Source organism: Pseudooceanicola profundi, assembly GCF_050897955.1.
In the GTDB taxonomy this organism is placed as follows: Bacteria; Pseudomonadota; Alphaproteobacteria; order Rhodobacterales; family Rhodobacteraceae; genus Pseudooceanicola.
The window spans coordinates 2,772,429-2,827,631 of record NZ_JBPAXZ010000001.1 but is presented as its reverse complement, the minus strand read 5'-3'; the positions used below and the strand labels follow the sequence as shown (position 1 = coordinate 2,827,631).

The window sequence follows — 55,203 nt, the reverse complement described above, 5'->3', positions numbered from 1 at the left end:
GATCGGCACGCCGGAGATGTGGCAGCAGCGGATCGACATGACGCTGTCTGAAGGGATCGAGCCGATGGCCAATGCGGTGATGGAACGCTGGTTCGGCCGCGCCTTCCGCGACACGCCGGAGCTGGCGGCCTGGCGCACCATGCTGGTCCGGCAGTCGCCGCAGGGCTATGCGGGCTGCTCGGCCGCGATTTCGGGGACGGATTTCTACACGCCGACCTCGGGCCTGCGCCTGCCGGTGCTGGGGATCGCGGGGTCGGAGGACGGCTCCACCCCGCCCGATCTGGTCCGGGAAACGGTCGATCTGGTGCCCGGATCGAAATTCGCGCTGATCCGGGGCGCGGGGCATCTGCCCTGTGTTGAAAAGCCTGAGGAATATGCGCGGATCCTCACCGATTTCATCAAGGAGACCGGACATGCCTGACCGCCGTCCCGCAGGGGAAGCCACCCGCCGCGCCGTTCTGGGCGACGCCCATGTGAGCAAATCACAGGGCACGGCCACCGAGTTCGACAGCGGCTTTGTCGACCTGATCACCGAAGGCGCCTGGGGCACGGTCTGGGCCTCTGACGCGATCCCGAAGCGGGAACGGTCGATGATCACCCTGGCCCTGCTGGCCGGGCTGGGCAATTTCGAGGAATTCGCGCTGCACCTTCGGGCCACGGTCAACACCGGCGCCAGCAAGGCGGATATCCGCGAGGTGCTGCATCACGTCGCGATCTATGCCGGCGTGCCGCGCGCCAACCACGCGTTCAAGGTCGCGCGGGAGATTTACGCAGAGCTGGAGGGCGAGGCATGAGTACGACCGAGGACAAGGGCCCGCTGATCCCGCGCAACCGCGCGGCGCATCCGGTGGCCTATGACGTGGATTACAAGACCTCTGTCCCGCGCAGCCCGCGCTGGTCGCTCCTGTCGATGGAATCGACACCGTCGGAGGAAACCGGGCCACGCTTTGGCCATCAGCTGCTGGGTGAATGGGACAATAACCTGATCCTGAACTTCACCAAGGGCCGCGCGCCTGCGGTGGGGGAGCGGATCCTCGTGCATGGCCGGGTTCTGGACGAGAACGGGCGCCCGGTGCCGCAGACGCTGGTGGAGATCTGGCAGGCCAATGCCGGCGGACGCTATCGGCATGTGAAGGACAGCTATTTCGCCCCGCTCGACCCGAATTTCGGCGGCTGCGGGCGGACCATCACCGATGACAACGGGTATTATGAATTCCTGACGATCCGGCCGGGTGCCTATCCCTGGCCGAACCGCGCCAATGACTGGCGGCCGATGCATATCCATTTCTCGATCTTCGGGCATTCCTTTGGGCAGCGGCTGATCTCCCAGATGTATTTCGAGGGTGATCCGCTGATCTATCGCTGCCCGATCGCCGCGACGATCAAGGACCGGTCGCAGCTGGATACGCTTGTCGCGCCGCTCGACCTGTCGAAGTCGCGACCGCTGGATTTCCTGGCCTACAAGTTCGACATCGTGCTGCGGGGCCGGCGTCAGACCATGTTCGAAAACAAGCTGGAGGGGATGTGATGGTGCAGAAACTGGATACCCTGGTAGAGACACCGTCGCAGACCGCCGGGCCTTACATCCATATCGGCTGCATGCCGAGCTATGCGGGCAATCCCGGCTCCTTCGATCAGGAGATCGGGGAGAGCCCGATTGCCGAGGGGGCCAAGGGCGAGGTGATCGAGATCACCGGCGAGGTGCGCGATGGCACCGGCTGGGCGCTGCGCGACGCAATGCTGGAAAGCTGGCAGGCGGATGCGGCGGGGGTCTATCCCGGTCAGGCCGGGGCTGATCCGGCGGTCTCCGGCTTCTGCCGGTTTGCCGCAGATCACGACACCGGGAAATTCACCCTGCGGACCGTGAAACCCGGTGCCGTGAAGGGGCGTGGCGGGGTGATGATGGCGCCGCATATCTCGCTCTGGATCGTGGCGCGGGGGATCAATATCGGGCTGCAGACGCGGATCTATTTCGGGGACGAGGACAACGGGTCTGACCCGTTGCTATCCCGGATCGAACAGAAACCGCGTGTCGATACGCTGATTGCAAAGAAGGTCGGAGAGGGCAAATATGTCTTCGATATCGTCCTTCAGGGCGATCAGGAGACGGTGTTTCTGGATATCTGAATGGCTCACATCATCCTCGTTCATGGCGCCTGTCACGGCGCATGGTGCTGGTCTGCCGTCACCCCCCTGCTGGAGGCGGCGGGTCATGAGGTGACCGCCCTCGACATGCCCGGGCGCGGTGCGGGGGTTGAGGGGCTGACGCTGGGCGATCAGGCCCGGACGATCCTTGACGCCTATGAGGGCAAGGCTGTTTTGGTCGGGCATTCCGCCGGGGGCATCTCCATCTCCGCCGCTTGCGAAGCGGCGCCGGAGAAGGTGGCGCATCTGGTTTATGTCGCGGCCCTGCTGCCCCGGGACGGAGACTCCCTGGGCGAGATGATGCGCGATCTGGAAGGCCCGCGCGCCAGCCTGCCGCTGCTGAAGGTGCCGCATGGCTATATCTTCGACGTGACGACCGAAGGGGCGGGTGCGGCGCTTTACAATGACGCGCCGGAGGCGGCGATGCAGGCGGCGCTGGCGCAGGTCTGTGCCGAACCCTCCGCCCCGCATCGGGAGAAGGTGCGGCTGGGAGCGACTTTCGATGCCGCGCCGAAATCCTATGTGCTCTGCACGCAGGATCACGTGATCCCGGAGGTCGATCAGAGGCGGATGGTGGCAGGGCTGGACCCTGTGGATGTGCCGGAGCTGGTGACCGGCCATTCACCCTTCATATCGATGCCGGAAGAGCTGGCCCGGATCATCGACCAGATCGCGAAGGCTGCCTGATGGCCGGGTCCGTTCACGACAGCGGCATCTACCACCGGCTGTTTCCGGCAGGCGATGCTGGCAAGCTTTTTACCGACAGCGCCGAGGTCCGGGCGATGCTGATCGTCGAGGGCGCGCTGGCCCGGGCGCAGGGTGCGCTTGGGATCATACCGGAGATCAGCGCGGCAGCGATCCATCGCGCCACGCTGGAGATCGTGCTGGACCCCGGGGAACTGGGGGCGGCGGCCGCGACCAATGGTGTGCCGGTGCCGGGGCTGGTGACGGCCTTTCGCAAGGCAATGCAGGCGCCGGAACATGCGCAATATCTGCACTGGGGCGCGACGTCGCAGGACATTGTCGACACCGGGCTGATGCTGCGGCTGCGGCAGTTGCTGGTGCTGGTCGAAACGGGGGTAACAGAGGTGCTGGGGGGACTGGCGCGGCTGGCCTCGGACCATGCCGACCTGCCGATGGCCGGGCGCACCTACGGGCAATATGCGACGCCGGTTTCCTTTGGGTCGGTCGTGGCGGGCTGGGGCTGGCCCCTGCTGGAGGCATTGCAGGATCTCGACCGGGTGCGCGGGTCGCTGATGGTGTCGCTGGCCGGGGCGGCAGGGACGGGCAATGTCTGGGGCGACCAGACCCCTGCCCTGCGTCAGGCGGTGGCAGAGGGGCTGGGCCTCGTCGATCCGGGGCGCAGCTGGCATGCGGATCGCGGGCCGGTGCTGCGGATCGCCGACTGGCTGATGCGGGTTGCCTTGGCGCTTGGCAAGATGGGCGAGGACCTGATCCTGATGGCCCAGTCCGGTGTCGGCGAGGTGCGGCTGGGCGGGGCTGGCGGGTCCTCCACCATGCCGCAGAAGCAGAACCCAGTGGCGCCGTCTGTTCTCGTGGCGCTGGCGCGGCAGGTGGCAGGAGCCTCGGCCACGCTGCAGGGATCGGCGATGAGCCGCCAGCAGCGCGATGGCGCGGCCTGGTTCACCGAATGGCTGGTGCTGCCAGAGCTCTGCCTGTCGGCGGCGGCGTCGGTGGAAACCGCGCGGGGCCTCGTGCCGCAGATCACGCCGGAGGCGGAGGCGATGATCGCGCCGATCCGCGACGGTCAGGGGCTGATCCATGCGGAGGCGCTGTCCTTCCGGCTGGCGCAGACCATGCCACGACCGGAGGCACAGGCGGCGGTCAAGGCGCTCTGCAAGCAGGTGATCGCAGAGGGCGGAGAGCTGGCCGATGCGGCCCGCGCCCGGTTCCCGGAGGCGGGTCTCACAGGGATTTTCGAGGCGGAGACGCAGATGGGCGATGCACCGGAACAGGCGCGCGCATTTGCTCAGGCAGTGCGCAGGCTCTGACCCTTGCGACATATTGCGAAAATTCATTCCGACAGGTGGAAATAAAATTTCTTCTCGCCTATGGTGCGCCACATCGGACAGGGTCCGGAGGACCAGAGGGAGGTTACCATGTCAAAGATTCGCGCGGCCGTTTGCCGTGAATTCAACTCGCCACTCACCATCGAAGAGGTGGAGCTGCGCGCGCCCGAGATGGGCGAGGTCGAGGTGGACATCGAGGCGGTCGCGATCTGCCATTCCGATATCTCTTTCTGGCAGGGCGGGTTCGGAGGGGCTTTGCCTGCCGTTTACGGCCATGAGGCCGCCGGTGTGGTGACCGCCGTTGGCGAGGCTGTGGTCGGCATTTCCGTGGGCGATTCCGTTTGTGTAACGCTGATCCATGCCTGCGGGCATTGCACGACCTGCCAGTCGGGCAAGCCTACGATCTGTGAAACGCCGGTCGATAATCTGGGCGCCAGTCCGATTGCCACACCCGAGGGCGATCCGGTCTTCAAGGCCATGGCGACCGGTGCCTTTGCCGAGAAGGTCGTGGTGGACCAGTCGCAGATCTGCGTGATCCCGGCGGAGATGAAGAAGGACGTGGCCTCGCTGATCTCCTGCGGGGTGATCACGGGCGTCGGCGCGGCGGTCTTTTCGGCCGATATCGAGGTCGGTCAGGATGTCGTCGTGATCGGTGCCGGGGGCGTCGGGCTGAACGCCATTCAGGGGGCGCGGATCGCAGGGGCGCGGCGGATCGTGGCCGTCGACATGCTGCCGGAGAAGCTGGAGGTCGCCAAGGAATTCGGCGCCACCGACGTGGTGCTGGCCGAGGGTAAGCCGTGGTCGGAAGTAAAGAAGATCCTCGGGCGCGGCGCCGATGCGGTGCTGGTGACCGTGGGGGTGGCGCAGGTTTATGATCAGGCGCCGCGTTACCTCGGCTGGGGCGGCAAGGTCGTCATGGTCGGCATGCCGCATGGCGACAAGACGTCGTCCTATTCGCCGCTGATCATGGCCAATCAGGGTCAGGGGATTGTCGGCTCCAAAATGGGCGATATGGTGATCAAACGGGATATTCCGTGGATCGTGGATATGTACAGCCAAGGTCGGCTGAAGCTCGATGAGCTGATTTCGGGCCGCTGGACGCTGGAACAGATCAACGAGGCCATCGAGGATACGAAATCCGGCGCGGCCCGGCGCAATGTGATCATGATGAAGTGAGGCCATGAAGCTCGACACGCTCGATGTCATCGTGACCGCCCCGCCTGCACCGGGCTGGGGCGGGCGCTACTGGATCCTTGTGAAGGTGACGACGGATACGGGCGTGACGGGCTGGGGCGAATGCTATGCCGCCTCCGTCGGTCCCGTCGCGATGGAGGCGGTGATCCGCGACGTGTTCGAGCGGCATTTCGCGGGCGAGAATCCCGAGAATATCGAACTGCTGTTCCGCCGGGCCTATTCGGCGGGCTTTACCCAGCGGCCCGACCTGACGGTGATGGGCGCCGTTTCGGGGCTGGAGATCGCCTGCTGGGATATCCTTGGCAAGGATCGCGACCGGCCAGTCTGGGCCTTGCTGGGCGGCAGGATGAATGAACGGCTGCGGGCCTATTCCTACCTCTACCCCCTGCCCCGGCATGAGATCTCCGACTTCTGGGTCTCGCCGGAGATGGCCGCGGAATCGGCGGTTGATCTGGTCCGGCGCGGCTATACGGCGGTCAAGTTCGACCCCGCCGGACCCTATACGATCCGCGGCGGGCATATGCCGGCACTGAGCGATCTGGAGTTGTCGGTGCGGTTCTGCGCGGCGATCCGGGAGGCGGTCGGCACCAAGGCTGACCTGCTTTTCGGCACGCATGGGCAGTTCACGCCGGACGGGGCGCTACGTATGGCGCAGGCGATTGCAGCCTATGATCCACTGTGGTTCGAGGAGCCGGTGCCGCCGGATGATTTTGAGGCGATGCGGGTGGTCGCGACGGGAATACCGATCCCGGTCTCGGCCGGGGAACGGCTGACCACGAAACAGGAATTCGCGGCACTGCTGCGCGCCGGCGTGCGGATCCTGCAGCCCGCTTTGGGCCGGGCGGGCGGCATCTGGGAAGCCAAGAAGATCGCTGTTCTGGCCGAGGCGGCAGGCGCCCAGATCGCGCCGCATCTCTATGCCGGGCCGGTGGAATGGGCGGCCAATGTGCATCTGGCCGCCACCTGCCCCAACCTGCTGATGATCGAGACGATCGAGACGCCGTTTCACGACCAGCTGATCCGGGGCGGGATCCGGGTCGAGGGCGGGTTCGTCGCGCCGCCCGAGGCGCCCGGTCTGGGCATTGAGGTGGATGAAGCGCTGGCCCGGGCGCATCCCTACGAGGGATCGGCGCTGCACCTCGCCATGCAGGAAGCGCCCTGCGATTATGCATCTGGCAACCGGTTTCAGGGCGGCGCACCGCGCGAGGACGGCTAGGCGCTATCACTGGCGGGATGCGCGTGATATACCCGCCGCGGACAATTCAGGACAGGCCGTGTGACCGATACCGACGTAAAAGTTTCGCCCGCCGAGATGGAGGCCAGCGCCTGCAATGCGGCGGCCTTTCTCAAGACGCTTGCCCATGAGGGACGGCTGATGATCCTGTGCCATCTGGGCAGCGGTGAAAAATCCGTGGGCGAGCTTGAGAGCCTTCTGGGCATGCGTCAGGCCGCCGTGAGCCAGATGCTGGCGCGTCTGCGTGAAGAGGGCTTTGTGGCGACGCGGCGGGATGGCAAGACGGTCTATTACAGCCTCGCCAATGAGAATACGCAGGAAGTGATCGGCCTGCTGTACCGGCTCTTCTGTCAGCCTGCGGCAGCCTGAGGCGCGCGGCGAGCGTAAAGAACCCGTCGGATTTGGCGCCTGCGGCGGGCGGGCCGAGGGGGCGCTACCCCCTCTTGAGCCTGCGGCTCAATTCACCCCCGGGATATTTTCGGCAAGAAAAACGGGGACGGTTGTTTCCGCATCCAGTCAGGCGAGGCGGGATTTCAGCCCGCCGAGGTCCCGCATCATGGAGGAGAGGTCGACGCCAATGGCGGTGAAGGTCGTGCCGAGCTCCATGCAGCGGCGGGCGAAATCCTCGTTGAGAGTGAGGATACCCGAGGGCGTGCCCACGGCCTTGAGCCGGGCGATGGCATCTTCGATTGCCGCGATGACCTCCGGGTGGGACTGGTCACCAGGATGGCCCATGGAACCGGAGAGGTCGGCCGGGCCGATAAAAACCGCGTCGACCCCGTCAACGGCAGCGATCTCTTCCAGCCGGGCCATGGCGGAGATGGTTTCGACCTGAACGATGAGGCAAAGTTCCTCCTCCGCCCGGGTCATGTAGTCTTTGACAAGGCCATAGCGCCCGGCCCGGACGCCGCCTGCCATGCCGCGCATGCCGCGCGGCGGGTAGCGCAGGGCGTGGACTGCGGCGGCGGCCTCCTCCGGGGTCTGGACATAGGGGATCATGATGGTCTGGGCGCCCATGTCGAGGTAGCGCTTGATATAGGCCGGATCGTTGGACACGGCGCGCACGATGGCGGAGGTGTCGGGGAAACCGGCGATGGCCTGAAGGGCGGGCAGGACCTGATATGCCTCTGTCACCGCATGTTCGGTATCGACGAGGACCCAGTCGAACCCAAGGGCGGCGAGGGCTTCGGAGACGGTGGAGGAGGCGAGGGAATTCCACACGCCGATCTGCTGCTCTCCGGCGGCGATGGCGTGTTTGAAGCGGTTGCGGGGCAGGTCCATCTTTGTCTCCTTCAGTCGGCCAGAAGCGTCGCCATGCGGGCGATGGCCAGCAGGTAGCCCTGGGTTCCGCAGCCCGCGATCACCGCATCTGCGCGCAGTGAAACGTAGGAATGATGCCGGAAGCTCTCGCGCTTGTGGACGTTGGAGATATGCACCTCGATCACCGGCCCTTCGAAGGCGTTGAGCGCGTCGAGGATCGCCACGGAGGTATGGGTGTAGGCTGCCGGGTTGATGACGATGCCCTGCGCGGTGTCGCGGGCACGGTGGATCATCTCAACGATCTCGCCCTCGTGGTTGGACTGGTGAAATTCCGTTGTCAGCCCGTGGGTTGCGGCGGCGCCGGTGCAGGCGGCCTCCACATCGGCGAGGGTCTCGTGCCCGTAGATCTCTGGCTGGCGTTTGCCCAGCAGGTTGAGGTTGGGGCCGTTGAGGATGTGGATCGTCTTGGTCACGGGCGGTCTCCGGTCATTGCCGGATGGTTCTAGCATGGGGTCGGGGCGCGGCACAGGGGGTTGCGCGGTTGGGTCTGGGTCAAGCTGGATCTGCTGTTGAAGATTGCATACATGTGGATACATGAGCGAGTCTGTCATTGCCTTTCCGGCCGATCCAGAGGGTGCCAGCGTCTATGAGCGGCTGGTGGCTGCCCTGCGACGCGGAGACATCCGGCCCGGGGCGCGGCTGATGGAGGTCGAGCTGGCGGCGCGGTTCGAGACATCGCGCACGCCCGTCCGCGAGGCGCTGCGGCGGCTGGAGGCGGAGGGGCTGATCACCCATGTGCCACGTGCGGGCGCGACGGTGCGGCGGCTGGATTATGCCGAGATCGTCGAGCTGTACGAGATGCGCGCGGTGATCGAGGGCACGGCGGCGCGGCTGGCCGCGCGGGTGGCCTCTGCGGTGGAAATCGCGGCGCTGACGGAGATCAACCATGCGCTACGCGGCGCGCGGGGTTCGGAGGCGGCGGCGCTCAACCGGCAGTTTCACCGCCAGATGCTTGAGGCGGCGCGGAACCGGTTCCTGTCGCGCTCGGCCGAGACGCTGGAGCTGACGATGTCGATCCTCGGCCCCTCGACACTGGAGGATGAGGCGCGGGCGGAAGCGGCTCAGGCCGAACATGCGCTGGTGCTGGAGGCGCTGGTCGCACGGGACGGGGCCGCGGCGGAGATGGCGATGCGGGCGCATCTGGAGGGCGCGCAGGGTCAGCGGTTGCGGCAGATCGGGCGGGGTCCGGGATGAACCTGAGCGAGCCGTGGGATGTGGTGGTGGTAGGCGGCGGCAATGCCGCGCTCTGCGCCGCGATCACGGCGGCGGAGGCGGGCTGCCGCGTTGTCATATTTGAGGGGGCGCCAAAGCCCTATCGGGGCGGGAATTCCCGGCATACGCGGAATTTCCGCTGCATGCATGGCGGGCCGCTGTCGGTGCTGACCAATGCCTATGGTGAGGATGAGTATTACGACGACCTGATCCGGGTGACCAAGGGTGAGACGGATGAGGTGCTGGCCCGGCTGGCCATCCGCGGCTCTGAAGCGGCGCTGCCGTGGATGGAGGCGCGGGGGGTGCGGTTCCAGCCCTCGCTTTCGGGCACGCTGAGTCTGTCCAGGACGAATGCGTTTTTTCTGGGCGGCGGCAAGGCGCTGGTGAATGCCTATTATGCGCGGGCGGCGGATCTTGGGGTCACCGTCGTGTACGAGGCGCAGGTGCAGCATGTGGTGATCGAGGGTGGGGTGTTTACCGGGGTCGATGTCGCGGTCGCGGGTGGCGAGATGCAGCGGGTTACCGGCCGCGCCTGCGTGATCGCCTCTGGCGGGTTTCAGTCGGATCTGGACTGGCTGGCGCGGGCTTGGGGACCGGCGGCGCGGAACTTACTGATCCGGGGGACACCTTATAACCGGGGCATCGTGCTGAAGGACATGCTGGATCAGGGCGCGCAGAGCGTGGGCGATCCGACACAATGCCACGCCGTGGCAATTGACGGGCGGGCGCCGCAATTCGACGGCGGTATCGTCACGCGGCTGGATTGCGTGCCGTTTTCGGTGGTGGTGAACCGGGACGGGCAGCGGTTCTATGACGAGGGCGAGGATGTCTGGCCCAAGCGCTATGCGATCTGGGGGCGGCTGGTGGCGGCGCAGCCGGATCAGGTGGCCTATTCGGTGATCGACAGCCGGTCGCTGGATCTGTTCATGCCCTCGGTTTTCCCGCCGGTGGTGGCCCATACGGTGGCGGAGCTGGGGGAGAAGCTGGGGATCGACGGGGGCGCACTGGACCGAACGGTCCAGCAGTTCAATGCGGCGTGTCGGGAGGGGGCGTTGCATCCGACGGAGCTGGACGGGCTTTCGACCGAAGGCTTGACGCCGCCCAAGACCAACTGGGCCCGGCCCATCGTTGAGCCGCCCTTCTACGGGTATGCGCTGAGGCCCGGTGTGACGTTCACCTATCTTGGCCTGAAGGTGGATGAGACGGCGCAGGTCGCCGGTCCGGAGGGGAATTATCCGAATATCTGGGCGGCGGGAGAGACGATGGCCGGGTCGATCCTGGGCCAGGGGTACCTGGCGGGGTTCGGGATGACGATCGGCACGGTCTTTGGCCGGATCGCGGGACGGGAGGCGGCGGCCTATGCTGGATAGGGTGCAGGAGGCGCGGCGGCAGATCGAGATCTGCAATGCCTGCCGTTATTGCGAAGGCTACTGCGCGGTCTTTCCGGCGATCACCCGCGACCGCGCCTTTGCCGGTGGGGATATCACCCAGCTGGCCAATCTCTGCCACAACTGCCGGGGCTGCTATTACGCCTGCCAATATACCGAACCGCATGAATTTGCGCTGAACCTGCCCGGCGCGCTGGCCGAGGTGCGGGCGGACAGCTGGGAGCGGCTGGTCTGGCCCTCAGGCTTTGCGCGGGTTTTTCAGCGATATGGCGGGGCGATGGTGGCGGTGTTTTTGCTTGCGACGTTTTTCGTCGTGACCTGGTTTCGGCTGGATGTGGAAACCTTCTACGACCTGATTCCGCATGAGGTTCTGGTCGCGATCTTCCTGCCGGCCTTTGTGGCACCGCTCGCCCTGATCGCCTTGGCGCTGTGGCGGTACTGGCGGGAGGTTGGCGGGACGCGGATCACATGGGCGCAGCTCCGGGCGGCGCTGAGGGATGCCGCACGGCTGAAGAACCTTGATGGCGGACAGGGTCAGGGCTGCAATTTCGAGAGGGAAGAGCGGTATACCAAGGGACGCAGGGCGATGCATCAGGCAGTGCTCTACGGGTTTCTGATGTGCTTTGCATCGACCTGCGCCGGGACCGTGCTGCATTACGCGGGCTGGCCCGCGCCCTATGCGATCTGGTCCCTGCCCAAGCTGCTGGGCGTGCCGGGGGGCGTGTTGCTGACGCTGGGTGCTGTGGGGCTGGCCGTTCTGAAGCCGAAGGGCGACCGGAAGCTGGGCGCGCCCGGGGTCTGGGGCGGAGAGATGGGGTTCGTCTTGCTGCTGGGGTTCACCGGCGCCTCGGGCCTCGCGCTTTATGCCGCGCGGGGGACCGAGGCGCTTGGCTACATGATGGCGCTGCATCTGGGCAGCGTGCTGACGCTCTTCCTGCTCATGCCCTATTCCAAGATGGTGCACGGGTTCTTCAGGCTGGCGGCGCTGGTGCGGGATGCCCAGGGCAAGGGGCTTTAGCCCCTACCCGCCCCAGGTCGCCCGCATGATCCGCAGCCAGTTCCCATTGCAGAGCTTTGCGGTGAGTTCGGCCCCGACATGGGCCTCAAGCGCGTCGCGCAGGACGGAAAGGCCCGCGCAGCTCTTCATCCAGTCGGGCAGGATCGCGCCGTCGAAATCCGATCCGAATCCAACGCCGTCCTCGCCCAGGATCGACAGCAGGTGGTCGAGATGGCGCTGCAGGTCTTCGATGGGGCATTCGGGGATGAACTTGCCGTCGGGGCGCAGGAAACAGGTGCCGTAGTTGATGCCCACCATGCCGCCGGTGGCCGCGATGATGCGCAGCTCCTCATCCGTCAGGCAACGGGCGGAGGGGGTCACGGCATGGGCGTTGGAATGGGTGGCCACCAGCGGCGCGTCAGAGATCTCCGCCACGTCCCTGAGCCCGGCAAAATTCAGGTGGCTGAGATCGACCATGATCTTGCGGCGGTTGCATTCGCGGATCAGCCGCTTGCCATCCTCCGTCAGCCCCGGCCCGATGTCGGAAGTGGAGGGGAAGCGGAAGGGCACCCCGTGACCATAGGCCGTGGGCCGCGACCAGACCGGCCCGAGGGAGCGTAGGCCCGCCGCCTCAAGCTCATCAAGCTCGGCGAACTCGGGCCCTATGGCTTCGGCGCCTTCCATATGCAGCACGGCGGCGAGGGCGGGGCCGTCCAGCGCCGCCTCCACCTCTGCCGCTGTTCGGCAAGGTGTGATCACACCCAGGTCGGTCAGCGCGCGGAAATGGCCGATGCCGCGGCGGACCTCCTCCAGCGCGTGTCCATGATCGACGGCGGGAGGCAGGGGCACATCGTAGCTGGGCTGGCGCATCGCCGCCATATCGATGCCCTTGACCCCGGGCGTCGGCACGAAGAGCGCGAAGAACCCGCCGCCCAGCCCCCCTGCCCGCGCGCGCGGCAGGTCGATATGGCCGTTCTGATGGCCGTCGCGCACCTCCTCCGCCGTTACGCGGCCGGTGGTCATTTTCAGCAGCAGGTCGTTATGGCCGTCGAAGAAGGGGGGCATTATTTGCCCTCGCGGATCTGGGTGACGGTCTTGGCGATGGTCAGCGCCTCCGGGTCCAGCATGCAGTGAATGAGCGCCGGTTTCCCGCTGGCTTTGGCGGCCTCGAAGGTGGCAGCGAAATCGGCGCTGTCCTCCACCCGCGCACCAAAGGCGCCAAAGGACTGGGCCATGGCGGCGAAATCGGGGTTTTTCAGCAGCGTGGCGGAGACGCGGCCGGGGAAGTCGCGTTCCTGATGCATGCGGATCGTGCCCAGCATGCCATTGTCAAAGACCAGAACGATCAGCGGGATGTCATATTGCACGGCTGTTGCCAGCTCCTGCACCGTCATCATGATATCGCCGTCGCCCGCCACGCAGACCACGTCACGCTCGGGCCGGTGACGTTTGGCCATGACAGCGGCGGGCAGGCCGTAGCCCATGGAGCCGGAGGTCGGCGCCAGCTGCGTGCCATGTTCGCGGAACCGGTAGTGGCGGTTGATCCATGTCGCGAAATTGCCCGCGCCATTGGTGATCGCGGCGTCCGGGCCAAGCGTATCGCGAAGCCAGCAGACGACGTCGCCGGGCTGGAACTTGCCGGGCACCGGCAGGGGGTCGGTCGACCAGTCGAGATAGGCCTGACGCAGACCCTCCGTCCAGTCGGGGGCGCGGTTGGTGCCGGGCAGGTCGGCCACGGCTTCGGCAAACCCGCCTGCGGTGCCGATCATGCCGAGACCCGGGGAATAGACGCGCCCGATCTCCTCCGGATCGGCATGGAGGTGGATGATCCGGTCATCCGTCACGCCGATATCGAGCAGTTTGTAGCCCTGAGATGGGCTTTCCGACATGCGCCCGCCGAGCATCAGGATCAGGTCCGCATCTTTGACGGCCTTGGTCAGATGCGGGCTGGCGCCCAGCGACAGATCCCCGATGTATTGCGGATGATCGGCCGGAAAGCTGCCGCCCCGGCGGAACTGGATCATCACCGGCAGGCCATGACGTTCGGCAAAGCTGATCAGCCCGTCCCGCGCCGCGCCGCGCCAGTCCGGGCCGCCGATGATGGCGACGGGGCGTTCTGCCCTGGCGAGCCGTTCGGACATTTCGGCAATGGCATCGGTGGTCGGGCGTATCTCGATCGGCTTGGCCGGCGCGATGTCCGGCACATCCGCGAGGTCCGAGAGCATGTCCTCCGGAAGCGCGATCACCACCGGGCCGGGGCGGCCCTGCGTGGCGACGCGGAAGGCGCGGGCGATCAGTTCGGGGATGCGGGCGGCATTGTCGATCTGGAAGGCCCATTTGCACATGGTGCCGAAGACGGCGCCGTAATCCATCTCCTGAAAGGCTTCGCGATAGGTCATGTCTCGGGCGATCTGGCCGACAAAAAGGATCATCGGCGTGCTGTCCTGATGCGCGACATGGACCCCGGCGGCGGCATTGGTGGCCCCGGGCGCACGGGTGACGAAACAGATGCCGGGCCGGCCGGTCATCTTGCCATAGGCCTCCGCCATCATGGCGCCGCCGCCTTCCTGTCGGCAGGTCATGACGTCAATGCCGCTATCCAGCAGCGCATCCAGCACCTGAAGGTAGCTTTCGCCCGGCACGCAGGTGGCCCTGTCGACCCCCTGGGCAATGAGTTGATCCACGAGTATGCGCGCGCCGGTCCGTTCCATGAGGCCTCCTGATTATTCCGGTGCACCTTGGTCGCTCTGGCAGGGAAAGACCAGATGGTGCGCAGCGCTTAGATGCCAAGCCCGCTGAACCGGGCCATGTCGCCGAATTCACAAGCACAGCTGTCAGACCCTAGGTGCTTATGACTCCGGCAGGATTTGACCCTGAACCCGAATAGCCCCGGATTCATTGGTCGCCTCTGAGAACGTCTTTTTCCAGAAATTCAGGATGTGCCGGCTGACGCGCGATCCTTCAGCCACATTGTTGAAAGGTTAACTCGTTTCCATGATCTGTAGGCCGGCGTCTCTTCTTGAACCATCACTGAATTTAGCCCTGTGCGTCATGGCCACCTTGCCTCGAAATTTGCAAAGAAGGCCTCCGCGATACTCGAAGCGGTGTCTAAATCCGTCACATTCTCCTGTCTCGCACCGGTACCTGTCGAGCGTCGTCAAATCTTCAGGCACGCCGGCTTTCCGTCGGTCAGTTCTCTTTGGATGAGCCCTGGCGTTACGCCGGCAGGCTGCGCCTGAAAAAGTCCGAAAGCATCGTTACCGCAGGCGCGATCAATGAAGGATCGTCGTAAAAGTCGATCTGGCCCTTCGATTGCAGCCAGTCCTGCTCTTTCGGTCCGCCAAGCTTGTCGAAGAAACGACGGGCAAGCATCGGCGACAGCGCGTTTTCGGAATGGATCATCAGGGTTGGCACCGTGATTTTGTCGGCGGCGCCCTGCGCGTCGAAAGGCGTTGTGACCTCGCGTGACATGACCGCGAAGGCGTTTGTGTAGTTCGGGAACCGGGCCTCTCCGCCCCGGTCGGTGCCGTAGTAGTCAAACGCTTCGTCCATGGGCATGGCGCGATCCCCGTCCATGGCGACCGCTGGGATCATCTGCGCGTCACTGCCGGCCTCGAAGTCCAGCCGCGCCTGTCTGCCTGCCGCGATTGCCGCGTCATACCCCTCCCCCATCCAGTCCCGGGACTGGGCGGCGTCATGATAGAAGCCGGCAACGCCGCCGAACGCGGCGAAGCGAGGCTCTTGCGCGACCGCAGCCGCCATATAGCCCGCGCCGGCACAGACGCCGACGGCATAGACGGGAAGAACCGGATAGCGATCCGCCACGGCATCCACCGCGGCGCGGATATCGGCAATCTTCTGCCCCGGGTCTTCCAACTGGCGTGGCGACCCGCCGCTTTCGCCAAAGTGCCGATGGTCGAAGGCGAGGGCCGCGATCCCCTGTTTGGCAAGGGCGGCGGCATAGGCGCCGGGCGCCTGTTCCTTGACCGATGTCAGCGGCCCGGTGATCACGGCAACGCCAATGGCATCGCTTGCGGGCGTGTAAAGATCGCCGACAAGCCTGTCGTCGCCAATGAAGAATTCCATGCGCTCTTTCATGTTGGACCTTTCGTAAATGCCTGACACGTACTGCAGGGCGGTTTTCCGTGAACGTTCGTAGCGGGCCCATGTGACGGGATCGTCGCATCACATGGGCCAAACTGAAGGTCAGAGGAGGCCAAGGCGTTCCGCGTTCGGCCGGATCGACAGCTCCATCAGGAAGGCCAGCGCGTCGCCGGGCAGGTAGTCCCGCATTCCGGCGCTGACCGCGGCGCTGGCCTTATCCGGGTCGCTCCAGTCCTGCGCACGCAGCCTGGCCTCGAAGATGTCGATATAATCGCGTTGCCATTGCAGGAATCCCGGTGTGACCGGGCGGCCGTGGCCGACATGAAGGGTCGCGTCCTCGGCCAGGTCCGATTGCAGTCTGTCCAAGACCCTGACCCAGTCCGAATTGGTGTTGTCGGCCATGTAGGGATGCATCAGCGCATAGGCCAGATCACCCGCAAAGACGTGCTGATGGCCCCCGTCCAGGATAAAGAGACTGTCGTGAAACGACTCGGCCGGTCCGATGTCCTGCACGGTGAATGTCAGGCCGCCGCCGAAATCCAGCGTATCGCCATTGGCCACGACCTCGGTCGGGAAGACGCGGTTGCGGGGCCATTCCGCCCCGAACATGCCACCGATCAGCGCGTCCTTCGCCGCATCGTCGCGCAGGGCAATATCCCGCACCCCGGCGACAGAGATGACGGGAACATCCAGCCCTGCCGTAAGATTGCCCAGCCCCGCATAGTGATCGGGATGCGCATGTGTCAGCAGCACAGCGCGCAGCGGCTTGCCCGTCGCGTCGATCTGCGCGCGCAGGGCGAGAGAGCTTGTGACGGTCAGCGTACTGTCGACAACGACAAGCCCGTCATCCCCCTCGACGATATAGGCATTCACCGGAAAGGGGGCCGCCTGTTCGAACCGGGTGATGCGGGGCCCGGTCCCTGTCGTTTGCGCGGCACTTGGAGTGCCAAGCAAGGTCACGGCTCCAGCGCCAAGACCGCCGGCGAGGACGCCGCGACGGGTCAAGTTCTGAGTCAAGTTGGAGGTCATTTTCAAGTCCTTCAGGAAGATGGGAACTGGATCGGGACCAGCCTTCGCGCCGTTTCCAGTGCGTCACATATGGGCAGGCTTGGACATTCATCAAATTGATAATATGAATTGAATAAATAACCTCAGGAAATGATTGATGCTGCCAAGAAACCTCGATCTGAACCTGCTGCGCGTCTTCGACACACTGATGCAGGAGCGAAGCGTCACACGCACGGCGCAGCGGCTGAACATGACCCAGCCCAGTGCCAGCAATGCGCTGGACAGGTTGCGCGCCGTCCTTGGCGACCGTCTGCTGGAGCGGCGCGGTCGCACGATGGTCCCCAGCCAGTATGCAAGCCTTTTGTGGCCTGCAGTGCGACGGGCGATGGACGAACTGGATGCCGGGTTCGCGCAGGTCGACACCATCGACCCCGCCACGCTGGACACGCATCTTCGGATCGGCATGGACACTTATGCGAGCGCGGCTTTCGGTGCCACCGTCGCCGCGGCGATCCTCAACGCCGCCCCCAATGCCCGGGTCAGCATCCTGCCGGTCCGGATCGACGACAGCCTTGCACGGCTTCCCGACCTCGACATGGCCATCGGCACCCGGTTCTCGCCTGCCGTGGACGTAGAGGAGGAGGAGATCTTCCAGGAACGGTTTGTCGTGCTTATGCGGGACACCCACCCCATCATCGCAGGGACGGGCGAGCTGACGGTGGCTCAATATGCCGGGGCGCGCCATCTGCTTCTGTCCGACAAGGGGATCGTGTCGGGCAATGTCGACGCGGCCCTTGCTGGGCAGAGCCTGTCCCGGTCCACCGTTCTGGCCTCGCCGCTGTACGAAACGCTCGGCTCCGTCCTGGCCTCGACCGATTGCGTGGCGACCCTGGGGATGACAATCGCGCGCCGTCTGATGCGCCAGGACGCGCTTGTGATGCACGCGCCGCCTCTCGATGTTCCGGGGTTCCCCGTCTCGATGCTGTGGAATGGCCGCGACCGGCATTCCGCACGTCTGGCCTGGCTGAAGGCCCTCTGCCGCACATCCATCCTGGACCAGCAGGCCCAACAGACGGGATAATAGGCGGCCCGGCCCGTGGGTCGGTGTGCCGCCAGGGGTCCCTCGAGGTGCCACACCGGCACCCTAGTAGGCGTCGTGGAGCCGCCACCACCGATAGGGGCCGGTTTGAGAAACACCTTCGGGCGAGTCCTCCCAGTCTTCCTGTCTGCCAAGAGGCGTCAGATCCAGAAAGGTCCACGGGGTCCCCAGGGCTTCAACGCCGCGGGCGGTGGTGAAATAGGTCCGGTAGATATCCTCGCCATCGCGGAAAAAGACATTCAGGCCAAAGCCGCCCGTCACGCCGAAATCGGCGTTGAACTGATCCAGTGTGGACACGAAGGGAAACTCCCATCCCATTCGTTGCCGGAACGCCTGGATTTCATCAATCGGCGCTTTGGCGACAAACACGAGCGAGGTGTCGCGGGCATGAAGATGCGCCAGATGCGGGATCTGGTCGCCGACCATCGAACAGCCCGCACAGGGCGAGGTGTCGCCCGGTTTCAGCATATGGTGATAGACGATCAGCTGCCGCCGCCCTGCGAACAGGTCGGTCAGCCCGATGTGCCCCTCCGGCGTTTCAAAGCGATATGCCTGACCGACAGGCTCCCACGGCAGTTTTCGGCGTTCGGCCGCGAGCCTGTCATGGGCGCGGGTCAGCTCTTTTTCGGCTTCTCGCAGCTTGTCCAGCGCGGCCGTCCAGTCGTCCCGCGAGTTGGCCAGGGTGCCGATGCGTCCTTGAGGTGTCTCTGTCATTGCGTGGCCTCCTTGCGGCTGTCCGTCTCAAGGTAACGTCCCAACTGGTCCAGCAGCGCGCCCCAGCCATGTGTCCGGCCTTCGATGCCGTCGCTCGGGGGTATCACGCACATCTGTTCGATATGCCGCAGCCGGGTGCCGCCGCCGTGATCCTCGAAGAGCACGGTGACCAGAGAAACCGTATGGATACGCCCGTTCATCGCCATGGAGTAGCCGTAGACAATCCGTTCCCGCTCCGAGATTTCGAAGAAGGTCGCCTCCTTCGTGTGCTCACCCATATCGTTGCTGAATCCGCCCCGCTCTCTTCCGCCCTCGCGGAAATCAACCTCGGTCAGCCCGTCGCCGAACCAGGCCATCTTCTTTTCCGGCTCAGCCCAGGCGGCCCAGACATGATCCAGGCAGTTGGGATAGATACGTTCGAGGGTGAACTGGTCGTGATGCTGGCGCTCATCGCTCATTGTCAGTCTCCGATTGTAAGAACTCGCCCAGGCGGTCGAGGCTGGCTTCGACCCGTCTGCGATGCCAGTGCACCCATTCATCGATCTGGCTGATCGCATCCGGACGCAGCGATACGGTTCTGACCCGGCCTTTCTTGACCGAGGTCACAATGCCCGCATTTTCCAACACTCGAAGGTGTTTGAGAAAGGAGGGACGCGCCATATCGAACGGCCGGGACAGTTCGGAAACGGAGGCGGCCCCGGACGCGAGCCGTTCGACAACAGCCAGTCGCGTCGGGTCTGCCAGCGCCCCGAAGAGCGGGGGGAGAGAATGGCTATAGGTATCCATATGGCTACGTTATGGGTCATTGCCTGACCTGTCAACAAAAGGTATCCCTACAGCTACCTTTTGTGATTGCCGAAGCTGATTGTCCGGGCAGCCGGGTGCGATTGCAGTGTTGTGACAAAGGAGCAGCGCCGAGATGACAGACCTGTCTGCAACCAGCGGCAAAACCGCCTCGGCTCGTGGCATCTCACGTATTGTCATAGACCCTGAGACGGCCATACTTATCGCATCAACGCAATTGGTACCGGATCCACGCTATCAATTGTTGGCACCGACGCTCCTGCGGTCGCATGTTCTGGACAGGCTCTACACCCGGGTCCGCGATGGCGCGATGAGCGAAGAGGACGGGCTGAAGGTCAACGCTGGGTTCGCCAAGCTGAAGATCAGGTTTCTCGGAGATGCGGTCATGCGCCGGCGTGCCTGGGCGATTGCCGCCCGCGGATCGCTACCGTCGACCAGCATTGCCGAATACGTCTCGCTGACCCAATTGCAGGCGGACGCACTTGCGACGCGAGATGAAGCTTTTATCATTGTTTCAAATGGATTAGTGCCAACAATCGACCCGCATTCGCTGGCAGTAACCGCGTGAACGCGGGATCGGCGACCCGATAAGTCTAGGGTCCGGATCGAATCCGTGGTTCGACATCGTCACCCTGTCAAACAGCATGGCGTCCCCGAGAACCAGCTCAAATTGACTCGTCGCCGCGGAACGCGTTTGTCGCAAATTTTTACGGCAGGCTCCGGAACAAGAGCCTCGACGCACCACATCCAGAAGCCATCGCTTCATCTGGGCGACCACTGGATTGACCGATCCGCGGTTCCACGCGGAACGGGTGGGACACGCGTTGTACGAGAGTTGTACGGGCTTTGTACGGGCTCGCCCCGAAAATTTCGGTCTGCTCCTGCATTTTGCGACAAGCCTGGAGCATCTCAGAAATCGTAAGCTCTGTTAAAGCAGTTGTTGTGTACGATTTTTATGGTGACCCCGGCAGGATTCGAACCTGCAACCTGCCCCTTAGGAGGGGGCTGCTCTATCCAGTTGAGCCACGGGGCCGCGCCCGAACCTCTTAGCCAAAGCCGGATCGCTTGTCATGGGTATGACCACCATGTCGGGAAGTTTTTGTCGGCTCACAAAAGGGATTCATCAAGCCGGAAGCGGGTTGTTAAGACCTTGGCGTCACAAAGGGGTCGGCGAGCCAAGTGGTGGCGCGCGGCGAATCGTCAGGCGGGCTGTCCCGCCGCAAGACACATTGCAGAGGACCCGATGATAGCAAAGCCTACACAGTCTCCCCCCCTTCCGTCGGGCAAAGCGCGGCGCTTTTCCGCATTGGGCTGGCTTATCAATATGCGTCTGGCGCTGAAACTGCCCGTCTTTCTGATCGCCTCCGGCGCCATGGTCGCTACCGCGCTGACTGTCTCAGCCTATCTCGACGCTCAGGCAATCATGCTGAAAGAAATCGAACGTAATTTCAGAGACGATCTCAATGGCCAGGCCGCACAGATCAAGTCGTATTCCGACGAACTGGAACGGTCTTTGCGACTGACGGCACTCAATCCGACCACAACCGCAGCGGTCAAGGGATTCTCCCTTGCCTGGCGCACACTGGGCGGCGACAGAACGGAGCAGCTTCAGCAGGCCTATATCACCGAAAACCCAAACCCTTCCGGTCAAAAAGACAATCTTTTCGCGGCCAAAGGCGGGACGCAATATGACCGGGTCCATGAAAAGTACCACGGGTACTACCGGTCCATACTCAAATCAAACGGCTATTATGATCTGTTCCTGATCGACGCAGACGGGAATGTCGTTTATTCCGTTTTCAAAGAGTTCGACTTTGCGACCAACCTCCAGTCCGGTCGCTACAGAGAGAGCGGCCTCGGCGAAGCGTTCCGTGCCTCGAAAGACGCCCGACCTGGCGTCGTTTCCTTCATGGATTTTGATCCCTACGAACCCAGTAACGGGGCCGCTGCAGCTTTCCTTTCCACACCGGTTTTCCATGGATCCGACTTTGCCGGAGTTCTGGTTTTGCAACTGCCGGCGGACCGGATTTCCGACACGATCGCACAAACCGGCGACGAGCATTCAGATGTGAACATTTTCGCAATTGGTGAGGATTTCCTGAGCCGGTCTTCCCTGCCGGGTGACAATAACGGATTGCTGCAACCGGTTCAGCCTGAGCCTTATATGCGCAACGCGTTCGACGATACCCCCCCGGAGTTGCTTGCACATTCGAAACCGGATGGGTCGACCGAACATCTCATGGCCGGGACCGCATCCTTCCTCGGGGCGAAGTGGGTGCTCGTGGTCGCACAGGATGACCGCATCATGATGGCTCCGGTTATCGAGTTGCGGAATACGCTTTTGATACAGCTGGCGGGGTTGATGGTGGTTCTGGCCCTGGCGGGGTGGATTATCGGCCGATCGGTCTCCCGGCCCTTTGCGCTTGTAGGTGATCGGCTGCGGGGAGTTGCTGAAGGGGATTTGGTCAGCCCGGTGCCGCTGACCGACCGACAGGAAGATGCCGGCGATCTGGCCAGAAACCTTGAATCGCTGAGGGACCGGCTATCGGCTGCCGAAGAAGAACGGCAAATTCACGATGCCAAGGCGCGCGACCAGGAAATCGTGGTCAAACATTTGACCACAACAATCGGAGAGCTTGCCAAGGGGAACCTGACCGGGAAAATCGCAACTGCCTTCTCCCCTGAATATGATGACCTGCGCGTTGCATTCAACTCAGCCCTGGAGCGACTGGATGAGACAGTGTCCTCCCTCCTGGGCGCTGCGGACGAAATTGATGACAATGCGCGCCAGGTCGAGAATGCCTCGAACGAACTGAGCCAGAAAGCGATCGAGCAAGCCGCGAGTCTCGAGGAAACCGCCGCGGCAATTACGGAACTGTCCGCATCGGTCAAATCGACGGCGGATGCAGCATCCGATGCGGACACGATCATGCGGCGCGCCAAAGAAGATGCCCAGCAAAGCGGCGAAGTCGTTCAACATGCCATGTCGGCAATGGACAAGATATCCACCTCTTCCCAGAAAATCACGCAGGTAACGTCTGTGATCGAAGACCTTGCGTTCCAGACCAACCTGCTGGCCCTGAATGCGGGGGTCGAGGCCGCGCGTGCCGGCGAGGCTGGGCGAGGGTTTGCTGTTGTTGCCTCTGAAGTGCGTGCGCTTGCGCAAAGATCGTCAGACGCGGCCAAGGAAATCAACACCTTGATCCAGGAAAGCGCCGAAAACGTCGTGGGTGGCGTCGAACTTGTCGAAAAGGCAGGGACGTCGTTCGAAAGCCTTATCGGAGATTTCGATAAGGTGTCTGTTTCGGTTTCTTCGATCGCCACGGCGGCCCGGGAACAGGCGATCGGTCTGGACGAGATCAATTCCGCTGTTGATCAGCTCGATGGTGTCACGCAAAAGAACGCGGCCGTGGCGACCCAGGTACATGGGACTGGCAAGGTTATGGTTGCAGAGGCCGCCAAACTTCTGCAGGCGTCCAGTGCCTTCACGGTAAGCCATAAAAGCAAAAAAACAGCTTCGGCCCCCAATCACGCAGAACCTGCTTCAACTTCCAAATTGGTGAACGCTCCGATGGGTATGGATGCGAACAGGACCGATGACGAGTGGTCGGAATTCTGACAGCTGGCTTCGGACTGCCTTTGTGCGGCATGGAACCGGTCGATACGGCTTGATCCGTCTTAAGCTGCTGCGCTACGGTCAAAAGTGTCTCACGCAGGACTGCTCAATTGACCCAGAACGACCGCCGCCCTCTGACCCTCCGCGATGTTTCAGAAGCGTCCGGTGTTTCCGAAATGACCGTGAGCCGCGTTTTAAGGAACCGTGGCGACGTGTCTGAGGCGACACGAGACAAAGTGTTAAGGGCTGCAAAGATGCTCGGTTACGTCCCGAACAAAATCGCCGGCGCGCTGGCCAGCCAACGTGTGAACCTTGTCGCGGTGATCATTCCGTCAATGTCCAACCTTGTCTTTCCCGAAGTCATGACAGGGATCAGTAAGGTTCTGGAAGAAACAGAACTTCAGCCGGTGGTGGGCGTCACAGACTACCAACCTGAAAAAGAAGAAAAAGTTCTTTATGAAATGCTGTCCTGGCGCCCCTCGGGCGTGATCATCGCGGGTCTGGAACATACCGACCCTTCGCGCGCGATGATGGCGGCCGCGGGCATCCCGGTTGTCGAGATCATGGACACCGATGGCATACCGATTGACAGTGCCGTAGGCATCTCACACCGCCGTGCCGGTCGCGAAATGGGCAAAGCCATCCTCGCATCGGGATACCGGCGGATCGGTTACATGGGGACGACGCTTGGTCAGGATCACCGTGCCCGGAAAAGATTTGAAGGCTTTACGGAAGCGCTGGCCAAAGGCGGCGTCGAGATCGAAGATCAGGAATTTTATTCTGACGGGTCCGCTTTGGCCAAGGGTCGCGAAATGACCAAGGCCATGATGACACGATCGCCCGAACTTGATTTTCTTTATTATTCCAACGACATGATCGGGGCGGGCGGGTTGCTCTGGATGCGCGAACAGGGGTTCGACGTGCCCGGTCATGTTGGCATGGCCGGCTTTAACGATGTTCGCCTTCTTCAGGGATTGCCCGCCAAACTTGCCACGATGGACAGTTGCCGCGCCGAAATCGGCAGCCGCGCCGCTGAGATCATCCTCGGTCGTCTCGCGGGAACCGAGGCGCCCGGCCAGAAGGTCGAACTTTCGCCCAAAATCAACCCTGGCGATACCCTGCGTCCGGCCTGAGACCATGCGCCCGGTTTTGCAGAACTCTGCCGCCAGGCGATTGTTTCTGCACCGCCATCTGCTTGGCGACCGGCCGGCTGGCCCGGGTAAGGGCGAAGACCTGATGCAGGTGATCCGTGCGCTTGGATTCGTACAGGTGGATTCGGTCAGTACAGTCGCCCGCGCCCATCACATGATCCTGTTTGCGCGGCGCCCGGCCTATCGGCAGAACGCGTTGAAGCGCCTTCTTGAACGCGATCGGCAGCTGTTCGAACACTGGACGCATGATGCGTCGATTATTCCGCTGGATTATTATCGCCACTGGCATTTGCGTTTTGACCGACAGAAGGCGCGGCTGGCCGCCAAATGGGAGAATTGGCAGGGCACGGCCTATCTGGACGAGTTGAACAAGGTCCTTGACCATACGCGGGCGAATGGCGCCGTCCGGTCGAGCGATCTTTTGGATGACGACAGCCGCGGACAGTCGGGGGGCTGGTGGAACTGGCATCCCTCAAAAGCGGCGCTGGAATATCTGTGGCATACCGGGCAGTTGGCGGTCAGCAAACGGCAGGGGTTTCAAAAATACTACGACCTTCCCGAAACGACGTTTCCGGAGTTTCATGCGCAGCCGCGGCCTGTCGCCGAGGAGTCGATCGACTGGTTCTGTAACGGCGCGCTGGACCGGCTGGGATTTGCGACCTCGGGAGAGATCGCAGCCTTTTGGGCCCATGCCACGCCACAGGAATCCAAGGACTGGGTCGCGGCGGAGCTCTCGGCCGGTCGGATCGAAGAGGTTGACGTGATCGGTGCCGACGGAAAGGCGCGCAAGAGCGTGGCACGACCGGGCATCGTAGAGGAGGCCGCCGAATTGCCCCCGCCGCCTGCCCGCGTTCGGATCCTGAGCCCGTTCGATCCGGCGCTGCGGGGCCGGAACCGGGCAGAGCGGCTGTTCGGCTTTTTCTACCGGATTGAGATCTTCGTGCCGGAGGCAAAGCGGCAATATGGCTATTACGTCTTCCCGATCCTCGAAGGTGACCGCCTTATCGGGCGGATCGATATGAAAGCGGATCGTGACGCGCGGGTGCTCCGGGTGAGCAAGCTATGGCTGGAACCCGGCATCCGTGCCTCTGCCGGGCGGATCGCAAAGCTTGAGGCAGAGCTGGATCGTATGGCCCGCTTTGCGGACTGCGACAGCTATGATCTGGCGGCGGGCTGGGTGCAGTAAAAGACTGCGTTGCCCCTAATTCCCAACAAAAAAGGCCGCCCAGCTTGGCGGGCGGCCCTGTGTTTCATTTATTTCAGAATTTTCAGCACAAGCCGACAGAGCGCCCGGTCAGGACCTTCACCAGATGCGCGCGGTATTCGGCGGAGCCATGCATATCCGCGATCATGTCGTCGGCAGGCACAGTCAGCCCTTCGATTGCCCCGGCGGAGAAATCCGACGCCAGCGCCTCTTCGGCCTCCGTCCAGCGAAAGACCCCGTCGTTGGAGGCGCCGGTGACGCCGACGCCCACGCGATCCGCATATTTGGCGACGAAGACGCCGGTCAGCGGGAAGCGGGAGGCGGGCTGTTCGAACTTGTAGTAGTAGGACGCCTCCGGGATCGGGAATTTGACGGCGGTGATGATCTCACCCTCTTCCAGCGCCGTGGCGAACATGCCCTGGAAGTAGTCATCCGCCGCAATCTCGCGCCTGTCGGTGACGATGGTCGCCTGGCAGGCCATGGCCGCCGAGGGGTAGCAGGCCGAAGGGTCGTTGTTGGCAAGCGAGCCGCCGATGGTGCCGCGGTTGCGGACCGCCGGGTCGCCGATCAGGGAGGCGAGCCGCGCAAGGCCCGGGAAATCCGTGGCCTCCTTCGCGACCTGACCATGGGTGGTGGCGCCCTTGATGGTCATCACGCCGCCTGCGGAAGAGAGGCCGACGAGGTCGGAAATACCCAGCAGGCTGACCAGTTTCGACGGCATGTTCAGCCGCTGTTTCAGCGTCGGGATCAAAGTCTGACCGCCGGAGAGGGGCTGTGCGTCCTCCTCCTGCAGGGCGGCCAGCGCCTCGTCCAGCGTCTTGGGTTTGACGAATTCAAAGTTGTACATCTCGTGGCTCCCTGAGATCAGCTGTTCATGGCGGCCCAGACGCGGGACGGCGAAAGCGGCATGTCGATATGGTCGACACTGTGCCCCGCGCGGTTGAGCGCGTCCAGTACCGCATTGACCAAAGCGGGGGGTGATCCGATTGCGCCCGCCTCCCCGCAGCCCTTCACGCCCAAGGGGTTATGGGTGCAGGGGGTCTGGCAGGAATGGTCAACGGTGATCATCGGCAGGTCCTTGGCGCGCGGCATGGCATAATCCATATAGCTTGCCGAAAGGAGCTGGCCATTCTCGTCATAGACGCAGTTTTCCAGCATGGCCTGGCCGATGCCCTGCCCCACGCCGCCATGCACCTGGCCTTCGACGATCATCGGGTTGATGACATTGCCAAAATCGTCTGCGGCGGTGAAGTTCAGCACGTCGACCTTGCCGGTGCCCTCGTCCACCTCGACCTCGCAGATATAGGTGCCGGAGGGGTAGGTGAAGTTGGCCGGATCGTAGAAGGCCGTCTCCTCCAGCCCCGGTTCGACCGAATCGAGCGGGTAGTTATGCGGGACATAGGCGGCGAGGGTCACATCCCCCCAGGCCAGCGATTTATCGGTGCCGGCGACGGTGAACTGGCCGTCCTTCAGCTCGATATCCGCGTCAGACGCCTCCATGATATGGGCGGCGATCTTCTTGGCCTTGTTGATGACCTTTTCCGCCGCGCGGACCATGGCCGAGCCACCCACCGCGATGGAGCGGGAGCCGTAGGTGCCCATGCCCATCGGGGTGTTGGCGGTGTCGCCATGCACGATCTCCACCTGGTCGGCGGAGATGCCGATCATGTCGGCGATCACCTGCGGGAAGGTCGTCTCATGCCCCTGGCCGTGGCTGTGAGAGCCGGTCATGACCACGATGCCGCCCGTCGCATTCACACGAACCGTCGCGGATTCGTAGAGGCCCGCCCGGGCGCCAAGCTGACCGACGAGGTTCGAGGGCGCGATGCCGCAGGCCTCGATATAGTTGGAGATGCCAAAGCCGCGCAGCTTGCCGTTCTTCTTCGACTCGGCCGCGCGCGCCTCAAACCCGGCGCGGTCCGACAGCTCCAGCGCCTTGTCGAGCGTGGCGTGGTAATTGCCGGTGTCATATTCGACCGCCACGGGGGTGGCATAGGGGAACATGTCGGGCGTGATGAAGTTCTGGCGCCGCAGCTCTGCCGGATCGACGCCCAGCTCCCGCGCTGCCTTGTCGACGCAGCGTTCCAGCTGGAAGGTCGCCTCCGGTCGCCCTGCCCCGCGATAGGCATCGACGGGCACGGTATTGGTGAAGACCGCCTTCACGTTCACATAGATCAGCGGGGTCTTGTAGTTCCCGGCCATCAGCGTGCCATGCAGCCAGGTCGGGACGGAGGGCGCGAATGTGCTGAGATAGGCGCCCATGTTCGCGTAGGTTTCGGTGCGCAGCGCGGTGAAGTTGTTGTCCGCATCCAGCGCGATCTGGATCTTCGACACATGGTCGCGGCCATGGGCGTCGGAGATGAAGGCCTCCGACCGGCTGGAGGTCCATTTCACGGGACGCTTCAGCTGCTTGGCGGCGAAGGTGCAGAAGGCCTCTTCGGCATAGTGGAAAATCTTGGTGCCAAAGCCGCCGCCCACATCGGGCGCCACAACGCGCAGCTTGTGTTCCGGGATGCCGAGGACAAAGGCGCCCATCAGCAGGCGGATCACATGCGGGTTCTGCGAGGTGGTGTAGAGCGTGGAGCTGTCATCATGCGGGGCATAGTCGCCTACGGCCACGCGCGGCTCCATCGGGTTGGCGACGAGGCGGTTGTTGACCAGCTCCAGCGTGGTGACATGGGCGGCCTTTTCAAAGGCTTCCTCCACAGCCGCCTTGTTCTCCTCCACGAAGCCCCAGTCGTAGCAGAGGTTCGACGTCAGGTCGTCATGCACCTTGACGGAGCTGTCGGCGACGGCCTTTTTCATGTCGATCACGGCGGGCAGTTCGTCGATATCGACGACGATCGCCTCTGCCGCGTCACGGGCCTGTTCCAGCGTATCGGCCACCACGGCGGCGATGATTTCGCCCACGTGGCGGACCTTGCCTTCGGCGAGGATCGGGTGCTTGGGCTCCTGCATGGGCTGGCCATGCTTGTCCGTCACCTGCCAGCCGCAGGGCAGACCGCCGACACCGTCAAAATCCTTGGCGGTGAAGATGCGCAGCACGCCCGGCATCTCGGCGGCGGAGGCGGTGTCGACCGCCGTCAGCGTGCCATGGGCCACGTCGGAGCGCAGGAAGTACACATAGGCCTGGCCGCGCAGGTTGATGTCGTCCGTATACCGGCCGGTGCCGGTCAGGAACCGGATGTCTTCGCGCCGCTTGGTGCTGGCGCCGATACCGTCTTTGGGCATGGTCTCTCCTCCCAGAAAGTATGTCAGTTCGCTTGCGTATGGATCTTGGCGGGCTCCTCTTCCCGCGGGGGTCCGGCAGGCTTATTCGGCGGCGACCGCCGGGACCTCCTGCCCCGAAGCAGCAAGGATCGCACGCACGATATTGTGGTAGCCCGTGCAGCGGCAGATATTGCCATGCAGGTGCTCGCGGATCTCGGCCTCCGTCGGCTTGGGGTTCTCGGCCAGCAGGCCGGCTGCGGACATCACCATGCCCGGCGTGCAGAAACCGCACTGCAGGCCATGGTAGTCCTGAAACGCCTGCTGGATCTTGTTGAGCGAGCCGTCGGCATTGGCCTGGCCTTCGATCGTTGCCACATCGGCGCCGTCTGCCTCGGCGGCGAACATGGTGCAGGCCTTGACCTGCTTGCCGTCGACATGGACCGTGCAGGCGCCGCACTGGCTGGTGTCACAGCCGACATGGGTGCCGGTCAGGCCCAGCTCTTCGCGCAGGAACTGCACCAGAAGCGTGCGGCCCTCCACCTCTCCGGACATGGACTTGCCATTGACCGTCATGGTTACTTTCATGGATTTCTCCTCCCTGGCTTATTCTGCTGAGGATCGTCGGAGATCGCTCAGGACGTCATCCGTTTGAACCAGCCCTTTTTAGGCTGATCGTCACCTTCCGCCGGCGCCTCGTCCGAGGGGCCCGCGACGGCGTTGTCGAAATTCTCGAAGAATTGGTCGGCCATCTTCTTGGCGAAACCGTCGATAATACGGCTGCCGAGCTGGGCAAGCTTGCCACCCACCTTCGCCTCGACCTCGTAATGCAGACGCGTGCCGCCATCGATCTCTTCCAGGCGGACATTGGCGCCGCCCTTGGCGAAGCCTGCCGCGCCGCCCTTGCCTTCGCCGGTCAGGGTCAGGCTTTCATTCTCCACCATGTTGGAGATCGTGACCTCGCCTTTGAAGGTCGCCTTCACCGGCCCGACCTTCTGAACCACGGTCGCCTCGAACCCGTCCTGGGCGTTTCCGGTCAGTTCCGTACAGCCGGGCACGCATTCCTTAAGGACCTCGGGCGTCATCATGGCCTGATAGACGGTGGCGCGGTCAGCGGAGATGTCTCGGGAATCAGTAAGTTGCATCCGGGGCCTCCTAAGTTACCCTGACCCTAGCGTCAGATTTGCCGGGTGCAAATGGTACATATTTCGCATTGCAGACATTTCCAGCCGCCGCGCCCCGGATTGCGGAACAACTTTTGCGGTGCCGGAGGCGTCCCGCCCGGCCGCCGCAGCGCTGCTTGGTGGTCAAAAGAGCCCGCGTATTTGCAGCCTATTGCGAAGGCAGGCTGGCGCCGGTCATGCCGTGCCGCGATCTGACAGACGCTGTGCCACCCGGGCCATGGCACGGGCATAATCCGCAACGATCCTGTCTTCTGACGGATGATGCCCGCCGGAAATCACTTTGCGGCCGCGCACGATCACATCGCCGACCTGGAACCCCCGGCCGCCAAAGACGTGAAAATCCAGCTCCGTCTCCGGATCTGTCTGTGGCAGGGCGCCCGGCTCGGCCATGGTCAGTTCAACAAAGCTCGCCATGCCCCCGACCGCGATGCCCTGCTCCGGCCGCCCGGCAGCCCGGGCGCCGCCCTGTGCGGCACGGGACCAGAGATTCGTTGCGACATGGGGCATCTGCACCCCCGCCAGTACATTGCGCTGACGGTCCCGCAGGCGCTGACTGTATTCAAGCTGCTGCAGTTCCTGCGCTGCGACGGTGGCAATATTGGAATCCGACCCGATCCCGAAAATGCCGCCCTGCTCCAGAAACGCCGGGGCCGGAAATATGCCGTCGCCGAGGTTTGCTTCTGTCAGGGGACAGAGGCCGACGGTCGCGCCCGCACGGGCGATCATCGCCACTTCGTTCTCGTCGAGATGTGTCGCATGGATCAGGCACCAGCTGCGATCCACCTCGGCCAGGTCAAACAGCTGGCTGACCGGACGGCGCCCGGAGGATGCGAGCGAGCCCTCGACCTCTTTCGTCTGTTCGGCGACATGAATGTGAACCGGGCAACCCGGCAGGATATCCGCACGGATATTCATCAGAAGCCCGATCTCTTCGGGTGTCGCGGCGCGCAGGGAATGCGGGGCGATCCCAAGGGTATGCCCCGCCGCGGCGGCCGGCCCCTTCAGGTCTTCGATCATCCGGACATAGGTGTCGGGCCCAAGTATGAACCGGCGCTGGCCTTCGGTGGGCGGCAGACCGCCAAAATTCGAATGGGCGTAAAAGACCGGAAGATGGGTCAGATCGAGGCCGGTCGCACGCGCCGCCTCGAAAATGCCGAGCGACAGCTCCTCGGGCCGGGTGTAGTATCTGCCGTCGATATCGTTGTGCAGGTAGTGAAACTCCACCACCCCGGTATAGCCGCCCTTGAGCAGCGATAGGTACAGACGTTCGGCGATGGCCTGCGTGTCTTCCGGCGACAGGGTCAGGGCGAAGAAATACATGATATCGCGCCAGGACCAGAAACTGTCGACCGGGTTGCGCCTGACCTCGGACAGGCCGGCCATGGCATATTGAAACGCGTGGCTGTGCAGATCGGTGATCCCGGGCACAACTGGATTATCGTAAACCGGCAATTGGGCGGGATTGTCATCGCAATCGGCCGCCGCGATCAGGCCGCGATCATCAAAGCGAACGGACAGGTTGCGGACCCAGCCATCGGGTGTCAGGGCCTTTTTGAAATGCGCGCCGGCGAGACCCTGAAACGTCATCGTGTTTTCCTCTCGAATGCATCACCGCCGACCGAGCGCAGGAAGCGCCACGGGTGGGCCTTGGTGCCCCAGACCAATAATGGCAGATTTGATCGGATATGATCGGGTTTGCCCCTGCCGTGCGTAGCAAGTGATTGGCGTGACCGCAATCACGCTCATCCAAGGTGCAAATCTGATTGAAAATATTGGTCGGAGTGAGAGGATTCGAACCTCCGGCCCCTGCCTCCCGAAGACAGTGCTCTACCAGGCTGAGCTACACTCCGACCGTGAGGCAGCGGGGTAGCGACTTTGCATTTGCTTGGCAAGAGGGAACTGAGCTGCCTCTGCCGCAAAACAACTGGGGCCTGTGGTCATCGGTCCGGAACACCGCCGCGGGCCGATGACAGCTGGCGTGTGCGCGGACCGGCGAGGCCCGCGTCACCCGCGATGCCGTCAGTGTCCGCGCTGTCTCAAGTCGTTCAGGTGAAGGCGCCGCAGGATAGGCCCGATGCGCAGCGCCGCCGGCGTGCCGATCCGATTGCGCGAGCGCAGAACCGGCGTGTTGGCGGAGGCCCCGCCCCGGCTTTCACGGAAGACGATATACAGACCGCTTGCGATAACAACGCCTGCACCGATCAGCGTGGTTCTGGTGGGGGTTTCATCGAAGAAGAGGGCGCCAAACAGGATGGCCCAGAGGATCTGGGAATATTGCATGGGCGCGATCAGGGCGGCCTCTGCCCGCCGGTAGGCGGCAATGGCCAGGGACATAGCCGTGAAGGCCAGCAGCGCGATCAGGGCCAGCCCGCCAATGTGCATGATCGGCATCGGTCGATAGACGAAGGGCAGAATGGCTCCCATGATCAAAAAGTTTGCCATCAGAGGGTAGAGAAGCAGAACCACGGCGCGCTCTTCCGAGCCAATGCGCCGCATGACCACAGAAGAAAACGCCCCGCAGACGGCCGCCACCAGCGCGGCTGCATGGCCTAGGGTCAGGGGTTCTTTCCCGGGCTGAAGCACGATGACGATACCGATCAGACCGACAATGACGGCAATGCCGCGCCGCAGCCGGACCTTTTCGCCCAGGATGGGGATGGCGAGCACCGTGATCAACAGCGGCGAGGCAAAGAGGATCGCATAGGCATCGGCCAGCGGCAGGACCGAAAAGGCGTAGAACGCCGAAATGCTGGCCGTGATCGCGGCCATGGTCCGGGCGATGACCCATCTGGGATGCACCGGGCGCAGATTGCCGGCCGTGGCATCGCGCATCAGCACCAGCGTGCTGATCGGGAAGGAGAACAGGACCGAAAAGAAGATGATCTGGAAGGGCGCATAGGCCCCGCCCAGGGATTTGACCACCACGTCATGGGTCGAAAACAGAGCAAAGGCGAGAAGGGCCAGAAGGATCCCGGCCAGTGGTCCGCGCATGGCGACCTCCGTTCCGATCCTCCCTTTCGGGTATCGTACCGGCTGACCGGCGGGGATCAAGCCCCGCCGGCCGGAATGGTCAGAGCGTGGCGTCGAGCGCCTTGATCACGGCATCGCCCATCTCGGTCGTGGTGGCGGGGGTGATGCCTTCTTCGTTTAGCAGGTCGGCGGTGCGGATGCCGGAGGCCAGCACATCGTTGACGGCCTTTTCCAGCCGCGCGGCCTCTTCGCCCATGTCGAAGCTGTAGCGCAGCGCCATGGCAAAGCTGAGGATACAGGCGCAGGGGTTTGCCTTGCCCTGCCCGGCGATATCGGGGGCGGAGCCGTGCACCGGCTCGTACAATGCCTTGGGCCGGCCATTGGCCATCGGCGCGCCGAGCGATGCGGAGGGCAGCATGCCCAGCGATCCGGTCAACATGGCCGCCAGATCCGACAGCAGGTCGCCAAAGAGGTTGTCGGTGACGATGACGTCGAACTGCTTGGGCCAGCGGGTCAACTGCATGGCGCCGGCGTCTGCGTACATGTGGCTGAGCTCGACCTCGGGGTAATCCTTGCCGACCTCGGTCACGACTTCGCGCCAGAGGATGCCGGATTCCATGACATTGGCCTTTTCCATGGAGCAGAGTTTCTTGCCGCGCCGCATCGCCAGTTCAAAGGCAGACCGCGCCACCCGGTCGATCTCCGACTCGGTGTAGCGCTGCGTGTTGATGCCGACGCGCTCATTGCCTTCCTCGAAGATGCCGCGCGGTTCGCCGAAATAGACGCCGGAGGTCAGTTCGCGCACGATCATGATGTCGAGGCCCGCGACCACGTCCTTTTTGAGCGAGGAGAAATCGGCCAGCGCGTCAAAACACTGGGCCGGGCGCAGGTTGGAGAACAGGTCCATTTCCTTGCGCAGGCGCAGCAGCCCGCGCTCCGGCTTTACGGAAAAATCAAGGTTGTCGTATTTCGGCCCGCCCACGGCGCCCAGCAGGACGGCGTCGACCTCCTGCGCCTTGGCCATGGTGTCGTCATGCAGCGGCGTGCCGTGCTTGTCATAGGCGCAGCCGCCGACCAAATCCTCGAAGACGTCGAAGGTGATGCCACGCTTTGCCCCGAACCAGTCGATGATCTTGCGGACCTCGGCCATGACTTCGGGGCCGATCCCGTCACCGGGGAGGATAAGAAGCGAGGGGTTGGACATGGGGCGTTCCTTTCAGACGGCGGTTGGCCTCGGGTAAACTGCGCCGCGGGGAGGGTCAAGAAGCCGCCCACGCTGCAGGGCAGCGTCAGGGGCGCGCCTGTGTCAGCAAAGGCGCCAGCCCCTCTTCCAGTACCGACCAGGCGAGCGCCACCCGTGGATTGCGCCGCATCGCCTCATGCGCGGCCAGCCAGACGTCGAGCGGTGGCACCGGGACATCGGGTAGAATGGGCTCTACCAGCGGCTCTGACGCGGCGACGGCGCGCTGGCCAAAGCCGATGCCGCAGCCGGATCGGAGGAGCTGCCAGTAGGTCACCTGATCATCGCAGCGGATGGCAAAATCTTCCCGCGTGAGGGTCAGCCCCGCCCCCCGCATGCCACGCAGGATCAGGTCCGAAGTGTCAAAGCCGATCAGGTCATGGCCGGCGAGGTCCTGCATGCTCTGCGGCCGGCCGCGCCTGTCGAGATAGCTCTTTGCGGCAAAGGCGCCGATCTCCAGCGCACCGAGGCGGCGGGTCACGATATCCAGTTGTTCGGAGCGGTACATGCGTACGGCGATATCGGCCTCTCGATACAGCAGGTTTTCGGAACTGTCCGAGGGGATCAGGACAATGTCCATCTCCGGCGCCTTTTCTCTCAGGCGGGTGATGAGCGGCGGCAGGTGATGGTGCGCCACGATATGGGACGCGGTGATGCGCAACGTGCCGCGCAGCCCGTTGTCGCGGCCCGCGGCGGCCAGCCGGACCTCCGCCATGGCGTCGGCCATGCGTTGCGCGGCGGGCAGGATCGCCTGCCCCTGCGGCGTCAGGACGAGGCCGCGGGGCTGTCGGACAAACAGCTCCAACCCGCTGTGCGCCTCCAGCTGCTTGATCTGGCGCCCGAGCGTGGGTTGCGACAGGCCCAGCCTCCGCGCCGCCGCGGAGAGAGAGCCCTCCTCCGCAACTGCGAGGAAGATTTGCAGCAGGGACCAGTCGAGTCGGTCGAGGTGGCTATCCATTCAATTATGAATATCAAACCTGCACAATCTGACAATTCCCATTCAAACAGGAAGGGAGCACCTTTGGTCTTATCAAATGGAGTGTTGTTATGACCGCACAGATTTCGAAAGGCACCGCCCTGATCCTGGGGCCGACCGGCAAGTTCGGCCGGCATGCGCTGAATGCCTTTGCCGACCAAGGCTGGGACGTGATCGCCTTTGATCGCAAAAAGGATGACCTGATGACCGAAGCAGGCCGGGCACAGATCATCGTCATGGGCTGGCATCCGCCCGATTACTCCAGCTGGGGCAAAGAGATGCCGGCGATGCACCGCAAGGTGATCGAGGCGGCGCGCCAGTCCGGCGCCACCGTCATCCTGCCCGGCAATGTCTATGTTTACGGCAGTGGCACACCCGGGCCCTGGACCGGATCAACACCGCATAACGCCCGCAACAGCCTGGGCCGGATCCGGATCGAGGTCGAGCAGATGTACCGCGACGCCGGCGTCCGCACCATTCTTCTGCGCTGTGGCGATTTCATCGACGACCGGCCTTCGGGAAACTGGTTCGACCGGTTCATCACGCGGCCCGTGCCAAAGGCAAAGATCGCCTATCCCGGGCCGCTGGATGTGCCGCATGCATGGGCCTATCTGCCCGACGCCGCGCGTGTGGCTGCCATGCTGGCCGACCGGCGCGCGGACCTCGCGCGGTTTGAGGAGGTGCTTTTCCCCGGCTACACCCTGACGGGCCGCGAGATGGCCGCCAGCATTGGCCAGGCCATTGGTCAGCCCGTGGCCGCCGGGCGGATGTCCTGGCTGCCGCTTTGGATCGCGCGGCCCTTTGTGCCCGTCCTGCGCGGGGTATTCGAGATGCGATACCTCTGGTCGCTGCCGCATCGTCTGGACGGGGCCCGGCTGACCGAGCTGCTGCCCGGCTATCGCGATACGCCCCAGAGCTCGGCATTCTCCGCCGCGCTGGCGCATCTGTCTGCCCGGGGATCAGGGCGGCCAGGCAAGCTCCAGCAGCAGAGGCGCGTGACGGCTGAGAGCGGGGTCGATCTCTGACAGCTTCGCGGAACGCAGGGTCAGCCCGGCGGATGGCAAAAGGTAGTCGGTCCGCAGCCTGCCCGCGCCAGGCGTTCCGAAATCGGCTGTGGGACCCGCCAGATCGGGCGGGTCCTGCACAGCGGAATGGGCGAGCAGGTCGCGGATCGCGTCTTTCCGGCCTTCCCCATGCTCCGGGTCCAGATTGGCAACACCGGCGATGACAAAGGGCGGGTCTGGCGGCGGGCCGAACAGGCCGGCCAGACGATGGCGCCAGAAGGCAATCTCATCATGGTTCCGGCGGCCGTTCCGGTCCTCCGGCCCGTCAAAAACCGGCGGCGCGGCCTGAAAGATCAAGAGCGTCAGCGCAGCATCCCCGGTGTCCACAATGGCTTCGGCATGGGTTGTGGAGGACAGGCGCTGAAGTCCGTGGGCGGTCGCCTCCGGGCCGGTCCGGCCCGCAGCGTCGATGAATAACGATCCCGGCAGGTCGGACCACAGCAGCGCATTGTGATCCGTGATCCCGCGCAGCGGCCATTGCGACAGTATGGCAAGGGAGGACTGGCCTTCGTACCGTCCGTATCCCTGGGCATCCGCCGGCTCTCCGGTCCGGCCATTTTCGTTTAGATCCAGCCCCGTGGGCAGGCCGCTGTTGGACCGCGGCGCGGCGATATGGGCATAGGCCGGCCCGTTCGCCCCGGCGATCCGGTCGGCCAGCGCATGAAGCGTCCGGTGCTCTGCGTCAAAATCCAGGCCCGCCAGGATCACGATATTGGCGCGGGCGGCGGCAATCACCCGCGCGATGCCTTCTGTTCTCGGTGTGCCGCGCAGCAGGTCGCGCAGCAGCAGCCCGGGCCCTTCGGGTCGCATGTCGGTATGCCAGAACAGAATGCGCAGGCCGTCCGCCCGCAGAGGCGCAGACAAGAGGGACAGACATAGAGGCAGGACAAGAAATTGGGCGAGGACGCGTGTCCCTATCAGGCCGTTCAGGCGGCCTGCATGGCGTCTTCGCTGCGTGCCTCGGCATAGGCGCGGCGGCGCTTTTCCTCGATGATTTCGGCAATCCGCGCGAGCGCCACGCCACGGATAATCAGGTTCGCCGGAAGAAAGGCCCATGCCGCCATCACCCAGATCAGAGTATGCGGATTGCCGATACCGGAGACGTCGATAACCGAGGACGCCAGTTTGACCACCGCTGGCATAAGGAATGGCAGAAGAAACCCTAACACGATGTTAACGATCGAATCCCGTTTGAGACGGGAGATCACATCGCCGCCGCCGGTCGGGTCAAACAGAGGCAGGTTTATCCAGACGTTGAAAGCCCCGTAGCGGACCGGCCACCCATACACGCGAACGATCACGGAAAAGACGATCAGGCCGATTGCAGCCACGACATAAGCGATGCCAGCCGCATCCCGGACCATGTCGATGACCGTGGTCGGCGTATCCGCAGGCAAAGACAGGATGACCAGCCGCACCGGCGAATACGGGAAGTCGAGCGCATGCGCCATGAGTGTCGCCAGACGCATCAGAAGCGTGGCAATCGGGCTCTCCAATGCCGGGCCGGAGAGGTAGACCGTCAGCATCAGCACCATCCCGAACATGGTGAAATACCGCAGACGGTTCACCGGCGGGGCAAAGCGGAATTCGAGAATCGAGGGGAACTGGCTGGCATATTCCATGAAGGTGAACAGACCCGCTGCCAGAGCGACAAGCACGACCACCTGCGCCGCATCCGAGCCCACATCGGGCAACAGGAGCGACGGCGTCAGAATCGCTAACGCGATCAGGAATGCGCGCAAGAACGCGCCTGTCAGACGGACGATCACAGCTCTATCCCTTCAAACCGGGCCGGAGCAGCTTTGGCGCGCCCTCTTGTCCCAACTTGATGCCGCATTTGCGGTGCCTCATTATTGCCCCAATCTTGCCGCCTTTCCGCCAATGGCTCAAGACGCAGGTTTATAAGACCCCGGAATTGCGGCGATAACGCGGTAGAACTGGTGCCATCTTGCATCAATTCAGGCACGAAAAAGGGGCCATCGGGCCCCTTTTTACTATATTTTGTAGATAACTATTATCGTCCCCATAGGAGACCTGCCGCTCAGACCCAGGGCCGGGCCTGTGCTGCCTGAGACTCGAATGTGTCAATCGAGGCGGCCTTTTCCAGCGTCAGGCCGATGTCGTCGAGACCCTCAAGCAGGCAGCGTTTGCGGAACGGGTCGATGTCGAAGGTGATGACTTCGCCGTCCGACGTGGTGATGGTCTGCGCCTCCAGATCGATATCCATCCGCGCGTTGGAGCCCTTCTCCGCATCCGTCATCAGCAGGTCCACCTGCTCCTGCGGCAGGACCACCGGCAGCATGCCGTTCTTGAAGCAGTTGTTGTAGAAGATGTCGGCGAAAGAGGTCGAAACGATCACCTTGATCCCGAAATCCGCCAGTGCCCAGGGCGCGTGTTCGCGCGACGAGCCGCAGCCGAAATTGTCCCCGGCGACAAGGATCTGCGCGTCCCGGTAGGCGGGCTTGTTCAGGATGAAATCGGGGTTTTCATGGCCCTGACGATCGTAGCGCATCTCGTCAAAGGCATGCACGCCCAGACCGGACCGTTTGATCGTCTTCAGGAAGACCTTGGGGATGATCATGTCCGTGTCGATATTGACCAGCGGCATGGGGGCGGCGATGCCGCTGAGTTTCTCGAATTTATCCATCAGTTCATCTCCCGCACATCGGTGAGTTTGCCGGTGACCGCCGCCGCCGCCGCCATGGCGGGGGAGACAAGGTGCGTGCGGCCCTTGTAGCCCTGCCGCCCTTCGAAGTTACGGTTGGAGGTGGAGGCGCAGCGTTCGCCTTCCGAGAGCTGGTCGGGGTTCATCGCAAGGCACATGGAGCAGCCCGCAAGCCGCCATTCGAACCCGGCCTCCTGAAAGATCTGGGCCAGCCCCTCTTCCTCCGCCTGGGCGCGGACGAGGCCGGAGCCGGGCACGACCATGGCGCGCAGACCGTCCTTGATCTTTTTGCCCTTCAGCACGGCCGCGGCGGCGCGCAGATCCTCGATCCGGCCGTTGGTGCAGGAGCCGATAAAGACCGTGTCAATCTCGATATCCGACAGTTTCTGGCCGGGGGTCAGACCCATGTATTCGATGGCCCGGCGCGCGGCCTCGATCTTGCCGCCTTTGAAGCTTTCCGGCGTGGGGACAACGGCAGAGATCGGCAGCACATCCTCGGGCGAGGTGCCCCAGGTCACGACCGGCTCGATCTCCTCGCCCTTCAGGGTGATGACCTTGTCCCACTGGGCGTCATCGTCGGAGAAGAGCGTCTTCCACCAGCTCAGCGCGGCCTCCCACTGCGCCCCTTTCGGCGCATGGGGGCGACCCTTCACATACTCAAAGGTCTTCTCGTCCGGCGCGATCAGGCCGGCACGGGCGCCGCCTTCAATGGCCATGTTGCAGACGGTCATACGGCCTTCCATGGACAGATCGCGGATCGCCTCGCCGCAATATTCGATGACATAGCCGGTGCCGCCCGCGGTGCCGGTGGCGCCGATGACGGACAGGGTGATGTCCTTGGCGGTGACCCCGGGGCGCAGCTCGCCGGTGATCTCCACCTTCATGTTCTTGGATTTCTTCTGGATCAGCGTCTGGGTGGCCAGAACATGTTCGACCTCAGAGGTGCCGATGCCATGGGCCAGCGCGCCGAACGCACCATGGGTCGCCGTATGCGAGTCACCGCAGACCACGGTCATGCCCGGCAGGGTCCAGCCCTGTTCGGGGCCGACGATATGCACGATACCCTGACGGATATCGTTCACCGGGTAGTAGTTCACACCAAAATCCTTGGCGTTCTTGTCGAGCGCCTCGATCTGGATGCGGCTTTCCTCATTCTCGATGGCCGCGTTGCGGTCGCCGGTGGTGGGGACGTTGTGATCCGGCACGGCGATGGTCTTTTCCGGGGCGCGGACCTTGCGGTTCGACATGCGCAGACCTTCGAAAGCCTGCGGCGAGGTCACCTCATGCACGAGGTGGCGGTCGATATAGAGAAGGCAGGTGCCGTCTTCGGCCTCATGGGCGACATGGGCATCCCAGATCTTGTCGTAGAGCGTTTTGGGGGACATTGGTCCTCTCCCGTCAATTTTGAAAATGTCGAGACGATTGGATCGCGTCGCCCGTCAGGGGACGCGGCGCGGCGCTCATAGCGAGGCCAGCACCGTGTGGGTCGCACCGAAGAAACGCCAGGGCAGGCGCGCGCGGTCGTCCATATCGAAAATCCGTGTCATGCGCGCTGAGATACACCCGCCGCCCCTTTCCCGCAAGCCTCCTGCGTTGCCGATTATCATGACTGGTGATCGTCTGCCGCGTCGCCGTGAAGCCAACTCCGCGCGATATTAACATTGTCAAAAATGCGTACCGCGATCCGGGGCAGCCCGTAGGCGTTCGCCTCGATCATGCGTGCGATGCCCTGACCGTAGCTGTCGGGCACGGCATGCAAGGCAATACGGAACCGCGGGCCTATATCCTGGCGCATGGATTCAATGCAGGCATTACAGTGTATGAGGAGCTGACGCGCACTGTCGGAGGTCATCCTGGTCGAGCGCTGTTCGCTCAGATCCAGTAAAAGGCTCAGGGCGCGACCGGCAAACAATTGTTGTTCGGCACGGGACAGAAGGCTGGCCCTCTCTGCATCGGTCAGCGCGACAATCAGTTTCACTGTGAGGATGCCGGCCGCCTCAGGGCCGGAAATCTCCGCGCCGTTCCGCTGCATTCCTCACCTCCCCCGGGCAGGGTAAAACTGATCAAGCTTCACGTCCAGAAAAGCCGGGAATTGCAAAGGAAAACGTGCAATTGCACGGAACGACGCCTAGACTTGCAGGACCATGAATCCGGTCGATGACAACGATACCGCCGCAGTGGCCCTGGAAATAGCGACCCGGCTATATTCGGAGATCGCGATCTTCCTGAACGGGCTGCTGCGACCTTGGAACGGCTATCAGGTGGCGATTGCGCTGGTGCTGTTCCTTGCCGCATGGGGACTGGCACACCTGCTGACACCGCGATTTCGCGAATGGCTTCGCCTGCGCGACGGGTGGCCGAAGTGGCGGTTGCGGTTTGCGCTTCTTCTGCAGCGACGGCTGCGGCTGATCCTGTTTGTCGCGATGATCTGGCCGGTGGTCTGGGTGATGCGCGACGTGACCTGGCCATCGCGGTCCTATCTGCTGGCCGGGATCGGCAGCCTGGCCTTCGCCTGGCTGACAATCGCCCTTGTGACGCGGCTGATTGCGAATAATGCGCTCAGATGGGTTGTCAGGGCGGCCGGCTGGGTCTGGGTCACGCTGGTCATCCTCGGGCTTACGGACGAGGCGCAGCAGCTGTTCCAGAGCGTCGGCTTCACCCTTGGCGATGCGCGGATCACGCTGTGGACCATCCTTCAGGCCATCGTGATCCTCACCGCGCTGTTTACGGTGGCGCGCTTCATCAGCCATGCGTCGGCGGCCAATATCAGCCGGGTCGAGGATATCTCGCCGTCGATGCGGGTTCTGGTGGTGAAGTTCCTGCAGCTGCTTCTATACGGCATGGCGCTGTTCATCGGGCTCAAGGCGGTTGGCGTCGATCTGACCGGGCTTGCGGTGCTGTCGGGGGCGATTGGCGTGGGCCTCGGGTTTGGCCTGCAGAAGGTGGTGTCGAACCTCGTCTCGGGCATCATCATCCTGCTGGATAAATCGGTGAAGCCGGGCGATGTGATCTCGGTCGGCGAAACCTTCGGCTGGATCAATGCGCTTGGGGCGCGCTACGTGTCGATCACCACGCGGGACGGCAAGGAATACCTGATCCCGAATGAGGATCTGATCACCACGCAGGTGGTGAACTGGTCGCATTCGGACCAGTTCGTGCGGCTGGATATCTATTTCGGCACAGCCTATGCGGACGATCCCCATGCCGTCCGTCGCATCGCCATCGAGGCCGCCAAGGGCGTGGACCGGGTGCTCGTCCACAAGCCGCCGGTCTGCCATATCGTGGGGTTCGGCGACAGTTCGGTCGATTATATCCTGCGCTTCTGGATCACCGATCCGACCGGCGGGCTGACCAATATCCGGGGCAATGTGTACCTGGCGCTCTGGGATGCGTTCAAGGGAAACGGCATCTCCATCCCCTTCCCGCAGCGGGAGGTCCGGATGCTGAACGATCCGGCCCGGCTGCCCGAATGATGTGGCCGGGATGGGCCACATTTGGCACGACTGCAAACCCGGGATACCAGTTTCATTGAAATGACATGCGGGGCTTGTTACCTTTGAGCTATGTCCAGCGCCGGGACTCAGGCGGCGCGCAGCAAGGAGGACGATGTCCTGTCACTTGACATTGCCGCGGCAGATGCCGCTTCCAAAGGCGCTTGCATGACCGCGCCTGAGACACGCGACCATGAGGATCTGAGCGAAGACATTCTCGCCACCATCCTCAACTCCCTCGAAAGCGATAAGGCCGAAGAGATCGTGCAGATTGATCTGCGCGGGCGCTCCTCCATGGGCGACTTCATGGTCATCTGCTCCGGGCGCTCCTCGCGCCAGGTGGCGGCGCTGTCGGAAAAGCTGGTCGAGCGTATCAAGGAAACCTATGGCTTCACGGCCAAGGTCGAAGGCAAGGAAACCGGCGACTGGGTTCTCATCGACACTGGCGACGTGGTTGTGCACGTCTTCCGTCCGGAAGTGCGCGATTTCTACCAGCTGGAAAAGATGTGGATGCCCGCCCAGAGCGACGCCACACGCGCCTAAGCTGATCGCGTGAACCTGACGATCTGCGCTGTCGGGCGCCTGCGTAAGGGGCCCGAAGCCGAGCTGATTGACGATTACCTGACCCGCGCTTCCCGCACGGGCCGCGCCCTGGGGCTCGGTCCCGCTTCTGTCGTGGAGGTGGAGGACAAGAAGGGTGGCGGGCAGGAGGCGGAAGCGCTTCTGCTCGACAAGGCCCTGCCCGACCGCGCGACGGTGATCGCGCTTGATGAACGCGGACGCGTCATGACCTCCCCCGATTTTGCCCATCTGCTGGCCCGGCTGCGCGATCAGGGCGTGCCGGAGGCGGCCTTTGTCATCGGCGGCGCGGATGGCCTGACCGAGGCGATGCGCAGCCGCGCCGATCACCTGCTGTCCTTCGGCAAGATGGTCTGGCCGCATATGCTGGCCCGGGTGATGCTTTCGGAACAGATCTACCGCGCGACGACGATCCTCGCCGGATCGCCCTATCATCGGGCATGACGCGCTGTTACCGCAATCGCGGCGATGAGCGGCCTTCAATCCCGGGAATGAACCCGCTATCCAGTGCCGGCACAGCCGGAGACCCGCCATGACCATCCCTAAACCCGTCGTCCTCTGCATCCTCGACGGCTGGGGTCTGTCCGACCGGACGGAGGCGAACGCACCCTATCTGGCCGCGACGCCGACCTATGACCGGATCATGGCGACCTGCCCGCATGCGACACTGGTGACGCATGGCCCGGATGTCGGCCTGCCCAAGGGGCAGATGGGGAATTCCGAGGTTGGCCATACGAATATCGGCGCGGGCCGGGTGGTGGCGATGGATCTGGGCCAGATCGACCTCGCCATCGAGGACGGGTCGTTCGAGAAGAACGAAGCTTTGAACGCCTTCATCGCCGATCTGAAGAAGACCAAGGGCACCGCCCATATTATGGGGCTGGTGTCGGATGGCGGGGTGCACGGGCATCTGACGCATATCATCGCCGCCGTCCGCGCCGTGGCCGCCGCCGGCGTGCCGGTCGCACTACATGCGGTGACCGATGGGCGCGATGTGGCGCCGAAATCGGCCTATGGCTATCTGGGCGAGCTGGAAGAGGCGCTGCCGGAGCGGGCGAAGATCGCCACCGTCTCAGGCCGGTACTATGCCATGGACCGCGACAACCGGTGGGAGCGGATCTCAGAAGCCTATGCGGCGATGATCAAGGGCGAGGGCGTCAAATCCGCCACCGCCCATGCCGCCGTGACCCGCGCCTATGAGAACGGCGAGACGGATGAGTTTGTCACGCCTTCGGTCATCGGCGGCTATGCGGGCGCGAAGGATGGCGACGGCTTCTTCTGCCTCAACTTCCGCGCCGACCGCGCGCGGGAGATCCTGCGCGCCGTGGGGGAGCCGGGCTTCGATGCCTTCGACACCGGAACGCGGCCGGACTGGGCCGGGCTGCTGGGCATGGTCGACTATTCCGAGGACCACAACCGCTACATGACCACCTGCTATCCCAAGCAGCAGATCGTGAACACTCTTGGCGAATGGGTGGCCAAGCAAGGCCGCACCCAGTTCCGGCTGGCAGAGACGGAGAAATATCCCCATGTGACCTTCTTCCTCGACGGCGGGGTGGAGGTGCAGAAGGCCGGCGAGGACCGTTACATGCCGTTGTCGCCCAAGGTCGCGACCTATGATCTGCAACCAGAGATGTCCTCCGAAGAGGTGACGGAGAAGTTCGTCGTCGCCATCGAGCATGGCTATGACCTGATCGTCACCAATTTCGCCAATCCCGACATGGTCGGCCATACCGGCGATCTGAAGGCCGCGATTGCCGCCTGCGAGGCGGTGGACCGGGGGCTGGCACAGGTTGTGTCGGCGCTGGAAAAAGTGGGCGGCGCAATGATCCTGACCGCGGACCACGGCAATTGCGAGGTGATGGTGGATCCGGAAACGGGCGGGCCGCATACGGCGCATACGACGAACCTCGTTCCGGTTGCGCTCTTTGGCGGGCCTGCGGGGGCGGTGCTGCGGAATGGCAGACTGGCCGATCTGGCGCCAACGCTGCTGCAGCTGATGGGCCTGCCCCAGCCCGAGGAAATGACCGGGGAGAGCCTGCTGGCATGACACCGGCGCTCCGCAGCCTTGCCGCTCTGATGGCGCTGCTGCTGACGGCCCAGACGGCCGCCGGGCAGAGCGATCCGGCCAGTGCCGCCCGCGCGGCGGCGGAGGCGATCCATGCCGCCGGGGCTCAATTGTCAGAGGCCGAAAATGCCAGGGATCGGGTTGCCGCCCTCACGGAAACCACCCGCGCCTTCGAGGCGGGGCTCGCCGCGATGCGCGAGGGGCTGCGCCGTGTCTCGACCCGCGAGGCAGAGCTGGCGCAGGATCTGCGTGCGCGGGAGGATGAGGTGGCGCGCCTGCTGGGCACGCTACAGGTGATGGGCGGGCAGCGCTCTCCGGTTGTGCTGCTGCATCCGGCGGGGGCGCTTGGCACGGCGCGGGCGGCGATGATCGTGGCCGATGTCTCGCGCGGGCTGAACCAGCAGGCGGACGAGCTGCGCGATCGTCTGGACGAGGCGCGGGTGCTGCGCCAGCTGCAGCAGAGTGCGGCGGATACGCTGGCCGAAGGGCTGCGCGGCGTCCAGACAGCCCGGACGGAGCTGAGCCAGGCGGTGGCCGACCGCACCGACCTGCCCCGCAAGTTCACCGAAGACCCGATCAAGACCGCCCTTCTCATCGCCTCAACAGAAACGCTGGATGCTTTTGCCTCGGGGCTTACCGGCATCGCGGAGGAGGAGCAGGCGATCGCCCTGCCCTCCGTCACCGACCGCAAGGGCGACATTCCCCTGCCCGTCCTCGGCCGCGTCCTGCGCCGCGCCGGAGAGGCGGATGCGGCCGGCGTTACCCGCCCCGGCATTGTGGTGGCCACCCGGCCACGGGCGCTGGTCACGACCCCCACGGCAGCGACGATCCGCTACCGGGGGCCTTTGCTCGACTACGGAAATGTGATGATCCTTGAGCCGGAACCGGGGATTCTTTTCGTGTTCGCCGGGCTGGACGTGGTCTATGGTGCCGCCGGTAACGTGCTGGCCGCCGGGGCACCCGTCGGGCTCATGGGCGGGCCGGAGGCTGATCTGGGCGCGGTTTTGTCGGAGGCGCAGCCCGCATCGGGTGCAGGCCGCAGCGAAACACTCTATATCGAGGTCCGTGAGGACAATACCCCGCAGAACCCGGGTGACTGGTTCAGAGGCACAGAGGATTGAGAGCATGAAAAAGCATTTGGTCGCGGGTATCGTCGGCGTCACGGCAGGCCTTCTTGGCACCACGCAGGTCGCCGCGCCGCTGCTGGCGCAGGATGCCGCCAAGAACAGCAGCGTTTACGAACAGCTTGACCTCTTTGGCGATATTTTCGAGCGTATCCGCGCGCAATATGTCGAAGAAGTGGACGAGAAGAAGCTGATCGAGGCCGCGATCGACGGCATGCTGACCTCGCTCGACCCGCATTCCAGCTATCTCTCTCCCGATGACGCCGCGAATATGCGGGTCCAGACCCGCGGCGAATTTGGCGGGCTCGGCATCGAAGTGACGCAGGAAGAGGGCTTTGTGAAGGTCGTCTCGCCGATGGACGGCACGCCGGCGGCAGAGGCCGGGGTCGAGGCGGGCGATTTCATCACCCATGTCGATGGCGAGAGCCTGCTGGGCCTGACCCTGGACGATGCGGTCGAGATGATGCGCGGGCCGGTCGGGTCCGAAATCGTGGTGACCGTGGTTCGCGAAGGCGAATCGGAACCGTTCGACATCTCGATCATCCGCGACACGATCAAACTGACCGCCGCCCGCGTCCGGACGGAAGGTCACGCCATCGTCGCGCGTGTGACCACGTTCAACGATCAGACCACACCGAACCTGACCGAAGGGCTGGAGCGGGAAATCGAGGCGGCCGGCGGGCTGGCGAATGTGACCGGCGTCGTGCTTGATCTGCGCAACAACCCCGGCGGCCTGCTGACGCAGGCCATCCGGGTGTCCGATACCTTCCTCGACGCCGGCGAGATCGTTTCGACTCGGGGTCGCGCGCCCGAGGATGGCGAACGGTTCAACGCCACGGCCGGGGATATTATCGACGGCAAACCGATTGTCGTGCTGATCAACGGCGGCTCCGCCTCCGCGTCGGAAATCGTCGCGGGTGCGCTGCAGGACCACCGCCGGGCCATTGTCGTGGGGACCAAATCCTTTGGTAAGGGGTCGGTGCAGACGGTGATGCCGCTGCGGGGCGACGGCGCGATGCGGCTGACCACGGCGCGCTATTACACGCCGTCGGGACGGTCGATCCAGGCGCTTGGCGTGGCACCCGACATCATTGTTGAACAGCCGCGCGTTAACCCCGATGCGCCGGAGGCCGAAGAAGACAGCCCGGCAGCACGGCGGCGGTCGGAAGCCGACCTGCGCGGCGCGCTGAACAATGACAGCCTGACCGAGGATCAGAAGCGCCAGATGGAGGCAGAGCAGGCTGAGGCAGAGGCCTCTGCTGCGCTGCGCGACGAGGATTACCAGCTGGCCTATGCGGTCGACATCCTCAAGGGGCTCGTCGCGCTGCAGCCGCCGACGAAGTAAGACGATATCAAATCATGTGAGAGGACGGCCGGACCCGGCCGTCCTTTTTTATGGGTTCAAAGGCTGAGTGTACCGCGGATGCAGGGCGTCACCTCGCCGCCGACCCAGACCTCAGGTCCATCGCTGGTGATATGGACCCGCCCATCACGTCCCAGCTCCAGCCCCTGTGCCGCGATATAGTCGCGCGGGGCGATGCCCGCGCCGATCAGCCATTGCGCGACCGAGGCGTTGAGCGATCCGGTGACCGGATCCTCGTAGGCGCCCGTGAAGGCGCGCAGTTCGAAATCATATCCCGCGCCCGCCGCCGCCGGGGCCACAAGGCCGAATTTGTGCCCGGCAAAACCCGCGTAATTCGGTTGGATCGCCTTCAGCGTCGCCACGTCGCGCAGCAGGACGCCACACCAGCCGGGGCCGTTGTCGATCCATTCCACCGCCTCGATATCGGTGTCCGACAGGCCGAGCGCGGCAGGCAGGACCGACCGCACCTCGTCCCCGGCCGGACCGGAGCGGACGAGCGGCGGGGCGCGGAAGGCCAGCCGGGTGCCGTCGCGCCGAATCGGGATCAGACCGGCGGCACAGTGCTGAATGACCGTCTCTCCCCCGGGTTCGCCACCGGCGGCCAGCCAGGCGGCGCAGGATCCCAGCGTCGGATGCCCGGCAAAGGGCAGCTCCCGCGCGGGGGTGAAAATGCGCAGGCTGTAATCGGCCCTCGGCGCGGCGGGCGGCAGGAGGAAGGTGGTTTCCGACAGGTTCGTCCAGTTGGCAATGCGCGCCATGGTGGCGTCATCCAGGCCGGTGGCGTCATGGACCACGGCCAGCGGGTTGCCCCGCAACGGGGCGGAGGCAAAGACATCGAGCTGGGAGAAAGCAAAATCGGGCATGGGGGGCTCCTTTCGGCGCCACCCTCTGTACTGCGGCGACGGAAGGCAAGCCCCCTGCCGCGACGCCTGTCAGATCGCCGAGGAATGGCGGGCCCCCGCCATGTCATAGGCGTCAAAGGCGCGGGCGATCATGCGGGTCAGCGGGCGCGCCGCCACCGGAATACGCAGGCCCTGATCGTCGACGATCAGCAGGCCGTCAAAGCCTGCATTGACCCGGTCGAACATCGCCCGCGCGGTCCCGGGCGTCAGCCCCCAATCCCGCGACAGCTCCTCCGTCGAGATGGCGAAATCGCACATCAGCGCCTCGATGATGCGGCCACGCATGCGGTCCTCTCCGGCAAAGGCATGGCCCCGCGCGGTGGAGAACCGCCCCTCCCGGATCGCCGCGATATGGGCGGAGGTGGCGGGCGCATTCTGCGCATAGCCCTGCGGAAAGCGGGAGATGGAGGAGGCGCCGACGCCCAGCAGAACCTCGGAGGTATCGTCGGTATAGCCCTGGAAGTTACGCCGAAGCCGTCCGGCCCGCTGCGCCGTGGACAGCCCGTCAGACGGCAGGGCGAAATGGTCGATCCCGATCTCGTCATAGCCGTCCCAGGCAAAAAGCTTGCGCGCGGTCTCGAACAGGTCGAGCCGTTCGCGCGGCGTGGGCAGCGCGTCGGAGGGCAGCATGGACTGGCGCCGCGCCATCCAGGGCACATGGGCATAGCCGTAAAGCGCCACCCGGTCGGGCGAGAGCGCCAGCAGCTTCTGCACGGAATCGGTGATGCGGGCATTCGTCTGGTGCGGCAGGCCAAAGAGGATATCGGCATTGAGGGATTGCACCCCGGCGGCGCGGATCGCCTCTACCGCATCGCGGGTGACCTCAAAACTCTGCAACCGGCCGATGCTGGACTGGATGTCGGGGTCGAAATCCTGCACGCCAATGGAGGCGCGGTTCATGCCCGCCGCCGCCAGCGCGGCCAGCCGGTCCGCGTCGATCTCATTCGGGTCAATCTCGACGGAGAATTCATAGCCTTCGGCAAAGGGCGCCAGATCGGCAATGGCCCCGGCGAGGTCACGCATCATTCCCGCCGACAGCAGCGTGGGCGTGCCGCCGCCCCAGTGCAGCCGCGACAGGCGCACACCGCGGGGCAGATGTTCGGCCAGCAGCTTCAGCTCCGCGCGCAGCACTTCCAGATAGGCCTCGACCGGGCGGTCGCTCTGCGTGCCCTGGGTGCGGCAGGCGCAGAACCAGCAGAGCCTGCGGCAGAAGGGCACGTGCACATAAAGGGAGATCTCGCCGTTTTCCGGGATCGCCCTGATCCAGCTGGCAAATTCGCCTGCACCGACATTTGCCGCGAAATGCGGGGCGGTGGGATAGCTGGTGTACCGCGGCACTTTCGCGTCAAACAGTCCCAGCCGTTCAAGTTGCGCTTTCTGTATCATGCGTATACCTTTAGGGGCAGGGAAACCGGGTCCACCTTGACCCAGATCAAGCGCGCGATTGTTTCATGCTCCTGTCCGAAACACATCATGATCACATGGATTGCTCCGGCTGCCCGATCCGGCACCGCGCGGTCTGTGCCCGCTGCGATTCCGAAGAGCTGGAGCGGCTGGAAGAGATCAAGTATTACCGCAGCTTCCAGGCCGGGCAGAACATCATCTGGTCCGGCGATCCGCTGGAATTCGTGGGATCTGTCGTGTCCGGCATCGCCTCGCTCAGCCAGACGATGGAGGACGGGCGCACCCAGATGGTGGGCCTTTTGCTGCCGTCGGATTTCGTCGGACGTCCGGGGCGGGATTCGGCTGCCTATAATGTCGTGGCGACGACCGATCTGGTCATGTGCTGTTTCCGCAAGAAGCCGTTTGAACAGATGATGGAACGGACGCCGCATATCGCACAGCGCCTGCTACAGATGACGCTGGACGAGCTGGATGCCGCACGGGAGTGGATGCTGGTGCTGGGCCGCAAGACGGCGCGGGAAAAGATCGCCTCCCTGCTGGCGATCATCGCGCGGCGCAGCGCCTCTCTGTCCAAGAGCCATGCCGACGGGCGGATGGTCTTTGACCTGCCGCTGACGCGGGAGGCGATGGCGGATTACCTCGGCCTGACGCTGGAGACGGTGAGCCGCCAGATCTCCGCCCTGAAAAAGGACGGGGTGATCGTGCTGGAAGGCAAGCGCCACGTGATCGTGCCGGATATGGACCGCCTGATGGAAGAAGCGGGCGATGACAGCGACGGCGGTGTGCTGAACTGAGGCAGGGCCTCAGCCTGTCTTTATCTTCATGATTTATGGCCCCTGTGCCAGCTATATCATGTGCCAGATGTCGCTGCCCGGCGGTGCCGCCGGGCGGGTCGTCTGACCGATATCGCCCTCAATGCGCCATCAGCATCGGCAGTTCCGCCGCCTCCAGCATGTCGCGCGTCGCGCCGCCCAGCACGGCCTCCCGGAACCGGGAATGGCCATAGCCGCCCAAGACGACCAGCTCCGCCTCGATATCCTGTGCCTGCCGGATGAAGACATCGGCCACGCGCGGCATGGTCCGGGCCATCACGTCGATCTCCACCCGGATGCCGTGGCGGGAGAGCCATTGCGCCAGCATGCCGCCGGGATCGGAGCGGCCCGCGCCATGCACCGGCGGGTCAACGATCAGCACGCGGGTGGTCTGGGCCGTCTTCAGGAAAGGGATCGCCGCACGGACCGCCGCCAGCGACTCGGGGCTTTCGTTCCAGCAGATCAGCGCCGTTCCAAGCGCCTTGGGCAGCGGATCGGCCCCGGGCAGGACCAGCACCGGCGTGCGCGCGTCAAACAGCGCGGCCTCCAGCACGGCGGGCAGCTCATTGCCCAGATCCTTGCCATAGGGTTTCGGCAATAGCGCCAGATCGGCATAGCGCAGCCGGTCAGAGACCTTGCGCCCGATATCCATCATCTGCGCCAGCCCGGTGTCGAGCGACCAGCGGATCTCCTCCGCCTCCAGCAGCTTGCGGGCGGCGGCCTCCAGTCTCTGGCTTTCCTCCCGCGCTTCGGTGATGGCCTGCTGGACCAGCACCGCGCTGGCATCGGCGTAATAATAGCCCGCCTGCGTGCGGTCGACGCCCAGGGCCAGCACATCGAGATGCGCTTCAAGATTGCGGGCCGTAACGATGGCCGCGCCCAGCAGGGGCGGCAGGCCGGAGGGCTCGGTCAGAACGGTCGAGATGGTTTTGTAAGTCATGGCATCACCCGGTTTCATGGTTTTGTTCAGAATGCCGGATAGCTTTCTGTCGCACCTTGAGCCCGATCATGAAGAACGGGCTTTTGAATTGACGCAGATCAAGGCTCTCCGGCCGCGACGATTCCATTAAGCGTCCAGTCGAATAGCCGAAACGCGGGCCGCACCGCCCGCGAAGGACTGACGAAGGGACGCGAAATGACAAATGCAGTTAAGCTTGTCGCGCTCGGCCTGATTGCCCTCTTTGCGGCAATCGCGGCCAATTACGCGCGCGATCTGGCATATATGGTGAACGCGCTTGTGGTCATGCTGACCGCGGGCGGCCTGTTCCTGTGGACACTCCGCAATACCGGGGAGGAGGTCGTCTCCATCGACCGCTCCGGGGAGTATATGGACGAGGTGGTGCGCTACGGCGTGATCGCCACCGCCTTCTGGGGGGTCGTGGGCTTCCTCGTCGGCATTGTCATCGCCTTCCAGCTGGCCTTTCCGGTGCTCAATTTCGAATGGGCGCAGGGCTTTCTGAACTTCGGGCGGCTGCGTCCGCTGCATACCTCCGCCGTGATCTTCGCCTTTGGCGGCAATGCCCTGATCGCCACGTCCTTCTACGTGGTGCAGCGCACTTCCGCGACGCGGCTCTGGGGCGGGAACCTCGGGTGGTTCGTCTTCTGGGGCTATAACCTGTTCATCGTGCTGGCGGCGCTGAGCTATGTCCTCGGCGGGTCGCAGTCCAAGGAATATGCCGAACCCGAATGGTATGTCGACCTCTGGCTGACGATCGTCTGGGTGGCCTATCTGGCGGTCTTCCTCGGCACGATCATCATGCGCAAGGAACGCCACATCTACGTGGCGAACTGGTTCTACCTGTCGTTCATCGTAACCGTGGCCATGCTGCACGTGGTCAACAACCTCAGCATCCCGGTGTCCATCTTCGGGTCGAAATCGGTGCAGGTCTTTGCCGGTGTCCAGGATGCCATGACCCAGTGGTGGTACGGGCACAACGCCGTGGGCTTCTTCCTGACGGCAGGGTTCCTGGGCATGATGTACTACTTCATCCCGAAACAGGCCGAACGCCCAGTCTACAGCTACAAACTGTCGATCATCCACTTCTGGGCGCTGATCTTCATCTATATCTGGGCCGGTCCGCACCACCTGCATTACACCGCCCTGCCTGACTGGGCCTCGACCCTGGGCATGGTGTTCTCCGTCGTGCTGTGGATGCCCAGCTGGGGTGGCATGATCAACGGCCTGATGACGCTCTCGGGCGCATGGGACAAGCTGCGCACCGATCCGGTGATCCGGATGATGGTGATCGCGGTGGGCTTCTACGGCATGTCGACCTTCGAAGGCCCGATGATGTCGATCAAGGCGGTGAACTCGCTGTCGCATTACACCGACTGGACCATTGGGCATGTGCATTCCGGCGCGCTTGGATGGAACGGCATGATCACCTTCGGCGCGCTCTACTTCCTCGTGCCGAAACTCTGGCAGCGGGAGCGGCTCTATTCGCTGTCGATGGTCAGCTGGCACTTCTGGCTCGCCACGATCGGGATCGTTCTCTACGCCGCCTCGATGTGGGTGACGGGGATCATGGAAGGTCTGATGTGGCGCGAGGTGGACGCCAATGGCTTCCTCGTCAACAGCTTCGCCGACACGGTGGCCGCAAAGTTCCCGATGTACGTGGTGCGCGGTCTGGGCGGGGTCATGTACCTGACGGGCGCGATCATCATGTGCGCGAACCTCTACCTGACGGTGAAACGTCAGCCCGCCATCGAGAGCAGCAACGGCCTCGTGCCCGCGGAATAAGGAAACAGGACAATGGGAATTCTCGACAAACACAAGGTCCTGGAGAAGAACGCGACGCTCCTGCTCGCCCTCTCCTTCGCCGTGGTCACCGTGGGCGGCATCGTGGAAATCGCCCCCCTCTTCTACCTCGAAAACACCATCGAGGATGTGGAGGGGGTGCGCCCCTACACCCCGCTCGAACTGGCCGGGCGCGACATCTACATCCGGGAGGGCTGCTATGTTTGCCATTCCCAGATGATCCGTCCGATGCGGGACGAGGTGGAGCGCTATGGCCATTATTCGCTGGCGGCGGAGTCGAAATACGACCACCCGTTCCAGTGGGGATCGAAGCGGACCGGGCCCGACCTGGCCCGCGTCGGCGGCCGCTATTCGGATGAATGGCATGTCGACCACCTGCGCGACCCGCAGTCCGTCGTGCCGGAATCGGTGATGCCGAAATACGGCTTCCTGGAGAATACGCTGATCGATGGCGAATATATCCAGGACATCATGGCGACCCATCGCTTCGTCGGCGTCCCCTATACCGAGGAGATGCTGGAAAACGCCCAGCAGGATTTCGCTGTGCAGGCCGATCCGGACAAGGATTACGACGGTCTGATCGAACGCTACGGCGACAAGGCGCAGGTGCGCAATTTCGACGGGCGGCCCGGCATTTCCGAAATGGATGCGTTGATCGCCTATCTCCAGATGCTCGGCACGCTGGTCGATTTCTCGACCTTCACGCCCGACGCCAGCCGGTAAGGAGGCCCCCATGGATACCTATTCCATCCTGCGCGAATTCGCCGACAGCTGGATGCTGCTCGCCATGTTCGGCTTCTTCCTGGGCGTGATCCTCTGGGTCCTGCGTCCGGGCAGCCGCGCCACCTATGCCGAAACGGCCGGAATTCCGTTCCGGAACGAACAGAGCCCCGCCGGGGCCGACGCCAAGAAGGAGGCGTGAGATGAGCGATCTCAAGGACAAACACGGCACGACCGGCCACAGCTGGGACGGGATCGAGGAGCTGAACACGCCCCTGCCCCGCTGGTGGCTCTATACCTTCTACATCTGCATTGTCTGGGGCGTGATCTACACGATCCTTTACCCGGCCTGGCCGCTGGTGAACCGGGCGACCTCCGGGGTGCTGGGCTATTCGACACGCGGCGAGGTCGCTGCGGATATCGAGGCGGTGAACCAGTCCAACGCCGCGATCAACGAAAAGCTGGCCTCGGTCGACCTGGCAAGCGTCACCACCGATCCGGAGCTGAACGGCTATGCCGTCTCCGCAGGGTCGGCGGTCTTCAAGACCTGGTGCGCCCAGTGCCACGGCTCGGGTGCGGCGGGGGCCAAGGGGTATCCCAACCTGCTGGATGACGACTGGCTCTGGGGTGGCGATATCGAAGCGATCCATCACACGATCGCCAACGGTATCCGCAACGAGGATGGCGAGGACCCGCGGTATTCGGAAATGCCCGCCTTCGGCCGCGACGAGCTGCTGGAGAAGGGCGATGTGGAGGCCGTGGTGAATTACGTGCTCTCCCTTTCCGGTGACCCGGTCGATGCGTCCCTGGTTGAAACCGGCGCCACGGTCTTTGCCGACAATTGCGCCGCTTGCCATGCCGAAGACGGCACCGGCGACCGGGAGCAAGGCGCGCCGAACCTGACGGATGCGATCTGGCTCTATGGCGGCGATTACGACACGGTCTACCAGACGGTCTGGAATTCGCGCTTTGGCGTGATGCCGGCCTGGCAGACCCGCCTGACAGAGGCCCAGATCCGTGCGGTCACGGCCTATGTCCACCAGCTTGGCGGGGGGGAATAGGCTGTCATGTCGTCGCGCGTTCCCGGTCCCGAGGCTTATTATCTCGAACTTAGGGCAGCGCCGCCCGGTGGGGGCGGGTCGGCGCTGCCCTGCGGTGCCGCCGGGCGGGCGCTCTGACCAGACGTTACCTGAATTGGCGGGGGGATGCCCCCCGCCTGACGCCAACCCCGCAGGCCAAGTGCGGGGCGGCACCGGCAGTTTCTCCTGTTCGCGCGTTTCCTTGAAGCGTCCGGTGCCAATACTGGGAAAGGCCCTCGGATCTCCGGGGGCCTTTTTCATCTGTACCGGGGGGAAGCTTCAGCGGGTTATTCCGCGGCAAGTGGCGCGGCGCTGCGGCCGATCTCGGACACATCGGCGATGACGCCGGTGATCAGGTTGCAAAAGGCGTCGAAGTC

The 55,203-nt window shown here is 63.8% G+C and carries 55 protein-coding genes and 2 tRNA genes (2 of these 57 running past the window's edge); 29 read left to right on the top strand and 28 right to left on the bottom strand.

What is annotated here, in order from left to right; genetic code table 11:
• The 9 genes from pcaD to ACRARG_RS14265 form a co-directional block, all read left to right on the top strand.
• On the top strand, positions 1-421 hold the 3' portion of the coding sequence (pcaD, locus tag ACRARG_RS14305; protein WP_432690684.1) for a 3-oxoadipate enol-lactonase. 368 nt of this gene lie to the left of the window's left edge; only the last 421 of its 789 coding nucleotides appear in the window; the start codon falls outside the window, past its left edge; its stop codon occupies positions 419-421.
• Positions 414-794: a 4-carboxymuconolactone decarboxylase gene (gene pcaC / locus ACRARG_RS14300; protein ID WP_432690683.1), complete on the top strand. Its 381-nt coding sequence runs from the start codon at positions 414-416 to the stop codon at positions 792-794. The genes pcaD and pcaC overlap by 8 nt, the downstream gene beginning before the upstream one ends.
• Entirely contained in the window at positions 791-1,528 is a 738-nt protein-coding gene (pcaH, locus tag ACRARG_RS14295) for a protocatechuate 3,4-dioxygenase subunit beta (protein WP_432690682.1), read from the top strand. Before pcaC ends, pcaH begins: the two co-directional genes overlap by 4 nt.
• Entirely contained in the window at positions 1,528-2,127 is a 600-nt protein-coding gene (pcaG, locus tag ACRARG_RS14290; protein ID WP_432690681.1) for a protocatechuate 3,4-dioxygenase subunit alpha, read from the top strand. The genes pcaH and pcaG overlap by 1 nt, the downstream gene beginning before the upstream one ends.
• Positions 2,128-2,832 (top strand): alpha/beta fold hydrolase, encoded by a 705-nt coding sequence (locus ACRARG_RS14285; RefSeq protein ID WP_432690680.1) that lies wholly within the window; start codon positions 2,128-2,130, stop codon positions 2,830-2,832.
• Positions 2,832-4,157, top strand: coding sequence for a lyase family protein (locus ACRARG_RS14280; RefSeq protein ID WP_432690679.1), 1,326 nt, complete (start codon positions 2,832-2,834; stop codon positions 4,155-4,157). The genes ACRARG_RS14285 and ACRARG_RS14280 overlap by 1 nt, the downstream gene beginning before the upstream one ends.
• A 108-nt stretch (positions 4,158-4,265) precedes the next feature.
• The gene (locus tag ACRARG_RS14275) at positions 4,266-5,351 is read left to right on the top strand and encodes a Zn-dependent alcohol dehydrogenase (protein ID WP_432690678.1); all 1,086 of its coding nucleotides are present in this window, start codon (positions 4,266-4,268) and stop codon (positions 5,349-5,351) included.
• Positions 5,352-5,355: 4 nt separating this feature from the next.
• On the top strand, positions 5,356-6,585 hold the full coding sequence (locus tag ACRARG_RS14270; RefSeq protein ID WP_432690677.1) for a mandelate racemase/muconate lactonizing enzyme family protein: 1,230 nt from the start codon (positions 5,356-5,358) through the stop codon (positions 6,583-6,585).
• A gap of 96 nt (positions 6,586-6,681) precedes the next feature.
• Entirely contained in the window at positions 6,682-6,972 is a 291-nt protein-coding gene (locus ACRARG_RS14265) for an ArsR/SmtB family transcription factor (RefSeq protein ID WP_432691373.1), read from the top strand.
• A gap of 147 nt (positions 6,973-7,119) precedes the next feature.
• On the opposite strand, the gene ACRARG_RS14260 is transcribed toward ACRARG_RS14265, so the two are convergent.
• On the bottom strand, positions 7,120-7,884 hold the full coding sequence (locus tag ACRARG_RS14260; RefSeq protein WP_432690676.1) for an HpcH/HpaI aldolase family protein: 765 nt from the start codon (positions 7,882-7,884) through the stop codon (positions 7,120-7,122).
• An 11-nt stretch (positions 7,885-7,895) separates the two neighbouring features.
• Positions 7,896-8,336: a type II 3-dehydroquinate dehydratase gene (gene aroQ / locus ACRARG_RS14255; RefSeq protein WP_432690675.1), complete on the bottom strand. Its 441-nt coding sequence runs from the start codon at positions 8,334-8,336 to the stop codon at positions 7,896-7,898.
• Between the two features lie 121 nt (positions 8,337-8,457).
• On the opposite strand from aroQ, the gene ACRARG_RS14250 reads away from it, so the two are divergent.
• The 3 genes from ACRARG_RS14250 to tcuB are packed head-to-tail and all read left to right on the top strand — an operon-like array spanning position 8,458 to position 11,541.
• Positions 8,458-9,117: a GntR family transcriptional regulator gene (locus tag ACRARG_RS14250; RefSeq protein WP_432690674.1), complete on the top strand. Its 660-nt coding sequence runs from the start codon at positions 8,458-8,460 to the stop codon at positions 9,115-9,117.
• A complete protein-coding gene (tcuA, locus tag ACRARG_RS14245) occupies positions 9,114-10,505 on the top strand; it encodes an FAD-dependent tricarballylate dehydrogenase TcuA (protein ID WP_432690673.1) in 1,392 nt (463 codons plus the stop codon). The genes ACRARG_RS14250 and tcuA overlap by 4 nt, the downstream gene beginning before the upstream one ends.
• A complete protein-coding gene (gene tcuB, locus ACRARG_RS14240; RefSeq protein WP_432690672.1) occupies positions 10,495-11,541 on the top strand; it encodes a tricarballylate utilization 4Fe-4S protein TcuB in 1,047 nt (348 codons plus the stop codon). Before tcuA ends, tcuB begins: the two co-directional genes overlap by 11 nt.
• 3 nt (positions 11,542-11,544) lie before the next feature.
• Here tcuB and ACRARG_RS14235 read toward each other — a convergent pair whose 3' ends face one another.
• From ACRARG_RS14235 to ACRARG_RS14220, 4 genes are all read right to left on the bottom strand, one after another.
• A complete protein-coding gene (locus tag ACRARG_RS14235) occupies positions 11,545-12,585 on the bottom strand; it encodes a dipeptidase (RefSeq protein WP_432690671.1) in 1,041 nt (346 codons plus the stop codon).
• The gene (locus ACRARG_RS14230) at positions 12,585-14,231 is read right to left on the bottom strand and encodes a thiamine pyrophosphate-binding protein (protein ID WP_432690670.1); all 1,647 of its coding nucleotides are present in this window, start codon (positions 14,229-14,231) and stop codon (positions 12,585-12,587) included. Before ACRARG_RS14230 ends, ACRARG_RS14235 begins: the two co-directional genes overlap by 1 nt.
• 505 nt (positions 14,232-14,736) lie before the next feature.
• Complete coding sequence (locus tag ACRARG_RS14225) at positions 14,737-15,618, bottom strand: alpha/beta hydrolase (protein WP_432690669.1); 882 nt, start codon at positions 15,616-15,618, stop codon at positions 14,737-14,739.
• Positions 15,619-15,726: 108 nt separating this feature from the next.
• Positions 15,727-16,653 (bottom strand): MBL fold metallo-hydrolase, encoded by a 927-nt coding sequence (locus tag ACRARG_RS14220; protein WP_432690668.1) that lies wholly within the window; start codon positions 16,651-16,653, stop codon positions 15,727-15,729.
• Between the two features lie 136 nt (positions 16,654-16,789).
• On the opposite strand from ACRARG_RS14220, the gene ACRARG_RS14215 reads away from it, so the two are divergent.
• Positions 16,790-17,713 carry a LysR family transcriptional regulator gene (locus tag ACRARG_RS14215; RefSeq protein WP_432690667.1) on the top strand — a complete coding sequence of 308 codons (924 nt, stop codon included), beginning with the start codon at positions 16,790-16,792 and terminating at the stop codon, positions 17,711-17,713.
• Positions 17,714-17,776: 63 nt separating this feature from the next.
• Here the strand turns inward: ACRARG_RS14215 and ACRARG_RS14210 are convergent, their stop codons facing one another.
• From ACRARG_RS14210 to ACRARG_RS14200, 3 genes are read right to left on the bottom strand one after another with little or no spacing between them, the layout of a single operon-like run.
• Positions 17,777-18,445 carry a DUF899 domain-containing protein gene (locus tag ACRARG_RS14210; protein WP_432690666.1) on the bottom strand — a complete coding sequence of 223 codons (669 nt, stop codon included), beginning with the start codon at positions 18,443-18,445 and terminating at the stop codon, positions 17,777-17,779.
• Positions 18,442-18,903: an SRPBCC domain-containing protein gene (locus ACRARG_RS14205; RefSeq protein ID WP_432690665.1), complete on the bottom strand. Its 462-nt coding sequence runs from the start codon at positions 18,901-18,903 to the stop codon at positions 18,442-18,444. Before ACRARG_RS14205 ends, ACRARG_RS14210 begins: the two co-directional genes overlap by 4 nt.
• A complete protein-coding gene (locus ACRARG_RS14200; RefSeq protein ID WP_432690664.1) occupies positions 18,893-19,231 on the bottom strand; it encodes an ArsR/SmtB family transcription factor in 339 nt (112 codons plus the stop codon). The genes ACRARG_RS14205 and ACRARG_RS14200 overlap by 11 nt, the downstream gene beginning before the upstream one ends.
• 133 nt (positions 19,232-19,364) lie before the next feature.
• On the opposite strand from ACRARG_RS14200, the gene ACRARG_RS14195 reads away from it, so the two are divergent.
• Positions 19,365-19,817: a hypothetical protein gene (locus ACRARG_RS14195; RefSeq protein WP_432690663.1), complete on the top strand. Its 453-nt coding sequence runs from the start codon at positions 19,365-19,367 to the stop codon at positions 19,815-19,817.
• A gap of 388 nt (positions 19,818-20,205) precedes the next feature.
• On the opposite strand, the gene ACRARG_RS14190 is transcribed toward ACRARG_RS14195, so the two are convergent.
• A tRNA-Arg gene (locus ACRARG_RS14190) sits at positions 20,206-20,282 on the bottom strand.
• Positions 20,283-20,573: 291 nt separating this feature from the next.
• On the opposite strand from ACRARG_RS14190, the gene ACRARG_RS14185 reads away from it, so the two are divergent.
• The 3 genes from ACRARG_RS14185 to ACRARG_RS14175 all read left to right on the top strand — a co-directional run bounded on the left by ACRARG_RS14185 (position 20,574) and on the right by ACRARG_RS14175 (position 25,202).
• Positions 20,574-22,868 carry a methyl-accepting chemotaxis protein gene (locus tag ACRARG_RS14185; RefSeq protein WP_432690662.1) on the top strand — a complete coding sequence of 765 codons (2,295 nt, stop codon included), beginning with the start codon at positions 20,574-20,576 and terminating at the stop codon, positions 22,866-22,868.
• 107 nt (positions 22,869-22,975) lie between these two features.
• Positions 22,976-23,998 carry a LacI family DNA-binding transcriptional regulator gene (locus ACRARG_RS14180; protein ID WP_432690661.1) on the top strand — a complete coding sequence of 341 codons (1,023 nt, stop codon included), beginning with the start codon at positions 22,976-22,978 and terminating at the stop codon, positions 23,996-23,998.
• Between the two features lie 4 nt (positions 23,999-24,002).
• Positions 24,003-25,202: a winged helix-turn-helix domain-containing protein gene (locus ACRARG_RS14175; RefSeq protein ID WP_432690660.1), complete on the top strand. Its 1,200-nt coding sequence runs from the start codon at positions 24,003-24,005 to the stop codon at positions 25,200-25,202.
• 82 nt (positions 25,203-25,284) lie between these two features.
• Here the strand turns inward: ACRARG_RS14175 and ACRARG_RS14170 are convergent, their stop codons facing one another.
• From ACRARG_RS14170 to ACRARG_RS14130, 9 genes are all read right to left on the bottom strand, one after another.
• On the bottom strand, positions 25,285-26,067 hold the full coding sequence (locus ACRARG_RS14170) for an FAD binding domain-containing protein (RefSeq protein WP_432690659.1): 783 nt from the start codon (positions 26,065-26,067) through the stop codon (positions 25,285-25,287).
• Between the two features lie 17 nt (positions 26,068-26,084).
• Complete coding sequence (locus ACRARG_RS14165) at positions 26,085-28,451, bottom strand: xanthine dehydrogenase family protein molybdopterin-binding subunit (protein WP_432690658.1); 2,367 nt, start codon at positions 28,449-28,451, stop codon at positions 26,085-26,087.
• Between the two features lie 81 nt (positions 28,452-28,532).
• Positions 28,533-29,015, bottom strand: a complete 483-nt coding sequence (locus ACRARG_RS14160) for a (2Fe-2S)-binding protein (RefSeq protein ID WP_432690657.1) — start codon at positions 29,013-29,015, stop codon at positions 28,533-28,535.
• 47 nt (positions 29,016-29,062) lie between these two features.
• A complete protein-coding gene (locus tag ACRARG_RS14155; protein WP_432690656.1) occupies positions 29,063-29,572 on the bottom strand; it encodes an SRPBCC family protein in 510 nt (169 codons plus the stop codon).
• Positions 29,573-29,785: 213 nt separating this feature from the next.
• The gene (locus ACRARG_RS14150) at positions 29,786-31,198 is read right to left on the bottom strand and encodes a formimidoylglutamate deiminase (RefSeq protein ID WP_432690655.1); all 1,413 of its coding nucleotides are present in this window, start codon (positions 31,196-31,198) and stop codon (positions 29,786-29,788) included.
• Between the two features lie 186 nt (positions 31,199-31,384).
• Positions 31,385-31,461 (bottom strand) — tRNA-Pro (locus tag ACRARG_RS14145).
• A gap of 169 nt (positions 31,462-31,630) precedes the next feature.
• Entirely contained in the window at positions 31,631-32,602 is a 972-nt protein-coding gene (locus ACRARG_RS14140; RefSeq protein ID WP_432690654.1) for a DMT family transporter, read from the bottom strand.
• 79 nt (positions 32,603-32,681) lie between these two features.
• On the bottom strand, positions 32,682-33,785 hold the full coding sequence (gene leuB, locus ACRARG_RS14135) for a 3-isopropylmalate dehydrogenase (RefSeq protein WP_432690653.1): 1,104 nt from the start codon (positions 33,783-33,785) through the stop codon (positions 32,682-32,684).
• Between the two features lie 85 nt (positions 33,786-33,870).
• Entirely contained in the window at positions 33,871-34,779 is a 909-nt protein-coding gene (locus tag ACRARG_RS14130) for a LysR family transcriptional regulator (RefSeq protein WP_432690652.1), read from the bottom strand.
• An 89-nt stretch (positions 34,780-34,868) separates the two neighbouring features.
• Between ACRARG_RS14130 and ACRARG_RS14125 the strand changes: the two genes are divergently transcribed.
• Positions 34,869-35,822: a Rossmann-fold NAD(P)-binding domain-containing protein gene (locus ACRARG_RS14125; RefSeq protein ID WP_432690651.1), complete on the top strand. Its 954-nt coding sequence runs from the start codon at positions 34,869-34,871 to the stop codon at positions 35,820-35,822.
• Here the strand turns inward: ACRARG_RS14125 and ACRARG_RS14120 are convergent.
• From ACRARG_RS14120 to ACRARG_RS14100, 5 genes are all read right to left on the bottom strand, one after another.
• Positions 35,757-36,725, bottom strand: coding sequence for an endonuclease/exonuclease/phosphatase family protein (locus ACRARG_RS14120; protein WP_432690650.1), 969 nt, complete (start codon positions 36,723-36,725; stop codon positions 35,757-35,759). The genes ACRARG_RS14125 and ACRARG_RS14120 overlap by 66 nt on opposite strands.
• A gap of 62 nt (positions 36,726-36,787) precedes the next feature.
• A complete protein-coding gene (locus tag ACRARG_RS14115; protein WP_432690649.1) occupies positions 36,788-37,630 on the bottom strand; it encodes a hypothetical protein in 843 nt (280 codons plus the stop codon).
• A gap of 272 nt (positions 37,631-37,902) precedes the next feature.
• Entirely contained in the window at positions 37,903-38,508 is a 606-nt protein-coding gene (leuD, locus tag ACRARG_RS14110) for a 3-isopropylmalate dehydratase small subunit (RefSeq protein WP_432690648.1), read from the bottom strand.
• The gene (gene leuC / locus ACRARG_RS14105; protein WP_432690647.1) at positions 38,508-39,911 is read right to left on the bottom strand and encodes a 3-isopropylmalate dehydratase large subunit; all 1,404 of its coding nucleotides are present in this window, start codon (positions 39,909-39,911) and stop codon (positions 38,508-38,510) included. The genes leuD and leuC overlap by 1 nt, the downstream gene beginning before the upstream one ends.
• Before the next feature lie 218 nt (positions 39,912-40,129).
• Positions 40,130-40,558: a hypothetical protein gene (locus tag ACRARG_RS14100; RefSeq protein ID WP_432690646.1), complete on the bottom strand. Its 429-nt coding sequence runs from the start codon at positions 40,556-40,558 to the stop codon at positions 40,130-40,132.
• Between the two features lie 112 nt (positions 40,559-40,670).
• Here ACRARG_RS14100 and ACRARG_RS14095 point away from each other — a divergent pair, with 112 nt between their 5' ends.
• The 6 genes from ACRARG_RS14095 (at position 40,671) to ACRARG_RS14070 (ending at position 47,133) form a co-directional block, all read left to right on the top strand.
• Positions 40,671-41,999 carry a mechanosensitive ion channel family protein gene (locus tag ACRARG_RS14095; RefSeq protein WP_432690645.1) on the top strand — a complete coding sequence of 443 codons (1,329 nt, stop codon included), beginning with the start codon at positions 40,671-40,673 and terminating at the stop codon, positions 41,997-41,999.
• A 90-nt stretch (positions 42,000-42,089) separates the two neighbouring features.
• The gene (gene rsfS, locus ACRARG_RS14090) at positions 42,090-42,560 is read left to right on the top strand and encodes a ribosome silencing factor (protein WP_432690644.1); all 471 of its coding nucleotides are present in this window, start codon (positions 42,090-42,092) and stop codon (positions 42,558-42,560) included.
• A 9-nt stretch (positions 42,561-42,569) separates the two neighbouring features.
• Positions 42,570-43,040, top strand: a complete 471-nt coding sequence (rlmH, locus tag ACRARG_RS14085; protein ID WP_432690643.1) for a 23S rRNA (pseudouridine(1915)-N(3))-methyltransferase RlmH — start codon at positions 42,570-42,572, stop codon at positions 43,038-43,040.
• Between the two features lie 88 nt (positions 43,041-43,128).
• Positions 43,129-44,646, top strand: coding sequence for a 2,3-bisphosphoglycerate-independent phosphoglycerate mutase (gpmI, locus tag ACRARG_RS14080; RefSeq protein ID WP_432690642.1), 1,518 nt, complete (start codon positions 43,129-43,131; stop codon positions 44,644-44,646).
• Entirely contained in the window at positions 44,643-45,785 is a 1,143-nt protein-coding gene (locus ACRARG_RS14075; RefSeq protein WP_432690641.1) for a murein hydrolase activator EnvC family protein, read from the top strand. Before gpmI ends, ACRARG_RS14075 begins: the two co-directional genes overlap by 4 nt.
• 4 nt (positions 45,786-45,789) lie before the next feature.
• Entirely contained in the window at positions 45,790-47,133 is a 1,344-nt protein-coding gene (locus tag ACRARG_RS14070; RefSeq protein ID WP_432690640.1) for a S41 family peptidase, read from the top strand.
• A gap of 56 nt (positions 47,134-47,189) precedes the next feature.
• On the opposite strand, the gene ACRARG_RS14065 is transcribed toward ACRARG_RS14070, so the two are convergent.
• Entirely contained in the window at positions 47,190-48,014 is an 825-nt protein-coding gene (locus tag ACRARG_RS14065; RefSeq protein WP_432690639.1) for a PhzF family protein, read from the bottom strand.
• A 69-nt stretch (positions 48,015-48,083) separates the two neighbouring features.
• Entirely contained in the window at positions 48,084-49,439 is a 1,356-nt protein-coding gene (hemN, locus tag ACRARG_RS14060) for an oxygen-independent coproporphyrinogen III oxidase (RefSeq protein WP_432690638.1), read from the bottom strand.
• Between the two features lie 65 nt (positions 49,440-49,504).
• Between hemN and fnrL the strand changes: the two genes are divergently transcribed.
• Positions 49,505-50,251: a transcriptional regulator FnrL gene (gene fnrL, locus ACRARG_RS14055; protein ID WP_432690637.1), complete on the top strand. Its 747-nt coding sequence runs from the start codon at positions 49,505-49,507 to the stop codon at positions 50,249-50,251.
• Between the two features lie 118 nt (positions 50,252-50,369).
• Here fnrL and ACRARG_RS14050 read toward each other — a convergent pair whose 3' ends face one another.
• Positions 50,370-51,209, bottom strand: a complete 840-nt coding sequence (locus ACRARG_RS14050) for a universal stress protein (protein WP_432690636.1) — start codon at positions 51,207-51,209, stop codon at positions 50,370-50,372.
• Between the two features lie 195 nt (positions 51,210-51,404).
• Here ACRARG_RS14050 and ccoN point away from each other — a divergent pair, with 195 nt between their 5' ends.
• From ccoN to ccoP, 4 genes are read left to right on the top strand one after another with little or no spacing between them, the layout of a single operon-like run.
• Positions 51,405-53,009, top strand: a complete 1,605-nt coding sequence (ccoN, locus tag ACRARG_RS14045) for a cytochrome-c oxidase, cbb3-type subunit I (protein ID WP_432690635.1) — start codon at positions 51,405-51,407, stop codon at positions 53,007-53,009.
• 12 nt (positions 53,010-53,021) lie between these two features.
• A complete protein-coding gene (ccoO, locus tag ACRARG_RS14040; RefSeq protein ID WP_432690634.1) occupies positions 53,022-53,750 on the top strand; it encodes a cytochrome-c oxidase, cbb3-type subunit II in 729 nt (242 codons plus the stop codon).
• 10 nt (positions 53,751-53,760) lie between these two features.
• Positions 53,761-53,949: a cbb3-type cytochrome c oxidase subunit 3 gene (locus ACRARG_RS14035; RefSeq protein ID WP_432690633.1), complete on the top strand. Its 189-nt coding sequence runs from the start codon at positions 53,761-53,763 to the stop codon at positions 53,947-53,949.
• Between the two features lies 1 nt (position 53,950).
• Complete coding sequence (gene ccoP, locus ACRARG_RS14030; RefSeq protein ID WP_432690632.1) at positions 53,951-54,808, top strand: cytochrome-c oxidase, cbb3-type subunit III; 858 nt, start codon at positions 53,951-53,953, stop codon at positions 54,806-54,808.
• Between the two features lie 305 nt (positions 54,809-55,113).
• Here the strand turns inward: ccoP and ACRARG_RS14025 are convergent, their stop codons facing one another.
• On the bottom strand, positions 55,114-55,203 hold the 3' end of the coding sequence (locus ACRARG_RS14025) for an N-formylglutamate amidohydrolase (RefSeq protein ID WP_432690631.1). It continues 765 nt past the right edge of the window; 90 of the gene's 855 nt are visible here — the last part of the coding sequence; the start codon falls outside the window, past its right edge; its stop codon occupies positions 55,114-55,116.

Coding starts and splice junctions, on each gene's coding strand:
- ACRARG_RS14200 (WP_432690664.1), bottom strand. CDS start 19,231: ATGGATACCTATAGCCATTCTCTCCCCCCGCTCTTCGGGGCGCTGGCA.
- ACRARG_RS14165 (WP_432690658.1), bottom strand. CDS start 28,451: ATGCCCAAAGACGGTATCGGCGCCAGCACCAAGCGGCGCGAAGACATC.
- ACRARG_RS14075 (WP_432690641.1), top strand. CDS start 44,643: ATGACACCGGCGCTCCGCAGCCTTGCCGCTCTGATGGCGCTGCTGCTG.
- ACRARG_RS14065 (WP_432690639.1), bottom strand. CDS start 48,014: ATGCCCGATTTTGCTTTCTCCCAGCTCGATGTCTTTGCCTCCGCCCCG.
- ACRARG_RS14195 (WP_432690663.1), top strand. CDS start 19,365: ATGACAGACCTGTCTGCAACCAGCGGCAAAACCGCCTCGGCTCGTGGC.
- ACRARG_RS14230 (WP_432690670.1), bottom strand. CDS start 14,231: ATGGAACGGACCGGCGCGCGCATACTCGTGGATCAACTCATTGCCCAG.
- ACRARG_RS14250 (WP_432690674.1), top strand. CDS start 8,458: ATGAGCGAGTCTGTCATTGCCTTTCCGGCCGATCCAGAGGGTGCCAGC.
- leuC (WP_432690647.1), bottom strand. CDS start 39,911: ATGTCCCCCAAAACGCTCTACGACAAGATCTGGGATGCCCATGTCGCC.
- ACRARG_RS14160 (WP_432690657.1), bottom strand. CDS start 29,015: ATGAAAGTAACCATGACGGTCAATGGCAAGTCCATGTCCGGAGAGGTG.
- ACRARG_RS14035 (WP_432690633.1), top strand. CDS start 53,761: ATGGATACCTATTCCATCCTGCGCGAATTCGCCGACAGCTGGATGCTG.
- ACRARG_RS14270 (WP_432690677.1), top strand. CDS start 5,356: ATGAAGCTCGACACGCTCGATGTCATCGTGACCGCCCCGCCTGCACCG.
- ccoO (WP_432690634.1), top strand. CDS start 53,022: ATGGGAATTCTCGACAAACACAAGGTCCTGGAGAAGAACGCGACGCTC.
- ACRARG_RS14175 (WP_432690660.1), top strand. CDS start 24,003: ATGCGCCCGGTTTTGCAGAACTCTGCCGCCAGGCGATTGTTTCTGCAC.
- ACRARG_RS14130 (WP_432690652.1), bottom strand. CDS start 34,779: ATGGATAGCCACCTCGACCGACTCGACTGGTCCCTGCTGCAAATCTTC.
- ACRARG_RS14100 (WP_432690646.1), bottom strand. CDS start 40,558: ATGCAGCGGAACGGCGCGGAGATTTCCGGCCCTGAGGCGGCCGGCATC.
- ACRARG_RS14205 (WP_432690665.1), bottom strand. CDS start 18,903: ATGAGCGATGAGCGCCAGCATCACGACCAGTTCACCCTCGAACGTATC.
- ACRARG_RS14220 (WP_432690668.1), bottom strand. CDS start 16,653: ATGACCTCCAACTTGACTCAGAACTTGACCCGTCGCGGCGTCCTCGCC.
- ACRARG_RS14125 (WP_432690651.1), top strand. CDS start 34,869: ATGACCGCACAGATTTCGAAAGGCACCGCCCTGATCCTGGGGCCGACC.
- ACRARG_RS14140 (WP_432690654.1), bottom strand. CDS start 32,602: ATGCGCGGACCACTGGCCGGGATCCTTCTGGCCCTTCTCGCCTTTGCT.
- fnrL (WP_432690637.1), top strand. CDS start 49,505: ATGCTCCTGTCCGAAACACATCATGATCACATGGATTGCTCCGGCTGC.
- ACRARG_RS14155 (WP_432690656.1), bottom strand. CDS start 29,572: ATGCAACTTACTGATTCCCGAGACATCTCCGCTGACCGCGCCACCGTC.
- tcuA (WP_432690673.1), top strand. CDS start 9,114: ATGAACCTGAGCGAGCCGTGGGATGTGGTGGTGGTAGGCGGCGGCAAT.
- leuB (WP_432690653.1), bottom strand. CDS start 33,785: ATGTCCAACCCCTCGCTTCTTATCCTCCCCGGTGACGGGATCGGCCCC.
- ccoN (WP_432690635.1), top strand. CDS start 51,405: ATGACAAATGCAGTTAAGCTTGTCGCGCTCGGCCTGATTGCCCTCTTT.
- ACRARG_RS14070 (WP_432690640.1), top strand. CDS start 45,790: ATGAAAAAGCATTTGGTCGCGGGTATCGTCGGCGTCACGGCAGGCCTT.
- ACRARG_RS14280 (WP_432690679.1), top strand. CDS start 2,832: ATGGCCGGGTCCGTTCACGACAGCGGCATCTACCACCGGCTGTTTCCG.
- ACRARG_RS14235 (WP_432690671.1), bottom strand. CDS start 12,585: ATGCCCCCCTTCTTCGACGGCCATAACGACCTGCTGCTGAAAATGACC.
- ccoP (WP_432690632.1), top strand. CDS start 53,951: ATGAGCGATCTCAAGGACAAACACGGCACGACCGGCCACAGCTGGGAC.
- ACRARG_RS14225 (WP_432690669.1), bottom strand. CDS start 15,618: ATGAAAGAGCGCATGGAATTCTTCATTGGCGACGACAGGCTTGTCGGC.
- ACRARG_RS14285 (WP_432690680.1), top strand. CDS start 2,128: ATGGCTCACATCATCCTCGTTCATGGCGCCTGTCACGGCGCATGGTGC.
- hemN (WP_432690638.1), bottom strand. CDS start 49,439: ATGATACAGAAAGCGCAACTTGAACGGCTGGGACTGTTTGACGCGAAA.
- ACRARG_RS14275 (WP_432690678.1), top strand. CDS start 4,266: ATGTCAAAGATTCGCGCGGCCGTTTGCCGTGAATTCAACTCGCCACTC.
- leuD (WP_432690648.1), bottom strand. CDS start 38,508: ATGGATAAATTCGAGAAACTCAGCGGCATCGCCGCCCCCATGCCGCTG.
- ACRARG_RS14260 (WP_432690676.1), bottom strand. CDS start 7,884: ATGGACCTGCCCCGCAACCGCTTCAAACACGCCATCGCCGCCGGAGAG.
- ACRARG_RS14095 (WP_432690645.1), top strand. CDS start 40,671: ATGAATCCGGTCGATGACAACGATACCGCCGCAGTGGCCCTGGAAATA.
- tcuB (WP_432690672.1), top strand. CDS start 10,495: ATGCTGGATAGGGTGCAGGAGGCGCGGCGGCAGATCGAGATCTGCAAT.
- ACRARG_RS14210 (WP_432690666.1), bottom strand. CDS start 18,445: ATGACAGAGACACCTCAAGGACGCATCGGCACCCTGGCCAACTCGCGG.
- rsfS (WP_432690644.1), top strand. CDS start 42,090: ATGTCCAGCGCCGGGACTCAGGCGGCGCGCAGCAAGGAGGACGATGTC.
- ACRARG_RS14265 (WP_432691373.1), top strand. CDS start 6,682: ATGGAGGCCAGCGCCTGCAATGCGGCGGCCTTTCTCAAGACGCTTGCC.
- ACRARG_RS14150 (WP_432690655.1), bottom strand. CDS start 31,198: ATGACGTTTCAGGGTCTCGCCGGCGCGCATTTCAAAAAGGCCCTGACA.
- pcaG (WP_432690681.1), top strand. CDS start 1,528: ATGGTGCAGAAACTGGATACCCTGGTAGAGACACCGTCGCAGACCGCC.
- pcaC (WP_432690683.1), top strand. CDS start 414: ATGCCTGACCGCCGTCCCGCAGGGGAAGCCACCCGCCGCGCCGTTCTG.
- ACRARG_RS14170 (WP_432690659.1), bottom strand. CDS start 26,067: ATGTACAACTTTGAATTCGTCAAACCCAAGACGCTGGACGAGGCGCTG.
- ACRARG_RS14215 (WP_432690667.1), top strand. CDS start 16,790: ATGCTGCCAAGAAACCTCGATCTGAACCTGCTGCGCGTCTTCGACACA.
- gpmI (WP_432690642.1), top strand. CDS start 43,129: ATGACCATCCCTAAACCCGTCGTCCTCTGCATCCTCGACGGCTGGGGT.
- ACRARG_RS14185 (WP_432690662.1), top strand. CDS start 20,574: ATGCGTCTGGCGCTGAAACTGCCCGTCTTTCTGATCGCCTCCGGCGCC.
- ACRARG_RS14050 (WP_432690636.1), bottom strand. CDS start 51,209: ATGACTTACAAAACCATCTCGACCGTTCTGACCGAGCCCTCCGGCCTG.
- pcaH (WP_432690682.1), top strand. CDS start 791: ATGAGTACGACCGAGGACAAGGGCCCGCTGATCCCGCGCAACCGCGCG.